The organism is Methanolobus psychrotolerans (assembly GCF_002243045.1).
Classification (GTDB): Archaea; Halobacteriota; Methanosarcinia; order Methanosarcinales; family Methanosarcinaceae; genus Methanolobus; species Methanolobus psychrotolerans.
Genome location: NZ_MBKP01000017.1, coordinates 1 through 56804, shown reverse-complemented (window position 1 = coordinate 56804; position 56804 = coordinate 1). Strand labels below are relative to the sequence as shown.

Genomic DNA, 56804 nt, shown 5'->3' with positions numbered 1-56804 from the left:
AGGAACATTGAAGATACCGGGCATGGATGCCACTTCCCGGACAGAATCGATTGTCTCATTGACAAATACGGGGTGTATCAGGTCATTTACAGACAATGACGTCTCACGTACCAAGTCTCTTATCTTACCATTTCTCAGTCTTCTCATTCTGCGCTCGGGGAACATTTTAACTGCCCATCCTTTACTTTTGTATTTAAATCGGATCTCTGAATGCTAAATAACTTGGCAACTGAGTTCAGTAGTTCATCGTCGCCGATTTCTGCTGCATATCTTAGGACCTTTGTGGGTTCTGCCAGTATCTTATTAACGATCGAGTGTGTAAGATCCTCTATAATTTTACTCTCTGTTTCGCCAATGGTGTGATATGCACTCAGTTTCGTGATAGCCTTCTCTTTTTCCAGTACACGAAGTTTGTATGACTGCGCGTAGAGCTCGGATACAAGATGATCCGCTTTCTGTCTCTTGTACTGTTTAATTAACAGATCGAATTCCTCGTCAATTATGGCCTGGACCTTTTTGACCTCGGCCATTCTCATCTCTAGGTTCTTTTCATTTATAACTCTGAGATTATCTATATTATAGAGGGTCACATGGGGTATATTCTCAATTGAAGGGTCTATATCTCTTGGGTTTGCAATATCGATCAACAGAAGTTCTTTACTTCTGAAACTCATCGCACTTCGGACCTGTTCGTATTTCAGAACAAAGTGCGGTGCTCCGGTTGCACTTATGACTACATCTGCTTTCCTGAGATTCTCATCGATATGATCAAAGTGGACTGCATGCCCTCCCATCTCATCAGCAAGCTGTTTTGCGGTTTCATATGTGCGGTTTGCAATATACATAAGTTTTATATCCCTGTGAGAAAGGGCACGCGTGACCAGTGTACCCATCTCACCGGTACCGATGACCATTACCATCTTGTCTTTAAGGTCTCCAACTGTTTCCTCTGCAAGGTCAACAGAAGCTGATGCAATTGAAAGTGCTCCCCTGTTGATCTCTGTTTCTGTCCTGACACGCTTGCCGACCTGGATAGCTTTGCTGAAGGTGGTGTCAAGTATCTTTCCAGTTGTTCCAATGTTCTTTGCAACCTGAAACAGATCTTTAATCTGCCCGAGTATCTGGTCTTCACCTATTATCATAGATTCAAGGCCGCATGCAAGCCTCAGCAGGTGCATGATTGATTCTTCATGATCAAAAAAATCAATAATGTTGGAAGAAAGTCCCATTCTTTTAGCAAACTGGAACAGGACACTGTTTCCCTTTGGAGATACAATATATATTTCCACACGGTTACAGGTTTTCAATACAACACATTCACAAACCCTTTCATTGGAATGCAGGTCCTTCAGCATCTTTTCGATGTCCCCGTCCCATGCTTCCTCGATTTCTTCTACAGTTGCCTTGGAATGGGTGATTACCATACTGGTTATTTCAGTCATGGACACCTCATATTCAAACTATGGTAATTCGGATGGCAATGGATATGGTACATGTTCATCTGACTTTCCTGCTTATTTTCTCTCTTACTATATCCTGTGCTATTTTAAACCCTTTTTCATAGGATTCTTCCAATGCAGACCACACTTCTTTGCTTTCCAGTATATTCCACAATATGTCTTTCCTGTCTCTCTGATCTGGAACTTCATTTTTCAAGTATGTTCTGATTTCATCCTGTATCTTTATCATATCTGCAAATTCAGGGGTGATTATTTTTTCAACCTGCTGTCTTGTAAACCTAGAAAAAGCCGGACTTGATCCGGTTGTGGAGATGCTGATCGTCAGTTCGCCCCGTTTAATTACGGCAGGCACTGTGACATCTCCAATGGCATCCACTTCGTTTGTGAGTATTCCTATTGATTTTGAAAGACTGGTTATCCTTTCGTTTACAGTTCTGTCATTTGTTGCCGGTATTACAAGAAAAGCTTCACAAATGATAGTGGTGATCTCTGTATCACTGAGTTTTCCGGCATCTGCCTTGATGAGTTTGACTCCATTTTTCCGTTCCATCTCAAAAAAAGTATCAGAAAAACTACGGCTAACAATTGTTACCTTCGCGTATTCTGAGAACAGGGTTGCTTTTCTGTCGCCGACTGACCCACTTCCAAAGATTACGACTGTTTTATCGCTCATATCTATCAGCAGTGGCAGGAAGTGGTTTTTATTTGTCATATCTCCTTCTCCGGGTATGCTTGCCTTGTGCTTTTTCTGTAAGTTAGTTAAAGATTGCGATTACAACTTGACTCCGGTCTTCTTGAATTCCCTGTCGCTGAATAAGAGCTTATAATCATTTATTTTTGTGGCTTCAGCTATCCTTGCTGCTATCTTTTCACAGTCTTCTCTTGTATATGAGTGTACCATTGTGAACAGATTGTAGTTCCATTCGGGTGCTCTTGGTCTTTCATAGCAGTGTGTCACCTCTGGAAACCCTGCCATTATTGTCCCAACTTCTTCGGTTCTCTCTTCCGGTACGTTCCAGACGCACATAGCATTTGCAACGATTCCAATATCTCTGTGTCCAATGGATGCACCGAACCTGCGGATGATGTCTTTTTCTTTCATTCTTTGAAGGCGATCAATTATTTCCTGCTCACTGATCCCAAGTTCCCGGGCGATGTCTGCAAAAGGTGATCTTTTCAGGGGTATTCCATTTTGTGTAAGCTTTATTATCTTCTCATCGATATCATCCATATTATCACCGAATGTCAAACTTCACACCAATCTTGAAGAGTCGCTTTGTAGGCAAGTCGATGAAATCAAGTCCTGTCTTCTTGTTGAGCTCATTCAGTATGCAGTTTATTCTTTCTCTGTCGGGTGCAGATATTGTGAACCATATATTGTATTTTCCAGGGCGAAGGTAATTATGGGATACTTCATGGTATGCATTTATATATTCTGCAACCTCGTCTATTTTTTCATCAGGAACCTTAACTGCTATGAGGGTGCTTGTACCCCCTAATCCTTTGCGATTGATGATAGGTCCTATTTTTCGGATGGCTCCTTTATCATGCAATCTTCCAAGTCTTTGTATGACTTCGTCTTCACTGATACCCAGTCTACCCCCCATCTCTTGGAAAGGTTTGGTTTCAAGGGGAAAACCAAATTGTATAGTGTTGAGTATCTTTTTATCTGTTTCATCAAGAAATATCATTTAAATCACTGTTTTTTAGGTATGTATATACAGTAGGGCTCTTCCTCAAGATAATCTCCCGTGGCAGCATAGGCTCGTGCGCGACATCCTCCGCATACTGTATTGTATTCGCATCTCCCACATTTTCCTTTTAGTTTTGAAACATCACGCAGGTCATTGAATACCTTAGAGTTCTCCCATATATCCTTAAAACTCTGTTCTTTAATGTTTCCGGCCAGCACAGGAAGGTAACCGCATGGAAAAACATCTCCGGTACTTGAAACAAAACAAAATCCGGTTCCTCCAAGGCAACCTTTTGTCATTGCCTCATAACCATGTGTTTTTACGCTGATCTCAACGCCTTCTTTTTCTGCTCTCTGGCGCATTATTCTGAAGTAATGTGGTGCACAGGTTGCTTTGAGCTGGATTCCTGCATCCTTTTGTCTGTCATAGAACCAATTGAGTATCCTCTCGTATTCTACTGGTGGTATCTCCTCATTTTCCAGTTCCTTGCCTCTTCCGGTGGGGACAAGCAGAAAAATGTGAAGTGCATCAGAACCGAGATCCTTTGCCATTTCAAGTATGGCAGGAATTTCTTCAATCGTGCGTTTTGTGATGGTAGGATTTATCTGAAAGCTTATTCCTGCACTTTTCAGGTTCTCTATACCTGAAATTGCACCCTTGAATGCTCCAGGCATGCAACGGAAATCATCATGGGTTTCAGGACTTGAGCCGTCAAGGCTGATACTGACTCTTTGTATGCCTGCACTTTTGATCTTCTCCGCCATTTGGGATGTTACAAGTGTTCCGTTGGTGGCCATAGCTACACGGAGTCCCTTTTCAGTGGCATATTTCGCAAGATCGAATATGTCATTCCTTACCAGTGGCTCACCACCACTCAGTATAAGGATAGGGTTTCCGATTTCCTTAATTTCATCTATAAAATGAAGTGCTTCTTCAGTTGTAAGTTCGCCTTCGGGTTTTTTCTCAGTTGATGAACCTCTGCAATGCTTGCAGGAAAGGTTGCATCCGGCTGTTGTTTCCCAGGCGATGAGTCTTGGAGGTTTTACCATATTAACCATCAGATATTTTTGTTCGTATGTTTACCTTTTTATAGGATGGAACTATACTACTGCACACCCATATTAATACTTGATTATCAGGTAAAGTCCTTCAATAGATATTGGTCTGCAGCGTTTGTTTATTGTACGAGTTTTCGTCTTAATGCGAATGGCGGCAAAGGTAAACCTGATATAGAGGTGATTCTTTATAAGCGCGTTAGAGATTGCATTCGCAATTACATGGATGACACTGTCAGCATACATTATATATCTGTTACGTTTCCGATTGGGTTTTTTGCGGAAATGTCCAGAAATGGTAAAATGATGTCATATTGAGGTGCTTTTATGGATAAAAAACAAAAAACAATTCTTGCAGTTGCTTTCATTGCCATTGTTGGTTTTGTAGGTCTCTGGAATGTAGACCTTTCACAAGGTTATCCTATGATATCGGAACTTTCACAAAATTCGGACCGGTATGTAGGGCATGATGTTAATACAATGGGCGTGGTCAAGAACGGAACCCTGGAGATATCTATAGAAGGAACTTCTTTTGTGCTTCAGGATCTTGAAGAACCCTCTTTTGAACTGAATGTGAAATATACTGGTTCTCTTCCAGTTAATCTCGTAGAAGGCCAGAGTATTAGCATAGGTGGTAAAATGGTGTATGGGGGCGTGATTGAAGCGAACCAGATAGTGATGAGCTGTCCTTCGAAGTACTCAGAATGATCGGATGGATATATGATAGAAATAGAAGATCTGGAAGAATACCAACTTATCAGAAATGCTAAAGATGAGATGGTCCACTCTATGGATGACCGTTCCCATATGAAGAAGATGCTTCTGCATATATGCAGTTCCGGTGGTAAGAATATCAGGCCCGTTATGCTCGTATTATGTACGGAAATGTGCGGAGGGAATTCTGAAAGCAGTATCAAGGCTGCACTTGCTATTGAGTTTATTCATTCTGCTTCACTGATACATGATGATGTACTTGATGGGGGGCTTATGCGCAGGGGTGTGGAATCAGCTCATAAAAAATATGGTATTCCAGCAGCGATACTTTGCGGAGATTTTTTAATATCCAAAGCAATTTCCCTAATTTCCGGATATGGCAATAATGCTGTTAATGAATTTGGAAGGGCTGGTATGTACATGGCTGAAGGAGAGACCATTGACATTTCCAGTGTAAGTGAAGAGTTCAGAGAACGAAATTATTTTGAGTGTATCAGTAAGAAAACCGGCTCTCTTTTTGCTGCGAGTGCTGCGATTGGTGCATATGTTGCTGGTGCCGACGAAGAGATAGCTTTGAAGCTAAGATTATTTGGTGAGTATGTGGGCAATGCTTATCAGATCGTTGATGATCTTCTTGAATATCTTAACAAGCTTGAAGATAAAAGTTCCACATATGAGTCTGTTACATTGCCCCTTATATACAGGAGGGCCATGGGACATGATGCTGCTGTGGAAAAAACATTAAATCAAGTCCTTCTTTGCGTACAGAATGCTAAAGCTATCCTTTCTCAGTTTCCTAGTTCAAATGCAAAGGATAAACTGGAGATTGTAACTGATCTTATTACGGTCGATATGCTTCCGGACGATATTTTTTAACATAATTAAATTATTAGGTGACTTTATGAGGGTTTACGATAAATCGGTAATTAAAGTAAATGCAGGCACTGAAAATGGGAAAGTGGTCCTTGATGCAGAAGGTCCTTTATCTCCTGTTGCAAAACCTATTATAAAACGCATCAACAAGATTTTTCAGGAAGAAAAACCTATCCATGCAGATGAGGACAATATTATATTTTCAACATGGACTCCTCCGATGCCCGGTGATGTATTCAACAGGATGATCAGTGCACAGGTTTCAGCTATTCTTAAAAAGAGGATTCCTGATCAGTTTTCCATTGGTATAACTACGAGGTGTCCCAACAATTGTATTCACTGCGGTGCAGCTGACATTGTGGCAGAGCCTATACTGGGATTTGATGAGATTAACTGTACAATACAACAGGCAATTGATATTGGTTCATATCATATCTCCTTTGATGGGGGGGAGACTATGCTTCGTAAAGACCTTGAGGAAATGGTTGCAAAAGTGGATAAAAGCCGTGCAATTGCAACATGTTTCACATCCGGTTTTGGCCTGAATGAGAAAAGGGCAACGGATTTGAAAGCAGCAGGACTTTTTGCCGCTCACATGAGTCTGGACAGTCCGTATGAGAGGGAGCATGATCGTGTAAGAGGCCGGGATGGTGCTTTCAAGGACACTGTAAATGGTATAAAGTCTATATCCAATGCTGGTATTCTTGCCGATCTTTTCGTTGTGGTTTCTCCGGATAATATCGATGATCTTGATGAGTTCTACAATTTTGCAACTGATATGGGTATGCAGGAAATGTCCATATATGAGATTATAGCTGTGGGTCGCTGGATGGGTCATGAGGATGAGGTTATAACTGCAAAGGATGTCGAGTACCTTGGTAAGTTCCAGAAATCAATGAATAAGAAAGAGGATGGTCCAAGGGTCACTGCATTTCCGCATTTCATGGGTCCTGATCAGTTTGGTTGCTTTGCAGGAAGAAGGTGGATGCATGCAACTGCAGGTGGTGATATTCTTCCCTGTGCATATACTCCTCTGTCATTCGGGAATATTCGTGAAGAAAAACTTGCTGCAATCTGGGAACGGCTGGGTCGGCATGAAGCCTACAAATGTTCTGCAGAATATTGCATGATGCGCAACCCTGAATTCAGGAGTAAATATATCCGGAGTATCCCAGAAGGAACTCAGCTTCCGATTAGACTTGATAAGCATATGCATTAATTTATATTAATTGTTATCAGTTACAAATAATCGATAACCCGTATCTAATGACTACAATTATTATATTGGTTGGGGTATAAATCCTATCATTTTAATGATAAATCATTATCATTTGTGGCTTGCTGGTATCCGGAAAACCGAATACTTTATATGTGAGTTAGCAATAGGAGGTGGTGATTTATTCAGGATAATTAGCAATTCATCACATGAGGATTAGCATGGCCAAAGAACAAATCTTGTCGGAAATCAAAGATGCAGAAGATAATGCACGAAAAATGGTTGACGACGGTAACAAAAGAAAGAATGACCGTATCGCCAGTGCACGTGCCGAGGCCAGGGAAATCATAAAACAGGCCGAGGTCGATGCACAGAAATCTGCACAAAGTGCAATTAAATCTGCAGAAGAGTCTATCGCTTCAGATAAATCAAAAATCATCGAAAATGGTAACAGTGAAGCTGCATTTATAGCCAAATCCGCTTCATCCAAGGTCGATGAGGCTGTAAAATTAATAATAAACGAGTTCGAGAGGGCAACACATGCTTGAACCAAAGCAGATGAGTCGTGCCGTGATTGTTGGCCATAAAAGCATTTTTGAAGAAACGGTCGCTGCTCTGCACAAAGCAAATCTGTTCCAGATCGAAGAGTTCAATGAAGATAATTCCGGTCTCCGTATAGGCAGGTCATTTGAAAACATAGATGATGTTTCAAAGAAACTTGTCAAAATAAGGTCCATTGCCAGTTTGCTGGGTGTAAAGGATGTTGGGACTAAAAAACAGGATCCAAAAGCGGTTGTTTCCACACTTGATGACACTCTTAATAGACTGGACACTGAGCTTGATGTAAAAACTGAGCAGAAAGGTAAGCTTGAAGCAGAACTTAAAGAGATTGATTCTCTTAAGAAAGAACTACTTCCATTTGCTAATATTTCTCTTGACCTTAACTTTTATCGTGGCTATGAGCACCTTTCTGTGTTCACCGGATATGTAAAGGAAGATGTTGGAGTCGCTGTTTCCCGAATTACTTCTTCATATGAAATATTCTATGATCCTAAGGGCGGTACCTTGGTACTGTTCGTCACGAAGGATAAGTCTACAGAGATTGCAGACTTGCTTGCTGGATTTGGTTTCAGGGAGCTTAGAGTTCCAAGTATCAGTGGAATACCTTCTGATTCCCTTTCAAGTATCACTTCAAAAGAATCCGGATTATTGAAACAGATAGAAGCAATCGATGCAGAGATCGAATCTCTAAAAGACAAATATGCTGATTTCATCCTAGCCAGCAATGAGGTTCTTTCAATAGAAGCCCAGAAGTCCGAAACTCCTCTCAGGGTAGCTACTTCAGACAGTACATTCATAATAGATGGATGGGTTCCTGACGAGGATTTTGTTGAGCTGGAGCGTATAGTGAAAGCAGCTACCAATGGACGTGCGTTTGTTTCCAGACAGGAGATGACAAAGACAGATGAAAAGATAGTTCCGATTGAGTATAATAATTCTAAAGTGGCCGCTCCTTTCCAGGAGATCATGGACCTTTACGCACGACCAAGATATAAGGAACTTGATCCTACTTCACTAATATTCATTTCTTTTCCGCTCTTTTACGGAATGATCCTTGGTGACATCGGTTATGCATTGATACTTCTTGCAATAGCGTTTGGTCTTAAAAAGGCAATTTCTTCCGATGCTATCAAACCTCTCATGAATATTCTCATTTACTGTCAGATATCTACTTTGATATTTGGTGTTCTATATGGTGAATTCCTTGGATTCTCACTTGCAAGTCTGCATACGGATCATGGGGTAACTGAAGGTTTGATCAAAGGATTTGCAACTGTAAATCTCTTAGCATCTCCTGTTGGAGGAGAAATGATTACTTTCCCTGTTCACAGGACTCACCTTGTGATGACCATGATAATTGCAACCGCTCTGGTTGGTTTTATTCACATCAATATTGGTTATCTCCTCGGTTTTATCAATGAGAACAGGAAACATGGAATGTCAGCAGCTATTTTCGAGAAAGGAAGCTGGTTTGTTATTGAAATAGGTCTTATTATGGCAATTCTCAGTTATGCAGCAATCCTTCCTTCCTTCACAACGATTGTAGGTGTTGTTGTATTCTTAATAGGATTTTTGATGCTTCTCAAAGGGGAAGGTATCAAAGGACCTATCGAGTTGCCTTCACTTCTCAGTAATTCCCTATCTTACACTCGTATCATAGCGGTAGGACTGTCATCCATCTATATTGCATCAACTGTCAACCTGATAGCCTTTGATATGATCTGGCAACCAGGGACGCCAATTGGTGTAGCAACTATCTTTGCAATTATCGTGTTCATATCTGGGCACGCATTGAATACTGTCCTGAGTATAATAGCCCCCGGTTTACACTCACTCAGGTTGCAGTATGTAGAATTCTTCGGAAAATTCTACGAAGGAGGGGGACGCAAATACAACCCATTTGGATATATTAGAAAATACACGGAGGAATAAGAAAATGGTAACAGAAACATTAACCGTAATGGACCCAGCAGGATTGAAAGCAATTGGTGCAGGACTCGCAGTAGGCCTCACAGGTATAGCATCCGCTCTTGCAGAAAAAGACATTGGTAGTGCAGCAATTGGTGCAATGGCTGAGAATGAGAGTCTTTTTGGTAAGGGTTTGATTCTGACTGTAATCCCAGAAACAATTGTAATCTTTGGTCTGGTAGTTTCACTATTGATTATCCAGTAATTTGAGAGCGCATATTTCGCTCTTAAATTTTCCAAAGGTGTTGAGCATGGGACTTGAAACTGTTATAAAAGATATTATAGATGCTGCAAAGGCAGATGTTTCCAAAATGGATTCTGATGCAGATGCAGAGGTTTCCCTGATTCTGGATGAGGCAAAACAGAATGCTAAACGGATTATGGGTGAACGTCTTGCAAAAGCAGAGGATGATATTAGAAAAATAAGGCAGCAAGAAATATCCAGTGCAAATCTTGAAGTGAAGCGCACATTGCTCAATGCACGCAAGGAAATACTCGAAAAAGTATATATCCAGGCTGTAGAAACCATATCAGCGTTTTCTCCCGAGAAAAACGAAGAACTCCTCAAAGAGCTCATAACTAATTATGAGTCAAATGGTACAAGGATTTATTCCAACGCCGGATCGGAGGAGTTGGTTAAGAAATTATCTTCGATCAAATACGCCGGTAATGTCAATTGTCTTGGTGGCGTTATCATCGAGAACGAAGATGGTACTATCAGATTGGATTATACCTACGATGTCATCCTTAAAAGCGTGAATGAGCGGTTGTTGAAACAGACATCTGACATCTTATTCGGGTGATTTCTATATGCAGCTGTTGCAGAAATTTAAGCTTGGTAAATCCAAAAAATCCCCGTCAAAGGGTCATGCAAACTACGCATATACTACAGCACGTGTACGTGCAATGAAAAGTAAGATCCTGCCAAAGGAGACATATCCTAGGCTCATGAATATGAGCATCGATGAAATTACCAGGTTCATCGGGGAATCTGAGTATAAAGAGGATATCGATGAATTGGCAAGGATACATGACGGCGTAGATCTTATTGAGCATGCTCTGAACAGGAATCTTGCTGTAACCTTCACAAAACTGCTTAGTATTTCAGAGGGGGATGTGAATTTCCTTGTAGGTGAGAAGCTCAAAAAGTATGATATCTGGAATATAAAAACCCTACTTCGCGGTAAATATTGTAATGCTTCCACAGAGGAGATTCTTGAAGCCATTGTTGCGGCGGGAAGGCTGAGTTATTCTTTCCTTTCATCTCTGGCAGCAAAGGGAACTTATGAAGAAGTAATCTCCGAGCTTGCAAATACAGAATATTACCCTATACTGAAGGGTTATGATGGTACAAATCTTTCAGATATCGAAAATCAGCTTGATAAAATGTATTATGCCGGGTTGTTTGGTACAATCAGAGAATCAAAATCCAAGGATCGTAAGTTATTTGCGGAATTTATCCGGATGGGCATTGATCTGAAGAATCTGGTCACACTTTTCCGCCTGAAGAAATCCGGGATCGCGGATCCTGAAATGATGAATCTGATGATTGATGGCGGACTCAGGTTAAAGCACAGGGATATAGAGAAAATGATGCCTCTTTCCTTTGCAGATTTTGTATCTGAACTTGAGAGCAATCCATATTGGGATGTAATGGCAGATGTTGTACGTCCAGATATGGTTTCATTGATTGATATTGAGACCCGACTGAAAAAACACAGGCTTAAATCTGCAGCAAGCTTTTCACATGTTTATCCGATCTCAATTGTACCAATTATGGACTACATGCTAAGTAAACAGAATGAGATTAGCAATTTAAGGATAATTGTACGTGGCAAAGCCGCCAACCTCGATGATGATATTATCAAGGAACAGTTGGTGATCTGATGGAATTAGCAGTGGTCGGAAACGGCGAGTTTGTAACAGGTTTCAGGCTGGCCGGTATCAAAAAGATATTTGAAGTTAATGATGGCGAACTTGAACCTACTGTAGAGAAAATACTTGAGGATCGAGAAGTCGGCATTCTGGTAATGCACGGTGATGATCTGATAAAACTACCGGAGATGTTGAGAAACACTATCAACGACTCTGTTGAGCCAACTGTTGTGACTCTCGGGGGTAGTGGTGAAAGTTCGAACTTAAGGGAAAAAATAAAACAATCGGTAGGTGTAGATCTGTGGAAATGAAAGGTGAAATTTATCGAGTGGCCGGACCTGTGGTTACTATTACAGGTATTAAACCAAAGATGTACGATGTGGTACACGTTGGAAATGAAGGTCTAATGGGCGAAGTTATCAGAATTAAAGGTGACAAAGCCACTGTTCAGGTATATGAGGATACATCTGGTATCAAACCGGGTGAACCTGTAGTAAACACTGGAATGTCTCTCTCTGTAGAACTTGGTCCAGGTTTATTAGAAAGTATTTATGATGGTATTCAGAGACCTCTGAAAGTACTCCAGGAAAAAATGGGAGACTTTATTGAGAGAGGTGTCACTGCTAATGGTCTTGACCGTGACAAGGTATGGGAGTTCAAGCCAGTAGTATCAAGTGGCGACTCTGTAAAAGGCGGTGAAGTTATCGGTGTTGTACAGGAAACAGAGAACATTGAGCATAAGATCATGGTTCCTCCAACGGTTTCCGGTACAATAGAAGAAATAAAGTCCGGCAAATTCAAAGTGGATGAAACCGTATGCGTCCTGACTGACGGTACAGAAATCTCCATGATGCAGAAGTGGCCTGTAAGAATGCCACGTCCGGTAATTAAGAAGTTCATTCCAAGAACACCTCTTATCACAGGTCAGAGGATTCTTGATGGTCTCTTCCCTGTTGCAAAAGGCGGTACTGCAGCTATTCCTGGTCCATTTGGTTCAGGAAAGACAGTTACTCAGCAGCAGCTTGCAAAGTGGAGTGACACTGACATTGTAGTTTATATCGGATGTGGAGAACGTGGGAACGAAATGGCTGATGTACTGAATGAGTTCCCTGAACTCCAGGACCCAAAGACCGGTCGTCCACTCATGGAACGTACAGTTCTTATTGCAAACACATCTAATATGCCTGTGGCTGCTCGTGAAGCATCAGTTTATACAGGTATCACAATCGCAGAATATTACCGTGACATGGGATACGATGTATCACTCATGGCAGACTCTACATCAAGATGGGCGGAAGCAATGAGGGAAATCTCCTCAAGGCTTGAAGAAATGCCTGGTGAAGAAGGGTACCCTGCCTACCTCTCTGCAAGGCTCTCAGAGTTCTACGAGCGGGCAGGTGCTGTGAAATCACTCGCAGGTGAGGAAGGTTCAATCACAGTTATCGGTGCAGTATCACCACCAGGTGGTGACTTCTCAGAGCCGGTCACACAGAACACTCTCCGTATTGTAAAAGTGTTCTGGGCGCTGGACGCCAAACTTGCACAGAGGAGACACTTCCCATCCATTAACTGGCTTACAAGTTACAGTCTGTACACCCAGGGCCTTTCTGAATGGTTTACAGAGAACGTTGCACCTGACTGGGTATCTCTCAGGGACAATGCAATGGATCTTCTTCAGCAGGAGTCCGAACTTCAGGAAATCGTACAGCTTGTAGGTTCTGATGCGCTTCCTGAAGACCAACAGCTTGTTCTTGAGATCTGCCGTATGCTCAGGGAATACTTCCTTCAGCAGAACGCGTTCCATCCTGTTGATACATACTGTCCTTTTGATAAGCAGTACAAGTTATTGAAAGCAATCTCCAAGTACAGTGATATGGCACAGGCAGCACTGGAAGCCGGAATACCAATGAAAGACATCCTTTCACTTGAGTCCAAGGATGAGCTTGCTAAGGTCAAATTCGAAGAGGACTTCGAGAGTGCACTGAATGTTGTTCTGGAAAAGATGGACAGGGAATTTGCAGCACTTGGAGGCAACTAAAATGACCAAGGAATACAAGACGATAACAGAAATTTCAGGACCTTTGATATTCATTGAAAAGACTGAACCCGTAGGTTATGGTGAACTTGTTCACATTAACCTTCCGGATGGTACAACAAAGAGGGGTCAGGTCCTTGATACCTCCGCTGATATTGTAGCTGTTCAGGTGTTCGAAGGGACAGGTGGACTGAATGAGGAATCTGGTGTAGTGTTCTCAGGTGAGACAATCAAACTCCCGGTATCAAAAGACATGCTTGGACGTATCCTCTCAGGTTCTGGGGAACCATTGGATGGCGGACCACGTATCATTCCAGAGGACAGGGTAGATGTTAATGGTGCATCAATGAACCCATACTCAAGGATGCCACCGGTGGACTTTATCCAGACTGGTATTTCAACAATTGACGGAACTAACACCCTTGTTCGTGGACAGAAGCTTCCTATCTTCTCCGGATCAGGACTTCCACACAACGAGATTGCACTTCAGATTGCACGTCAGGCAAAAGTTCCCGGTTCAGAAGAACCTTTTGCAGTGGTATTCGCTGCAATGGGTATCACAAATGAAGAAGCCCAGTACTTCATGGAGGACTTTGAGAAGACCGGTGCTCTTGAGAGGGCAGTAGTTTTCCTTAACCTTGCAGATGACCCTGCTGTAGAGCGTCTCATCACACCAAGGATGGCGCTTACAGCTGCAGAGTATCTTGCATACGAACACGACATGCACGTACTCGTTATCCTTACCGATATCACAAACTACTGTGAAGCACTCCGTCAGATGGGTGCAGCCCGTGAAGAAGTACCAGGAAGGCGTGGTTACCCGGGTTACATGTACACTGACCTTGCATCACTCTATGAGCGTGCAGGTGTAATCAAGGGAAGAAAGGGTTCAGTAACACAGTTCTCAATCCTTACTATGCCTGGTGACGATATAACTCACCCTATCCCTGACCTTTCAGGATATATCACTGAAGGACAGATCGTGGTATCTAGGGAGCTTCACAGAAAGGGTATCTACCCACCTATCAATGTACTCCCGTCCCTGTCCCGTCTGATGAACTCAGGTATCGGTGCAGGTAAGACTAGGGACGACCACAAGGCAGTATCTGATCAGATGTATGCAGGTTATGCAGAAGGTCGTGACCTTAGAGGTCTTGTAGCTATTGTGGGTAAAGAGGCATTGTCTGAGAGGGACCAGAGGATCCTTGAGTTCGCTGATCTCTTTGAAGACAGGTTCGTCCGTCAGGGTAGAGATGAAGACAGGTCAATTGAAGATACCCTTAATGTTGCATGGGACATTCTCTCTGAGCTTCCAGAAGCCCTGCTCACAAGGATCGATAACAAGTATATCGATAAGTACCACCCTGCTCATAAGAGCAACTGAGAATACAGGTGATTCCACATGGGCGCAAAAGATGTAAAACCAACTCGTTCCGAACTTATCGAACTTAAGAAGAAGATCCAACTCTCCCAAGGTGGCCACAAGCTGCTCAAGATGAAAAGGGATGGTCTTATCCTTGAGTTCTTTGAGATCCTCAACAAAGCAAAGGATGTAAGGACCGAGCTGGATGCCGCCTATGAAGATGCTTCCCGGAAGATAGGTATTGCAAATGCTGTTGACGGTACTATTACCGTCAAATCCACAGCTTTTGCACTTAAGAGCAAGCCTGAGATTGAACTGGAAAGTCGCAATATCATGGGTGTTGTCGTTCCAAAGATCGAGTCATCCAGTGTAAAGAAGTCCATAAACGAACGTGGTTATGGTATTCTTGGTACCAGTTCATATACTGATGAGGCAGCAGATGCCTATGAGCATCTTGTCGAAAAGATTATCCTTGCAGCAGAGATTGAGACTACCATGAAAAAGCTTCTTGATGATATCGAGAAGACTAAAAGACGTGTCAATGCTCTCGAATTTAAAGTAATACCGGAACTTCAGGAAGCAATGACCTTCATCAGGCTCCGTCTCGAAGAGATGGAAAGGGAAAACACCTTCAGATTAAAGAGGATCAAAGGATAGTCCTTTGATATTCTTTTTGTTATGAACGATGTTCCAGATGATCGGCCAAACATGGCCGACCGTTTTTTTCAAAAACTACTCCAGCCCGAGAATCTTGGAAGAATCCTCCGGTGGGCATGGATAATATCTCTTTTGATGCTGGCACTTGGATATATTATCATATTTACGAAGGTCAGGCATCTTCTACCTATATGATATCTATTTTCCTTTTCTTTATTATTCTGAATCTTCTTCTCTCTTATATAGTGTTAAACTCACTCCAAAGCCCACGCATCTCCCACCCAACAGGAGTAATACGTTTATTTTTATTCCACTCGCCAAAATCCAATAGTGCACTTTCCACATTTTCCAGGCGCACCAAAAAACCAAAAATCCTTACTTTGACCTTATCTCCCTGAGCACCTCAAACACCTTCTCAGCATGCTCGCTTGTCTTCACATTGTCCCACACTTTCACCAACATTCCATCAGGATCAATAAGGAAAGTACTCCTGACAGTACCCATGTATTCCTTGCCATAGTTTTTCTTCATCCTCCACACATCATACTTCTTATGAACAGCTGTGTCTTCATCAGAGAGAAGTGTGATACCAAGTTCTTTTTTCTCAATGAAGCTTATATGTGATTTGACGCTGTCCTTGCTTAATCCAAGTATCACTGCATTCTCTGAAGTAAAAGCATCCTTCAGGGCCGTAAAGTCCTGTGCTTCTTTTGTACATCCTGAAGTATTATCTTTGGGATAAAAATAAAGAACAATCCACTTGCCTTTAAAATCTTTCAGGCATACTTCATTTCCATTCTGGTCCGGGAGGCAAAACTCAGGAGCTTTTTGTCCCTCAGTTAGTGAATTTTTGCTCATAGAATACCTTATGTGTTTTTTTCATTTAAAGCCTTTATACTATGAAAGTTCTACTTCTGAATCGAGTCTGCTAAAAAAGAAGATTGGGTTGGTTGTTATTAATCGGGGGCAGAGTTGTAAGTTCTTGATTGTACCAACCCAAGGCATACTACAAGCTGATTATATATAATCATGAGTCCCATATATATACAAAATCCATAAAAACCTATATGATTAATGTATGTCTATATATGCTTTCAAGGATTGATTATTGTATACGGCTGGAGAATGCTATAAATGGAAGTATTGAATATTCACAATCTTTCTGTCCAATATGGCGGAAAATCAATTCTGTCTGATTTTAACCTATTGGTTGGAAGGGGAGATAAAATCCTTATAAAAGGACAGTCCGGCGTTGGTAAATCAACCCTTTTAAGACAGATAATGGGATTCGGTATGCAGAGTTCCGGCACGATATACCTTAACGGTGTACTATTAGACAGGGATTCTATATGGGATCTACGAAAGAGGGTAGCCTATGTATCTCAGGATACTGATATTGGTGAGGGCCAGGTTTCTGAACTGCTTGATGAAGTATTCTCATTCAAGGCTAACAGGGATGTCTTTGACAGGAACAAGCTTGATGAACTGTTGTCTTACCTGTCCCTGCCTCACGAAATCCTTAAAAAGGAATATATGAAACTCTCAGGAGGGGAAAAGCAAAGGATAACTCTTGTTATGGCTTTGTTATCATGTAAAGATATCTTTCTGCTTGATGAGGTCACAGCAGAACTTGACAGTATCCTGAAAAAGAAAGTAGTGGATTTGTTCTTTGGGAATCCAGAATGGACCGTACTGGCAATATCTCATGATAGGGAGTGGGAATATTTGAACACCGGTGATGCCGGGACTGGGGGTATCAGGGTCATTGACTTTTCAGCGGAGGCTAACTGATGGAAACATACGAGATCGGCCTGACGGGTCTGCTCTTCTCATTCCTGCTACTGCTCATTCCTGTGTTTATTAGTTACCATCTCCGGCTGAAGCTGATATCTTCCACAGTTGAAGGTGTTATCAGGATGATCCTCCAGCTCGCCTTTGTAGGCGTGTTCCTTACATTCCTCTTTGAACTGAACAGTGCAGGGCTGAACATACTCTGGGTGTTTGTCATGGTCTTTGTAGCATCCCATACCGTGCTGAAGAATGCGGAACTGAAAACTAAATATTTATTCCCCATGCTGATCATATCAATGGTCGTCACCAATTATTCCATGCTTCTCTATTTCAACAGGTTTATCGTCAACCTGAATGACTTATTTGATGCACGCTATCTGATTCCCATAGCTGGTATGGTGCTTGGCAATTCCCTGAGGGCCAATGTTGTGGGAATGGAAAACTTCTGCACCGAGATTCGGAGAAACGAGAACCGTTACCTTTTCAACTTGTCAATGGGAGCCGAAAAGACCGAGGCACTTCTCCCCTATCTCCGTAGGAGCATGAGGGTGGCAATGAAACCCACTATTGCAAATATGGCTACAATAGGTATCGTTTTCATTCCCGGCATGATGACTGGGCAGATACTTGCCGGTGCAAGTCCTATGGTCGCAATAGAATACCAGATAGCGATCATGTTAGCCATTTACGTAACAACAATGGTGAATCTGCTTTTAGGTATTCTTGTCTTGATCCATAAGGGCTTTGATGAGTATGGGATGTTCAAAAAGGAGATACTCAGGGGAGCCTGAAAGGCATACAAATATGCTGGTGATGCCCAAGGTATGAGTTGATCTTTTAGTAAAAACTGTAGATAAAAGCCTTCTTTTGCTTCTTTAACAGTTTAACTTGCTAAATATTCATTTACCTTACATATGACGAATGATTTTAATTGACGCTGGTGCTCAGGTGAAGTCCAATCACTCCAAGGGCTATCAGTGTTAGAGAGGCTATCCTGACTAGAGGCATCGGTTCGTTGAATCCGATGTGTCCTATCAACGATATCATTGCAACCCCAAGCCCTGCCCAGATGGCATAGGCAACGCTCACATCTATCTTTTTCAGAGCAATGGTAAAGGCTATGAAACTAATGCCATAGAACATAAATATCAATATGGATGGCAGTGGTTTTGTAAATCCTTCGGACAGTTTCATGCATGTGGTTCCACAGATTTCGAACATAATTGCAAATGCCAGATAAAAATAGCTCATTTATCCTCCTGTTCAATATTTGAACCTAATATTATCTCAAAAGAGTTTATATTTTACTTTATGAAGCGTCAGATTATAATAGTATCCTAATTCACCTCCTATATACTCTATATCTTTCAAGAGGTTCTACAATATGCCGGTACTGACTTTCATTGCCTGTCGGATGTTTGAGGATGAAATAATCCATATTATCGAAAAAGATTCTCTTATAAACAGCCTGTTGATTGTGAATAATGCCGATTGTGGTGGACTTACTGACAAACTAAGGGATACAGGTTCTGAATATGATCTGGTTTTGGAAAGTGAGATATCAGGGCGCCTGAATAAAGGGAATCTCACCATAATCGTCGAAATGCTTGAACTGGCTCTGCATGCCAAACCTGATAATCTCAAAAAGGTTGTTTATGATAAAGTCCGTGAGATGTCAGAATATTCAGATGGCATTCTACTTTTCTACGGTCTCTGTGGTAATGTTCTCGGTAAAGTAGATAAAGAACTTGCAGACCTTCCGTGTCCGGTCCGTATACTAAAAGAGGACAACGGGGATATTATAGATGATTGTATTGGTGCAGTACTTGGCGGAAGAGCTGCTTATCTTGAGAAACTTAAGAGTTTTCATGGCGTTGGGACTTTCTTTATGACACCCATGTGGGCTGCCCACTGGCGTGAAATGGTAGTGTCTGCAGGCATGACACCGGATTCGGATAATATAAAACTGTCAAAGTTTGTCTTTGATTATGCTGGCTATAAGAATGTAGCTAAGATGGATACGGGACTGAGTTATGAAAAAGAGTTTGAGCCGAAGGTAAAGGAGTTTGCAAAGCTCTTTGATTTTAATATCGTGGAAATGACGGCCAGTCCGGAATTGATGGTTCGTTGTTATCAGCAGTTAAAAGCAGAAGTTCTAATGGCTCACATAATAACTTAGCAAAGACTGTTATCCAAAAAGTGTAATGGATAATTGTATAATTAATTATCCGTTCTTCAGTAATTAGAACTGTAAAGGAAGATCATTCTTCTTTGTTGTACGTCCTCAAGGATTGGATCTTTTTTCTGTTGAAGTAGGTGTTGATCTTCTGAGCGTTCTCATCTTCAGTGATACGCACAAACCGTTCTCTCAGGAAAAGTACTGCTTTTGAGTAGACTTTTCTTTCTTCACCTTCCATATGGGCAGTGTTTATCTGACAGGTAGCTGTACTTCGGTCATCAGCTCTTCTTCGGGAACCTCGTCAGGATCATTAATATATAACGACCTTGAAGGTCCTGCAGGTTCCAGTCCATGTTCCTTCATATACTCAAAGAGATGGGTGTAGGCAACTCCTACTTCATTATATGGGCCCGTATGTATGGCTGAGACCACCCTGGCAGCAGGAAGTGTTGTAAGGTTTACATCAAGGTCATCTATGGAAATACTTCCTGATATTGGAATAGCAACTTCTATCTCTGCATCTGTTTCCCTATATTCCTCATCGTGACAGATGAACATGCAAGGGCCTGTTATCTTTATGTTGCTGCGCGGATTGTTCCTTGTCTCGATGAAGCCGAATAATTCTCCTATAAGTTTTCCAATCGTTACCTCATAACTTCCGGTTTCACTTTTGCTTAATACACGTATTTGTGGTAATTCTTTAATCGTGGGTTCTGATACTGACATACTATACAACTCCAATGTGTCTTTTTGTCCGAGCAAGACCTGTTGTACTTTCTGCAGTCTCCGGATCTCTTTCTCTGTGTGCGCACATCTTTCCTGCATAAGTTCTCTGATAATAGCACTGTCGCCCTGCTCCTGTGCATCCAGTAGCGTTGCTATCTTATCAAGTGAAAATCCCATCCAGGAAAGGGTGCGTATCTTAATGCCCCTCTCTATCTGGGCAGACGTGTAGCAACGATAGCCTGTGAATGCATCTTTTGCTTCCGGTACAAGAAGTCCTTTCTTGTCATAGAAGCGGAGAGCTTTCTGTGTCAGGTGCGTCATCAGGGAAAATCTTCCAATTGGTATTCGATCGAATTTCATCTTGCTCAACAGTCAAATGGATTGTTGATATAGAATGTGATTTTTTTTACCATGGGGGAGAGTTGCTGCGATCAGAGCGAGCAAGTCGGGGATGAACCTGCCTCTCCCTCCCCTTCCAGGAATATCCTCAGCTGGCATAACTTCTCCGGTTTCCCGAGCACGATACACAGATCACCTGACAACAACTGCGTATCTCCTCCGGGGTTTGCGATTATCTCCTCCCCTCTTCGAATTGCCAGCACCGTTGCACCGTACATGTTCCTTAGATTCGCTTCTATCAGGGTGTTTCCATGAAGGACACAGTTTTCTTTAATTTTAAAAGATGTCACATCCACCCCTGGCAGATCATCTTTGAGGTTAAATGTGCTCTTTCTATCCTCAATTGAGTGCTTGCGCAACATAGAATAACCGTTTGAACGTATTTCTCTTGTGAACTTAAAAATGTCCTCTTCCGGAACAAGGTATTTTTTAAGCAAGCGGCTGAATATCTCGACAGATGTTTCATATTCTTCTGGAATTATTTCATTTGCTCCCATTTGGCTGAGCATTCCTATCTCATTCATATACCGTGTCCTTGCGATGATATATAATTCGGGATTCATTCTCCTTGCAACCTGAATTATCGTCCTGGTTCCGATGTAATCCGAGATACCAACGATCAGCACTCTGGCAGATTTTATATTTGCAGCATTAAGTACTACCTCGTGAGTGGCGTCCCCATAGTGGATTCTTTCCCCGTGCTGTCTTTCATTGCGCACGGTCTCAGGATTTGTTTCAATAATCACATAAGGAATGCCTGCGGTCTTTGCAGCGTTCGAGACAGTTTTGCCGTTAAAGCCGTATCCTATGATGATCAGATGGTCATGAATGTCCTCTTCTTCTTTTAGCGGTTCCATACTCTTTGAAGAGATGCCGTTGATAAGTATGCGGTTGGTAGTCCTTTTTAGGATCTCATGTGAGATGCGGTGTGAGGATGTCATTACAAAGGGTGTTGCCGCCATGGTAACTATCGAGACTGCGAGGAAACTCTGGTACAGCATGTCATCCAGCAGACCATATTCCCGTCCGAAACTTGAAAGGATAAATGAGAACTCTCCCACCTGTGCAAGTGCCATTCCGGTTATAAGTGTGGTTCTGAGTGGATAGCCCAGTATGAATGTAACAAGTCCGGCAGTTGCAGATTTAAGGAATATGACCACTGCTGCCAATACAAGCAGAATAGTGATGTTATCCAGGAAGAAACTGACATCCATCAGCATTCCAATGGATACAAAAAAGAAGCTTATAAAAACATCCTTGAAAGGCATCATATTTCCGATTGCCTGATGGCTGTACTCTGATTCCGATATAATCAGACCTGCCAGGAACGCCCCAAGGGCCAGCGACAGTCCTGCTTCGGAAGTAAGCCATGCTGTCCCAAAGACAGTGAATAGAATGGTCAAAAGAAAAAGTTCCCGGTTTCGGGTTTTCACTATTTTGAAGAGCAGTGCAGGCATTATCCATCTTGCGCTCACGATAACAAACAGTACTATGCCAATCCCTTTCAGGAGGAATATGGCAGGACTGTCTCCGGAAGTGGAAGGCACACCTGCAAGTATCGGTGTCAGTAGTATCATTGGTACTATTACTATGTCCTGGAATATCAGTATGCCAAGAGATATCTTGCCGTAAGGGGTATACATTTCACCTTTTTCCTGAAGCAGTTTAAGCACGATTGCTGTGCTGCTAAGGGAAATCAGGAATCCCAGGAAAAGGGCGGTACTGGGGCTATACCCTGCATAAAGGGAAATGTAATATACCAGGGCGGTGGTGATCATGACTTGCAGGCCGCCGCCTACCAGTACGAATCTTTTGATGTCCCATAGCTCTTTAATGGACATCTCAACACCGATTGTGAATAGCAACAGGATTATTCCTATTTCTGCAAGTATCTCTACTTGTTCCACTTCATTAATAATACCGAGCATATGAGGTCCTGCTATTATTCCAGTTACCAGGAAGCCAAGGACTGGTGATAGCTTGATCCTGTGGAACAGTAGAAGTATAAGTATCGAAAATCCAAAAATAATCTCTATGTCAGTAAACAATGTCAGATCCATATTACTAGCCATTTTGACCCCACTTTGAATCTGCTTAATACTAATAAAGTGTTTTGAGTGGTCTGCTTTCAGATAAAAAAGAGATGAACAAGGGTTATTTTACGTAAAAGTGCTAAAAAAGGATAAAACAGTAATTAAGGGATGAAAAGGGCTTAAAGTCCTGCCCTTTCAACGATTATGTCTGCAACTTCCTTTGCACTTTTAAAAGGGAAGTCACTTTCCTTAAGCAATGTACCTGCTTCTCCGGCAGTTACTGATACATCTCCTGATTTACATGTGGTTTCTGCTCCTGCAGGGAACGATGCAAGCAGCTTTTCAGGTGTTTCGATCGGGAAAGTTGCATTTGCAAGTCCGCTAATTATCTGGCTGTGTATGTCTTCTTTTATACTCATATGTTTATCTCCATTTTGTACATTTTTTGGGTGTTTGATGCTGTTTTATCTCGGGGACTTATCAGCAATACTTAATAGGAGAGTTCTTGATATATACTTAATCGGCATTGGAATGTACTAACTATAGTTCAGTATATCTCATTGACCTTTAAGTATTATAAGAAAACCTATTTAATTCATAATTCCATATGTTTCACTATGCAACAGAACTATGATTTTGATTCTGAACTTTCTGATATAAAGCTCAAGCTTTCCGATATTCACAATGACATAAGGTTGTTCATAGACTCGACTAATCACCAGCAACTTGATTCAGTCGTCCGGGACATGAAGGCTGATTATTCAGACATCTTTGTCCGGCATCTTATGGAAGATGCAGGCACAAGCCTTGAAAAGAATATGGTGAAAAAATGTGAGATGCGTGGCGAGTGTAAAACTCTCTTGTCAAATGTATTGCAAAAGAATGCAGGTCTTATCAGGAATGAACATGTAAAAGAAGCATCGATTGAAGAGAATCGTCTTGAATTGAAACATCTTCGGACAATGGTTCCATACGATAAGTGTGATATCTGTTTTTCTGAGGCCTCGGATATCATGTCAAAACAGGTGACCCTCATGCGTTCTATGAGGATATATGAAACCAACAAGGGGAGGAAGCAGGTTCTCAGGCAGCTCCCATCGGAAGTAGTAGTTGATGATATACTTGAGCCTCTGTGTCATCAGAAGCGCTTTGAGATACTGAAGGCAATTTCAGGTGAAACCAAAAGTTTTTCATCTCTTTCAAGTCTTACAGGTCTTCGTGGTGGTAACTTGCTATTCCATCTTCAGAAACTGGTTGAGAAAGGCATGATAATCCAGAGGCATGAAAGGGGAGATTATATGATAACAGGCAAGGGTTTTAAGGTCATGGAAGGTGTCAGAAGCATTTATTCTTCATTGAATCCATTAAAAGATAGTGAATAAGTGGGATCAGGGTGATAACTACAAAACAATCTGGTAATGGATAAAGAACGCATGATGTTGTTCTTTCCTTATTTTTCGTTCTATTCCCATATCACATGTCTTTGTTACCATCAATGAAACTGATGAAAGAATACCGAAATCGGATGCTGATGTTTGTTTTTTTGATATGGTTGTTTGTATGGGTGTTTAACATGTTTTTTCTTTGTGATGAGTAAAAAAAGATGTGAAGAAATGTAACATTGAATGTAGAACATTGAATGTAGTGCAAAATATGTATCTTTAAAAAGGGTATTGGCAAAGCATACAAATACTTTGCCTCTTTTTGAATTATTGTTTTATATCAGACCAAATGATCTAATATTGTTTAGTATCTTGGTGGTCTGTGTTTCTGGAAGCATTCCCTGCAGTACACAGGTCTGTCACCGGAAGGAACAAAAGGTACTTCTGTTTCCTGTTTGCAGTCTGAGCACACTGCTTTGTGCATCTCTCTTGGACCGCTTGACCTGAAGTTTCCGCCGCCGTTTCCTCCTCTGAATCCACCTGAACCGCCTCTGGATCCACCTGAACCGCCTCTAAATCCGCCTTCGCTTCTGCCTTCACTTCTGTTGTTTCCGCCTCTGAATCCACCGCTGCCTTTATTGTCTCTCATTTATTTTATTTCCTTTGTTGTTTATCTGACCTGTTAACTTTGCGTTAAGAATTTCGCACGATTCGTTCAATTTGATTCTACGAGTCTACAATTTTTGTAGCCGAAACAAACCCACAAACCAGGATACAAGCGATAGTATAATCTTTCTTGCGATGCCTTTGATTGTGATGCTGTAGCAGTTTCCATTGAGACGGGAACCCTTATCCCGTAATCCATACGATGCACTCTTTGCTTAGCAATTAACCTAAAAGAAGTAGCCAAATGGAATAATCCTTTTCTTAACCCGCAAGTAAGTTAACTGTCAATAATCGAAAAGGATTCATTAATATAAATAACTATGCTTGCCAGACTAGGGTAATGGGGGGCTGGATGTTGGTAGTGAATTTTAGGTTAACAATATGATTGAATAATGAAAAAATAGTGTCGTTGGTGAAAAGTATGTTCATATTTATGTTCAATTGGAACTGATCAAAACAGAAATTCTTACTATCATGGACTCAGCGGGATTTGAACCCGCGGCCTTTACGTTGCGAACGTAACGATCTACCCCTGATCTACGAGCCCAAGAAAAGTACAATGTTTAAAAACAATAAAAAAAAGAAAAGTAAAAGAGAGGTTTCAGACAGGTCTTCCAACTTCTGTCACTGTTACGCTCTCAACACCTTCTACTGCTGCAAAGGCTTCTTCTACACTCTCAGTACCGCCTTCAAGGTCGCCGACAATAACGACCATTATGATTGCCTTCAGTCCGAAAGCAACTGGTTCTATCTTGTGGGTGCCGTACTCTGCGCCCTCTGGAAGTGATGCGATCAGATTGTCCTTTAGCTCTTCGAGGTTTGTCTCAAGGCCGACAGGCATGATCTTAATAGTTGCTGCGACTTCTCCCATAAACTCACCTCATGCTCCAACAAAGCCACATTTTGGGCATTTATACGGATTGCTCTGCTGCCTGCAGCTTATACATCTTCCAAGCTCATTGCCACATACAGGGCATGGGAAGCGCACATAGCCGTTTTCCACAAGCTTCTTGTTGCATGTGGTACAAGTCTCGACTTTATTTACCATTTAGAATCTCCTTACGATGAATAATACGTGATTAATATAAATACTGAAAATCAGCATGTCAGTGATTTCAGTACATACGCAGTATATAATTTAAATATTCCCCTTGATATGAGTTCCAATTACATTTTTTCCGATAACAGCGTCAATGACTCGCTCGGGATACATTCCATTGACAACGACACAGTCCATCATGTTTTCCATCAGAAATCCTGGCAGTGAGCTGTCTATGCATGTGATGCCCATCTTTGAAAGCTCCCTGGCAGTCATCCATTTTTGTATAATGTCATCTGCGATAACTCCGTCAACATCGGTTACCTTCACAAAACGTGATTTTGTTTCCCTTGCAATCCATGCACCGATGGTATCTGAGGTAACATTCCATGAGTGTGGCAGCCTGTCATTTTGCCTGAGCATACTATAAGGCAACAATACAGAGACACCACAAGGGATATCAATGATATTTTCAACCGAGTTTATGCCTGTCTTATCTATAATGTAATAGGCATATTGTTCCATTGAAAGAATCGCCATCCAGTGAGCTGCATCATCTCCAATGGAACATTTATCACTAATGGTGCGGATGGAATCTGCAAAAATCCCTCCTCCGGGAACCACCAATATCGAATCTCCTCTGTTGCTTCTTCCGAAATGCTCTTGCAGGGAGTCAATAATGGAAGATGAGTTCTTCATAAGACTTCCGCCAAGTTTCACAACCACCCTCATTCTGACCTTCCTCCTATTCATTAGATATATATCTCAATGTATCTATTCTTTTCTTGAGGCAGTTATTTCATCTTCAAGTATCTTCGCTGCAGCATATGCGGGGAATACCTTTGAAATATCAGGCCCCCATCTTTTGGCAACAGAAATACATTCAAAACCAAGTCTTTCTGCTGCATCTTTTATGAGGAATTCCCCTATGCCGGCAGATACTATCCTGTCAAGTCCGTTCCTTTCAGCAATCACTGATATGGATTTGCTCAACAGATCCAGTTGTCTTTCCTTTACCTGCTGAGCAATGTGGTATATTTCGTCCGCCGAAATCTCCGTAAGGTCTGCGCATACAACGCGTGCCAGTCTTCTCATTGCATCTGTTTTACTCTTGCCTGCGCCATCAGCAGTTTCGCATGTGTACAGATCCTCTGATATATCTCCAAGCAGAAGGTATGCGTCAGCATTGGTTGAGAACAGTTCGGATGCAATATGGCAATCCCCATCTGCAACCTTTACCTTTTCAAGCAGGTATGCAAGGTTTGTCCTGAGTGTTCCTGCATAAAAAAGTTCGCTTCGAACAAGCCTTGAAAAATCCGTAAGTCCTGCAACATGTTTTCCATGTTTAATGGGGATGATGTCACTGGTCGTGCTTCCGACATCTACAAAAATGCAATCGCCTATTTCCGAACCAATTAGTCTGGTAGATGCTGCCCAGTTTGCGGCAGCAAGGTCCCGTAGGTTTCCTGAATCCCCATAGAAATATCCGCTATTGTCAATGTACTTAACCTCACAATCAAAAGCATCATTTACGGAGCGCATTATAAAATCAATTCCCTGCAGCTTGTCCTCAAAACAATCTGCAAGCTCTCCTGTCATGACTACACTGACTTTATCAGGTTGCAAATCCTCTGCAATATCTTCCAGAGAAGCAGGTAATGTTGTGTCTTTCCACAACGGTATATAATGCAGTTCGATGATCTCTCCGTCGGCAGACGCTATTTTTGTATTCGCGCCACCTATATCGACTCCGATTATTCTCATGTGATGTCCTCAATGTCATCTTTGGTGAAAGAACACTCCCCTTCAAGACTTACCGAGTCGGGAAGTTTTCCAAACATATTCATAAGCAGAAGTTCTCCAATCTCTTCCTTAAGTGTCTTTACCAGGCCAAAGATTGCAGTTGTAGGGCGGGGGTTAACATCAATAACATAAGGCATGTCCCCATAAACAATGTCAATTCCGACGTACCCATTACACCCAAGCGTTTCAACTGTTCTTTTTGCAACCTGAAATACTTCGTTCTCATACTCTGTCCTGTACGGTACCTGGTTACCTTTATAGTCAAAGATAATATCGCCATTATCGTTATTTAATTCGATCAGCTGCTTGTTCAGGCTCAGTGGAAGTGTCCGCTGTCCGCATACCATACTTACACTAAGATGTTCACCTTCTATGTACTCAGTTGCGATATATTCTTCCTTCTCTTTTCTCATATTGTCCAGCAGGGTCATTTTTACTCCTTCGGATGCACATCCAAACCTCGGTTTGATGACGTACCTTTTTTCATGTCCTTCACTTACTATTTTTGGAACACTTATGGAATTAGATTCAAGCACCTGTGTACACATTAATTTATCAGCACAAAGTCGTACAGACTTTGTAGGACATCCAAGATTGACCGTATTCCTTTCAATTATATCTGTCAGATCGCCCAGGAGTTCATCTGGTCCTATTACAAGACATGCCTCATTTTGCTTCGCAGCCTCTTCCAGTTCGTTTTTAAACGTTTCTTCGTTTGATTCAATGGCAGTTCCGTTTTTTAGCCTGCTTCCTGCAGTGAGGTAGGTAACATCATGTCCTGTACGATGAAAACTATCGGCAAGCGTGCCAAGCATAGCCTTGCCTTCTAGTAGCAGTGTACCTCTCAGTCCTATTCCCACCGCATATTCTGCAAGCAGTATCTTCATGTTGGATGCAACTGCATTATTTGATATATCCTTTACTATTAATGTCCTGTTTTACAGATTAATATTAATTTATATGGGTCATTTTTTAAAACGATGCTAAAAATCCGGATTGGGATTTAATTGTCTTATCTGTATGTTACTGAACAATGCCATTCAAAATATAATGGCATTATAATTTGATATAATGTACTAATTTACATCGACATTATGTTATATATCAGGAATGATACTGAATTAAATGAGGGTTAAGGGGCTAATAATTCTCAATCGAAAGTGCGTGCACGTTGGGGTCTTTGTTTCTCTCTTTGTTGAGTAGGTGGAGTTTCCACGATGGTTTGTGTCTGAGCTCTCTTCTCTCAAAACCATCGAGTGGATTTGCCTTGCAATATATCTGTATTTAAGCAAGCGTTGAGTCTCTTTTAAATATATTCTTCTCATCTATATATTAACAATACATATATACTATGATTGCCGATTAAGGACTGGGATGAATATGGTTGTAAATACTGAAAACCCTTTTGTGCAGGCATTGGCAGTTTCTACTACCATGGCAGTTTTCATGGTTGGTGTCGCCATTGGGCTCATGAGTATGGCGAAAACCGGTTCAACTCCGGTTCCAATGGCTGTAATGCTTCTTGTCTTTGCAGTGATATTCATAGCAGGTTCGGTCTTTTTTGAATCGCGAGGTGCTGATTATATGGGTTCTCTTGTAGGGGGGTCAATAGTTGCGGTGAGCGCCACGTTCTCAGCAACAGCTTTTTTCAGCGGTGTGAAGTATGTCCTTGATGGTGGTACAGGGCTTGAGTGGGAACAGGTCGTTTCCGCACTTGCAGTGTGTATGATTGCCAGCATGTTCCTGATCCGTGTTTTGCAGCACAAATTCAAAGGGGCTTTTTGAGAAGGTTTTGATTTGTTTGAATGGTGATTTTATTTCTTTTTTGTGGATTTTATCTCTCCAAAACAGAGTATTTTACCGTAACTTATTTATAGAACATCAAACAATCACTAGTTCGAATGCACATAACCGCGCACAGAATATGCGGAGATATTTAGAATGGCTAATGGACCAGAGAATTGTGAAGATTTAGACTCTAACCAAGTTGAAGAAGGCAAAGTTGAAATCACTCCTGCAGAGGACGAAGCTACACAACTTCGGGATAAACTTCTGCGCCTGACTGCAGAATTTGATAACTTCCGAAAGAGAAGTGTTCGCGAAAGAGATGAGTATCGCAAATTTGCAGTTGAACAGATGATCGTAGAATTACTTGAAGTATATGACAACTTTGAACGTGCACTTGAATCCGCAAAGCAGACCGACGATGTCTCATCTGTCATTAAAGGTGTTGAGATGGTCTTTAAGCAATTTGCCGGAATACTTGAAAAGGAAGGTCTTCAAAAGATAGAGTGTAAAGGTACTGAATTTGATCCTTACCTTCATGAAGCAATGATGCACGTGGAACATCCGGAGCATGATGATAATGTCGTGGTGGATGTATGTAAACCCGGGTATTATCTGCACTCAAAGGTGATAAGACCTGCAATGGTGACTGTTTCAAAGAAAACAGAGAAATAATCCTTAACACAGTTGTAGAACTTTAATCCTTGTAAAGGATATCTTCAATAGAAATAAAGTACAATTATCAGTTGCAATTATAATGAATTCACAAAAGAGGTTATATTATGGGAAAGATATTGGGAATTGATCTGGGAACTACAAATTCCTGTATGGCTGTTATCGAAGGTGGAGAACCAACAATTCTTCCGAATGCAGAGGGAGGAAGAACAACTCCTTCCGTTGTTGGTTTCTCAAAGAAGGGTGAGAAACTGGTAGGTCAGGTTGCCAAAAGGCAGCTTATTACCAACGCAGAAAACAGTGTAAGCTCTATCAAAAGGCATATGGGAGAGTCTAATTATCGCGTGAAGCTTAGTGATAAAGAGTATTCTCCTCAGGAGATATCTGCAATGATACTGCGTAAGTTGAAAGAAGATGCAGAGGCTTACCTTGGAGAAACCATTACACAGGCAGTAATCACTGTTCCTGCATACTTCAATGATTCACAGAGGCAAGCTACAAAGGATGCAGGTACCATTGCCGGCCTTGAAGTTATGAGGATTATCAACGAGCCAACCGCAGCGGCTCTTGCCTATGGTCTTGATAGGGACGAGGAAGATCACAAGATTCTCATCTACGACCTTGGAGGCGGTACTTTTGATGTATCCATCCTTGAGCTTGGTGGTGGAGTATTTGAAGTTCTTTCAACAAGTGGGGACACTCATCTTGGTGGAGATGACTTTGACCAAAGGATCGTAGACTACCTTACTGAGGAGTTCAAGAAGACTGAAGGTATCGACCTTTCCAAGGACAAGGCAGCATTACAGCGCCTTAAGGATGCTGCTGAAAAAGCAAAGATCGAACTTTCAGGTGTATCTTCCACAAACGTCAATCTTCCATTCATTACTGCAGATGCCAATGGACAGCCAAAACACATTGATATCGATCTCACAAGGGCACAGTTTGAGAAGATGACTTCTGACCTGCTTGACAGGACCATGGTATCTGTCAATCAGGCAATGAAAGATGCAAAGCTTACTGCAAAGGACCTTGACAGAGTACTTCTTGTCGGAGGTTCCACAAGGATGCCTGCTGTAGCAGAAGCAGTGAAGAAGGCAACCGATAAGGATCCATATAAGAACATAAATCCGGATGAAGCTGTAGCAGTTGGTGCGGCAATACAGGCCGGTGTACTTGGTGGAGAGGTTCATGATGTACTTCTTCTTGATGTGAATCCATTGACTCTTGGTATTGAAACCCTCGGAGGCGTATCAACACCTCTCATTGAAAGGAACACAACCATTCCAACTAAGAAGAGTCAGATATTCTCTACTGCCGCTGACAGCCAGCCATCCGTTGAGATCCATGTGCTTCAGGGTGAGAGGGGTATAGCATCTGGTAACAAGACTCTTGGAAGATTCATTCTTGATGGAATTCCTCCTGCACCAAGGGGTATTCCACAGATTGAAGTTACATTTGATATTGATGCCAATGGTATCCTGCATGTCACTGCAAAGGACAAGGGGACCGGAAAGGAGCAGTCCATATCCATCCAGAAGCCAGGCGGTCTTTCAGATGAAGAAATTGACAAAATGGTCAAGGATGCGGAAATACATGCTGAAGAGGATAAGAAACGCAAGGAAGAGGTTGAAGTTAAGAACACAGCTGATTCCCTTGTGAATGCCGCTGAAAAGACTCTCAAGGAAGCAGAAGATATAGCCACACCTGAGCAGAAGTCAAAGGTTGAGGCTGCAGTCAGTGATCTGAAGGCTGCCATTGAAAGCGATGATGTCGAAGCTATCAAGTCAAAGACAGAAGCACTTCAGACTGCTGTTTACGATGTATCCGCTGCAATGTACCAGAAGGCTCAGGAAGAAGCTGCATCTGCGGCCTCTTCTGCTGATGAGTCTGGTTCATCTGCAGACTCTGGTGAGGAAACCATTGTAGATGCCGATTATGAAGTAGTCGATGATACTAAGTAATTAAAACATGGATAATATCAAGGTAAGATACTTTAATTTGTAATGTATCTTACTACTTTAATTTTAATTTGATAATTACACATAGCACAACAGGAATCATCCATGTCCACAACACGCGATTATTATGAAATATTAGGCATATCCAAGGATGCTACGGAATCCGAGATCAAAAAAGCTTACAGAAAACTTGCGATGCAATATCATCCTGACAAGAACAAGGAAGCGGATGCTGAAGGAAAATTCAAAGAAATCTCCGAAGCGTATGCTGTTCTTTCTGATACTGAAAAAAGAGAGCAGTATGATCGGTTTGGGCATGCTGGCATTGATGGCCGTTATAGTCAGGAAGATATCTTCAGGAACGCAGACTTTGGCGGCTTTGAAGATCTTGGTGACATACTGGGTGGCATATTCGGTGGCTTTGGCGGTTTTGGTGGTGGACAAAGAAGGCAGGGTCCCTCAAGAGGTTCTGACCTTCGGTATGATTTGACCGTTACTCTTGAACAGGCAGCTCAGGGAGTTGACACAACTATCAATGTTCCGCGAGCTGAAAATTGTGAGTCATGTGGTGGTACTGGTGCAAAAGCCGGAACAAAACCAAAGCGATGTCCGACATGTCAGGGTGCCGGACAGGTAACGCATGCACGTAATACTCCTTTTGGAAGGTTCATGTCCACGACTACTTGTAATTCATGTCATGGGCAAGGCGAGATTATTGAAGATCCATGTCCTGCATGTAAGGGTACAGGCAAGATAAAAAAGGTCCGTAAGATATCTGTCAAAGTTCCTAAAGGTGCTGATAATGGGATTCGTCTCAAAATAAGGGGCGAAGGTGAGGAAGGAAGTCCGGGTGCACCATCAGGTGATCTTTATGTTGTGATCCATGTGGAACCACACGATAAGTTCCAGCGGGTGGGTGATGATATCCTCTACGAGCAACCAATATCTTTCTCAATGGCTGCATTAGGTGGGGATGTAATGGTCCCGACTCTTCATGGAAACGTAAAAATGAGCATCAAGCCAGGAACTCAGACGCATTCTATACTGCGTCTGAAGGGTAAGGGAATGCCTCATCTTCATGGTAACTCCCAAGGGGATCAGCTTGTCAGGATTATTGTTAAAACGCCTACAAAGCTCACAGGAGAGCAAAAAGAACTACTAAAAAAATTCCAGATACTTGAAGGGGGGTCGGATATGAAAGGCCCAAAAGGCGGCAAAGGTATCTTTGAAAAAATGAAAAGTGCTTTTGAGACTGGAATGTAGTTTTTCTATTAAATTGTATTCTATTTTTATTTTATTTTTTGAGAACCTTTTTTCGTGAAGCTATTTATATTACTTCGTCGAATATGTGGTAATCTTTAGGGATCAGTACGGATATTGTGCAATTTTGTTTTCAGTAATCATCTAAATCTCTTATTTATGGCCTTTTGAAGGTATATTATGAAAATCGTAATAATTGGTGCTGGTGAAGTTGGCTATCATATCGCTAAGGCTCTTTACCAGACAAACGATGTTGTGGTCGTAGACCAGAGCGAAGATGCATGCGAGCGTGTAGATGAGCTTGATGTCCATGTTGTGCATGGGAATGGTGCCAATGTGTCTATACTCCAGGATCTTCTGGAGGGAGCCGGTCTGTTGGTGGCTGTGACGGGTTCTGATGAGGTTAATATAGTTGCCTGCATGGCTTCCAAGCTCGTTGTCAAGGATAAAGATAAATTAAAAACGGTAGCCAGGGTGAGTAATCCGGATTATATTGATAAGCCTGTGGCCAAACGACCTCAGATAGGTATCGATATAATGGTATGTCCGGAGCTGTCTCTTGCATCTGAGGTTGCAAAGATACTTGCGATTCCTTCGGCCATTGATGCGGAATACTTTGCAGATGGTAAAGTCGAGATGATGGAGTTTGTAGTTCCTGATGACCATTCTCTTGTGGGCAAACATATGCAGGAGCTTCACCTTGCAAATTGCTGTATCGTCAGTGCTCTTTTCAGGAATGCAGAAGTCATAATCCCTCATGGTCAGGATACCATAGAAGGCAATGACCATATAGTTGTCATAGGAAAACCAGCTGCAATGAAAGAAGTGCGCGATCTGTTTGGTGAAAAAGCCGGCAAAAGAAGTAAAGTGATGATAATTGGGGGTGGAATCGTAGGGTTCTATCTTGCAAGAATGGTTGCAAAGAGTGAATTTGATTTGAAGATCATAGAATCTGACAAGGAACGATCTATAGCTATAGCTGAAGAGCTTCCGGAAGTTCTGGTCCTCAATGGCGATGGAACTGATATAAACCTCTTAAAGGATGAAGGCGTTTCTGAAATGGACGTTGTCATATCAGTGACCAATAGCGATGAAAAAAACCTTTTGTGCTCATTGCTTGCCAAACAGTTGGGAGTGAAGAAAGTCATAGCAAGAGCAGACAGATCTGATTATGTTTCCCTTTTTGAAATGGTCGGTGTGGACAGTGCCGTAAGTCCCAGGCAGGCCACGGTCAATGAGGTATTAAAGCTTACTTTCGGACATGGTGTTGAATCTATAACGACCATTGAAGGTGAAAAGGCCGAGATCATTGAGTATACTGCATCTAAAAAGTCAAAAATAGTAGGAAAACCTCTGAAAAATGTGAAGTTCCCATCTGGTGCAATTGTCAGTATGGTTGTCCATAAAGACAACACCGTGGTTCCACGTGGTGAATATGTTATAGAGGAAGGTGACCGGGTAGTAGTATTTTCTCTGCAGTCTGCAAATGCAGCAGTAGAGAAACTCTTCAAATGAATGCTAATCGGGGTGCCGTATTTGAATTACAGTGTCATACTAAATGTTCTGGGAGGACTTCTCAGGTTCCTCGGGGCTATAATGCTAGTTCCCTTATGTGTGGCTGTCTATTATGGCGATTCCTTATATCCGTTTTTAGCTGCAGTTATCATCACAGGTATGACTGGCATCCTGCTTTCACATCGATATAAAGCTACAACTGAGTGGAAAGCAAGGGAAGGATTTGCCATTGTTGCATTTGGATGGCTTGCAGCCGCTGTGTTCGGCTCAATTCCTTTCATGTTAGATGGTTTTAGTCCAATTAACGCAATTTTTGAATCAATGTCCGGTTTTACGACGACTGGAGCTACTGTTCTTCTGGATATAGAAACTCATTCCCAAAGCATACTCTTCTGGCGCAGTATGACACAATGGATCGGAGGAATGGGCATCATCATGCTCTTTATTGCTATTCTTCCAAAGCTTGGTGTTGCCGGCAGGCAGTTGTTCAGAGCAGAAGCTCCCGGTCCTACCGAAGATAAGATCAAACCGAGGATTAGGGAAACTGCAAAAATACTATGGATGGTGTATGTGTTCATTTCCATAATAGAGGTTATTGCTCTTTTACTTGCTAAAATGTCATTATATGATGCTGTTACACACACTTTCACCACAATGGCTTGCGGTGGTTTTTCCCCATATTCCCAAAGTATAGCTGCATTTGACAGTCCTTTGATAGAGGGTATAATAACTTTTTTCATGTTTGTTGCAGGAGCTAACTTCGCGCTTCATTACAGGACACTATACACAGATCGCAAAAGTCTTTTTAAGGATGATGAATTCAAATTTTATTCACTTGTTATTGCCATTGCAACGCTGGTCCTGACTTTCAGTCTCTGGAAAGATATGGGTGAGACTATTTTTAATTCTTTCAGGTATGCTGTTTTCCAGGTTATTTCTATTACTACAAGTACTGGATTTGCAACAGTGGACTTTAACTTATGGACGGATTCTGGAAAAATAGTCCTGCTTGCACTCATGTTCGTAGGCGGATGTGCCGGTTCAACTTCCGGGGGTATCAAGGTGGTAAGGATCCTTTTGCTCCTCAAATACGCACAGCGTGCCCTGTTTAAATCCGTGCATCCAAGGGCTGTTAAACCAATAAAATTCAACGAGAAGACCGTTCCAGATGATGTGATGCAAGCAATAGTGTCTTTTGTAGTTATTTATATCATGATATTTGCCGTATCCACAGCCCTTCTTTCGCTCATGGGGCTGGACCTGGTAAGCTCGATCACAGCTTCCATAGCTACACTTGGTAACATAGGCCCTGGATTTGGCCTTGTAGGTCCTATGGCTAACTTTGATGTCGTACCATTTGTCGGGAAACTGGTGCTGATAATAAATATGTGGATTGGCAGACTTGAGGTATTCACAGTGATTGTGATGTTAACGCCGGAATTCTGGAGACGTTAGTTACGGGAATCTACTGTTTATGATATGTATTCCATATTGTTGTGTTTTATGCTATAAATATGGATTAGTACAAAAAAGTACAGTGACCGACACAAAACGTGTTCAGTCAGCGTTCAAAGTCAAGTTCATACTTAACTACATTCTTAAAGAGCACTCTCAGGTCCCACAGAAGTTTCTTGTTTGCCCTGAAAAGTGCATACAGCAGATCAAGAAGGCTCATGCTGGAGAAGTTAACACCTTCCAGCGAATGTGCCAGTGAGTCTATTTCTTTATCTGTAAAGCTGGTAAATGTTTCTTTGACTATAAGGCTGTTATCGATCTCATATCCTATTGTTGAACGCCATTTGTTTTCATATTCCTGAAGAGCTTTGGTTGAAACGTCACCTTTGGATATTGCTTTATACGCGACTTCTCCTGCAATCTTGCCAGCTTCCATCGCATTAATAATTCCTCCGCCAGTGATCGGATCGGATTGTCTGGCTGCATCTCCTATAAGCATAAGCCCATTTGCAATCGTTTTTTCAATGGAACCACTTACCGGCACTCCACCAACATCCATTTCCAGGATCCTGGCATTTGGGTAGGTCTTCTTTACAAATTCGTTCAGGTAGTCAACAGCATGCTTTCCTCCGGATTTGCTGCCAAGAATTCCTATTCCGACATTTGCAAGATCCTCGCCTTTTGGAAATATCCATACATAACCTGCTGGTGCTATGTCGTTTCCAAGGTAAAAATAGCAATAGTTCTGATCGATTCCTGTACCACTCATAAGATACTGCGCACAGGTTTCAATATCGGCCGGTTTAAGAGATGTATCGATGCCTGCCCATCTGCCAACCTTTGATTCCACACCATCCGCACCGATGACGATTTTTGCACGGATGTCGTATGTTTCTCCAAGGTGCATAACTTTAACACCTCTTACAAAACCGTTTTCCATTATCAGATCCATAGCCCTTGTCTTTACCATTACTTCAGCACCGGCTTTTGCGCTTTCGTAGGCAAGTGCCCTGTCAAAGAGCTTGCGTTCAAGGACATATCCTACTTCTCCGCCTGCAATCTCTTCTGCCATTTCGATCATAGTGCCATCAGGTGAATATATGCGTGATCCCTTGACATCTGCACAGATCCAGCGGTGGTCAGGTTCTATGTGTTTTCTTAACCATATCTTACTGACACCCTCCGCACACCTCACAGGATCGCCTATTTCTTGTCTTTTCTCTATTAGAAGAACGTCAAGACCTTTTAATGCAGCTGTTTTTGCTGCTATTGAGCCCGCCGGGCCTGCACCTATGACAATTACATCATACTCGTTCTTCACTTTTTCACCTCAATAGCTCCAACCGGGCATATCTTAGCACAGATGCCACAAGAGGTACATGTCTCATTGACTTCTATCCAGGTTTCGACCAATTCAAGTGCGCCGGCCGGGCATACGCCCACGCATGCACCACAATATCCGCATTTGAATTTGTTTACGTTGATAGTCACCATTATCACCTATTATTTGTATACTTCATCCCTTAATATTTTAAATAAAATATCTCTTTCGAATTGCAAATTAAAATAACATGATTAAGTAAGCCTTAATAGCACAAGCACTATAAGTGGCTTATGCGTCATCGGAAGCACTGATTCTGGCTCTTGCCTTTCCCGTTCTCATGTCAAATCTTTCCATGACATACTCCCTGGAATTCCCATGTCCATGAAGCATTATTTCAACGAGGTCATGAGGTTCGTCTATGTCGGTGCTTAAAAGGAAAGAATCATAAATATGCACCGAGCATTTTCTATCTTTTGCTATATTGCAGTGGTTAAGGAAACTGGAGCCATAATATTTGACGTGGAAATTGGAAGGGTCCTTTATGAATAGGATGTTAGTTCCTCCTCCTTTTCCCGGGATGATCACTACATCTTCAGGCCTTGCGATTATTTCTTTTATATGTTCAGCTCTTACAAGAGGGAGATCTGCCATTATTATGAATATTGGTTTTTGCTCATGGCTCAGGTATTCATTGATGGCTTCATTCAAGTCATGTTCGTTAAGTACTACTTTTGCCTCCAGGCCGGATGGTACGCCATTATCAAGGGTTGTGAGTATATCTATGTCCTCAACCCCTGCATCATGAAGACTGCAGACCACATCTTTTAGCATGAGTTCTACGAATTTTTCGCGTTCCTCTTGTGTTAGTACAGGTGAAAGCCTTGATTTGGCGTTTTTCCTTTTATAGGGAATCAATGCTTTCATTATATTTCCTCGTAAAGTGCATTCCTCATTTTTGGTGTCCTGCCTGTTTGGCGGATCATCCACTCGAGTTCCTTTGCAGGGGTATATTCTCCATTTGTTCCGCCGGAAGCAACTGTGATCTTGTCTTCCATAAGAGTGCCCCCAAGATCATTAGCGCCGCAGAATAATGCAACCTGTGCCAATTTCTTTCCAAGCTTAACCCATGCAGCCTGTATATTGTCAATATGCTTGTGTAATATTATCCTTGAAATGGCATGCAACCGAAGATCATCGATGCCAGTGGTCATGAATTTTCCACTTTGCATCATTTCTTCTCCTATCTTGTTGTTGTATGGCATAAAAGGCATGGGGATAAGTTCGGTAAAGCCGTTGGTACGCTGCTGTATCTCCCGGATTGTGAATATATGGTCCAGCCTTTCCTCTGCCGTTTCAACGTGTCCGTACATTATGGTTGAGTTTGTCAGAAGACCGGCGTTGTGTGAAGCTTCAATTGTGTCTATCCATTGCTGCCTTGTCAGTTTGGTCGGACAGATTATCTTCCTGACGCGGTCTGCAAGTATCTCTGCTGATGTTCCGGTCAGCGTGCCTACACCACATTCTTTCAAAATACTGAAGGCTTCTTCAAGTGGCATCTTTTCCATTCCGGCAGCATAGAACACTTCCATAGGCGAAAGAGCATGGATGTTCATCGCAGGATAATTGGATTTTATGGCATCAAAGAGCTCAGTATAATAATCCATGGTGAGTTGTGGTATATATCCTCCTTGGACACAAACTTCCACAGCTCCTGAATTATTTGCCCACTCAACTTCTTTAAGTACCTCTTCAGTTGAAAGTATATATCCTTCTTTTTCCTTGAAAGCACAAAAACCGCAATTTCCTACACACATATTTGTGAGGTATATGTTGCGGTTAGTTACGTATGTTACATTGTCTCCAACTGCATCGTAGCGCAGGTCATTTGCAAGGGAAAAAAGCTCAAAAGGATTTGCATCAAGCAAGGTCATTGCATCTTCTTTGTAGATGTCTCCGCTATATGCTCTTTCGATAATATCGTCGGTGATTGTAGGGTGCATCATTTCCTCAGGCAATTCTAAGTTTCATCTGTGCCGGATTGGTATTGATGATTGGTTTATATATTGTATTTCTTTGAAGTGCTTGTCTTCCTGAAGAAGTGATAAACCATTCCAATTCCTGTGCGGACATGAATTGACCATTTGTAGAACCTGCTGAGCTGGATATTTTTTCTTCCATCAAGGTTCCTCCAAGGTCATTGACCCCGCAGTAAAGTGCAACCTGGGCAAGTTTCTTCCCAAGCTTCACCCAACTTGCCTGGATATTCTTTATGTGGGTGTTAAGTATGATGCGTGCAAGGGCATACAATTGCAAATCTTCTATACCAGGGGTGGCATATCTTCCAGCCTTTATCATTTCATCGCCTACTCTGTTATTGTAGGGCATAAAGGTCAATGGGACAAATTCAAGGAAACCGCCTGTCTTTTTCTGTATCTCCCTTATGAGCATAATGTGATCGATACGTTCTTCAATCGTTTCAATGTGTCCATACATGATGGTGGCAGTAGTGTTAATCCCCGCTCTGTGAGCCTGTGTTATGACATCCACCCATTCGTCGGTTTTGAGCTTGTTGGGGCAGATGATGTCCCTCACCCTGTCAGAAAGAATCTCCGCAGCAGTTCCTGGCATTGTATCAAGCCCTGCATCTTTGAGGTGCATCAGTGCTTCTCCTATCGTTATATCACTCTGCCTTGCAGCATGATACACTTCCATGGGGGAGAATGCATGCGTATGGATGTGTGGGAATTCAGTTTTCACTGCTCTTATTATGTCTGTGTAAAAATTGATGTCTACTTCAGGAAGTAATCCTCCCTGAATACAAACTTCTGTGGCACCAAGACTTTCTGCTTCTTTTACCTTTTCAAGTATTTTCGGAATGTCCAGTACATATCCACTATTATTTTTGAATGCGCAGAAGCCACATGTTCCAACACATCGGTTTGTAAAGTTTATATTACGGTTGACTACGTAAGTAACAGTATCGCCTACGGTCTCATAGCGCAATCTATCAGCAAACTCGAAAAGTTTGAAAGGCGGCACCTTTAAAAGGAAAAGCGCGTCTTCCCTTGTAGTTTTACCTGCGTAGGCACGTTCAATGATGTCATCCGGAATAATAGGGTTCATATTTTCCTCCGATACATATCTTTTCTATTTAAATGGTGTGCCCCACTCAGAACTCATATTTTCCGATAGCCCTGCTCATCGGCAAGATCTTTGATAAGACTTTTTAGAGTATCGCTGTACCAGCCTTTTTGAATGTACTGCGGATATATCGGCAACCTTTCCTTCAACGATACTTCATGTACCATTTCTTTTAGTTTTGCTACACTTGGCCATTCAGCTTCAGGGTTTATCCAGTCTATAGTTGTCGGGGAAATCCCGCCAAGGTCATTGGCACCACACTGTATCAGAAGATAAGGGTCAATCAGATTCGGTGCAACCTGGATTGCCACTTCATTTGGGAGTATTTCCCTGGCTATCAGTGTTGTCTGCATCATTTCTTCTTCAGTAGGTGAAGGCATATCTGCCATAGGTGTATCAGGTTTTGGTGTGAAGTTCTGTATGATAACTTCTTGTATGTGTCCGTAATCCTCATGTAATTCCGCAATAGACAGCAGGGAATTGATTCTGTCGTCAAGGGTTTCGCCAATTCCTATCAGTATGCCGGTTGTAAAAGGAATATGTAACTCTCCGGCATAGCGCATCGTCTTGATCCTTTTTGAAGGTATTTTTCCAGGTGACCCCTCATGTGCAACAACATCGGCAGTGGTTTCAAGCATAAGACCCATGCTGGCATTTAAAGGTTTTAGTTTTTCCAGTTCGGTGTAATTCAATATGCCTGCATTGGTATGTGGTAAAAGGCCGATGTCAATAGCAATTTTGCAGAGTTCGCAAATATACTCAATTGTACTGGAATATCCAATATCATTAAGCCATTCCTTGTATAGTGGTATTTCTTCAGCATATTCGCCAAAAGTAAAAAGAACTTCTGTGCACCCTGCTTTTTGACCTTGCTCCAGAATAGGGAGGATCTCCTCCATCTTCATAAGCCGTGCTTGTGGATCTTCAGGGTCACGCCTGAATGTGCAGTATGCACATTTGTTCCTGCATACGTTTGTGACAGGTATGAATACATTACGGCAGAATGTGACAAATTCATCCATTGTTAATTCCCTGATTAAGTAGCAACTACATAAGTTTATTCAATTACTGTTTTTTATGAGGCTATCTCATCAAAATATCCTGCATAGATTTCTTGACTCCAAGTGCGATCCCTTCCACTTCTATCCCGCCTTCTCCTTTGGCTCCGTCTCCTACTACATATAAGTTTGGTATTGGTGTTCTATTGTCAAGGTCTGCACCGGATGGTGACCTGTTAACGGGCCACTCATTTGAATATGATTGTATCAGAAGTACTTCATATTCTTTTCCTGCGAAAATGTCTTTGATGTCTTCAAGCCCGAGTTCTATCTCTTTTTCGAGATTATCTACATCTTTCCAGTGAACACATTGGTGAGCCATTGTAAGATGTTTTCCCTCGGGAGCCAATTTAGGGTCAACATTGGTTACTTCATTAATTCCGTTTACTCTTTTTGCATAAGGTGTGAGCAGTACACCTCCATGTCCTATGAGTGGCTTATCTGATGAGATGCATATTTTTATTCCGGCTGAAGGTTTCAAGTTATTGGATTTACGCTTATAGTCTTCCATCCCAGTAATGCCTGTTTTTTCGCCTATCAAGGTAGCTGTAGCCGTGTGCCCGATATCACTGATTACTAGGTCTGCAAGGTAACATTCTCCATTGACAAGAACGCCTTCAACGGTTCCATTTTTTATTTTGAGACCTGTTACCTCAGATGACGTGTGTATTATTCCTCCAGAAGATTGTATTATATCTGAAAGCGCGTCAGTGATGGCTTTGCATCCTCCCATAGGTACTCCTGGTCCGCCGTAGTGGTAGAGGTTCTCGATTATTGCAAATGCTTCTTCGACAGGAACGTCTGCAGCTTTCAGGCTGAGCGCCCATCCAAAGAAGGAATCTGATATGCGGACGGTCCAGTCTTGGTCAAGATGAGCTTTGCACCACTGTTCAAAAGATTCACCAGATGGCGATTTTTTCCGTGTGCTTATTGCATAATACACCAATTTGATACGGTTAAATACGGAAAAAGGGGTTCTGAAATTTTCAAAGAGGAGGTCCTTATAACCATACTTATAATCTGTATCTCCTTTTTTCCTGGGGATTCTTATTACTGCAATAGGCTTTTTGCGGACAATTTCTACATTTGCTCCTATCTCTTCAATAAGTTGTGCAAGGGGTCCGGCAGGTCCGTGTGGAAGCATGTGTAATGCACCTGTGCTTAACTGGAATCCTTTAAATGGTAGATTCGTGAACCTGCCTCCTATTATCGGAAGACGTTCAAAGACCTCTACTTCATATCCTGCTTTTGAAAGTTTAGCTGCGCTTAAAAGCCCCCCAAGTCCTGAACCAATAATTATTGCTTTCATCTATGCCTCTATTGCTTTAACCGGACAGTATGCGATACATAATCTGCACTCTACACAGGAGGAGGTCATAATTGCTTTTCCTCTCACTACAATGGCCCCGAATTTACAAAAAGCAGCGCATTGACCGCATCCTACACAGTTGTTATTCACTTTCATAGTATAATTCACCGGATTTCATTGTATAAGGGTTTTAATGATAAAAAGTCTTATCACTCTTTATCTGTTTTTATCTTCCACAAAAAGGGAATTTTTTTGATAATATTATTTGAATATTGTTTCACATATTTTTCATATACTACTTAAAATGGAATCATTTATAGAAACATTTATTATTATCCACTAATAATTATATTATCATGGATGATGTTGATCTCGCAATATTAGAATACCTTTGCAAGAATTCAAGGATGCACAGCACTGAAATTGCAACAGATCTTGATCTTGCAACATCTACGGTGCATAAAAGAATAGAGAAAATGCGTGAAACAGGTGTTATCCGCGAGTTTACGGTAAAGGTGGAAACTGCGGAAGTTGGTTTGAATGTCACAACATTTATCGGGGTTAATATTGAACAAAGCAAAAGGATCAATATAATAAACCGCCTGAAAAATATCGATGATGTGCTGGAAATATATGAATTACTTGAACCTTATGATATACTGTTGAAAGTAAGGACCTTCGATATCCATTCACTTAAAGAAAATGTGTTGCAGGTACTTGGAAATATGGATGGTATAAAGGATTCTCAGAGTATTTTAACTACAAAATGCCATAAGGAGAAAAGCTGTATTATTCTGAAAAGATGATGCTTGGGTATGGGGTTGCATTCTTATGTCTAGCAGATTCAATCCATCGAACTAATATCATGATTATTCGTTAAGAATATAGGAATCTATTTATAGTTAAAAATCAGTTTACTTTTAGGTGGACTTATGAAGAAAGAAGTAATTCAGGTTGTTTCCAGGAATAACGGGGAATTGGTCTCTAAGAGAGTTGAAGCCGCACCATATGAATTCACTATTGCTACCCGTGCAAAATGGGAAATGGTGATAGCTGATGAGGATATGGATATTCGTGCAGGTGAATTCAAAAAGATTAACGTTAAAGATATACAGCTGGATCCTGACATGGTTGCCATTCCGTGTACTTTTTCCCATCACGCACTGGTTTCGTTGATCAAGGTTGGTGCAAAGGGAGGTGCCAGGCCTGTTGACAGTGAGCGTATAATAAATGCTGCATATGTGCTGGGTCAGGAAACAGGAAAAGTCAATGAGGGAGATCTACTTGCAGTGCTCAATGTTTTTCCGATAATGTTTACTCGTGAGGCACTTACTCCGCAAACCTTTAAATGATCAGGGGGATTTCTAATGGAAACTTGTGCTATATGCGGGGAACTGCAGGACTCCAGACACTATGCAGAATATAATATCTGCACTACCTGTGCGGATATAATGGAAGATGTCATGGGCGAGTATTTTCTTCGTACCATCTGGAAAAGTGAGCCAAAGGCGCATGTTGCCTACATCAATTATCTCAATAATACTACGCGGTATATTTCAGATTACAAGAAATTATCAAAGAAATCTGAAAAGCATACAAAAGACGTCATTTCCCGTGTTTCAGATGCACTTGAAAATGGAAGTGACCATCCTTCCAAAAGGCGCTATTTCGAACACATGCAAAAGGTCCTTGAATGGCTGGAGGAAACTCCTCACTTCTATCACTACTATTTCAAGGATTATTATGTGTGTCCAACATGTAATGCTTCTATATTTGAGAAATACACCCGCAGGGACGTGGGTGACTGGATGGTTGTATCATGTTCTGAATGTGGCACCGTTATTAAGAAATATTGCTGTCTCAAAAGCGTGTGAACGCTTTTTTCCTTTTTAGGTAAGTGCAATTTTCTCTTTTTAAAGGCAGGTATCATATTCGTATCCATGATGTCGCTGGTAAAATATATGGCTGATATTTATACTAGCTTCCCGAGGTTTCTTCTGGTGCTAATTGATATTCTGTATACTATGAATTTTAATACATTTCGTTATTCCACACATTTTCCTTGCTTCTATCCTATTATTTTTTGATCTGCTTTGCAGGCTTTCAGCATCGTAATTAAGACAATTTAAATATGATGAATTATTATCAATAAATAGCCAGCAGTATCTATTAAAAAATATATCAATAGATACAGTTAATCTATCTACATGTATTTGAGATGTATTTGTATTAGTCCCTTACACGAAGGTGTTTTATACGAATAGTCTATCTACCTTTATAACTTTCAGGAGAATAGTTTATGTCAGGAATAATCGATATTAGTAACATAGCCAATAGTTACATACCGGTTGCAATCATTCTTATAGTGGCGCTTATGATGCCGCCTCTGACCATGTTCCTTGTGAAATCATTAAGTCCGAGGAGTAAATCATCAGCAAAGTACACGACATATGAAGCTGGTTCCCTTCCAGTAGGAAGTGCCAGAATACAGTTCAATGTTGGATACTACCTTTATGCCATTGCTTTTGTTCTCTTTGATATTGAAGTCCTCTTCCTTTATCCATGGGCTACTATCTTCAAAGGACATGGTATTACTGAAATAGCAACCATCGAAATGTTAGTCTTTATTTTTGTTGTATTGTTTGGCTACGTGTACCTAATCAAGAAGGAGGCTCTTAAATGGATGAAATAGAGCAGACGAATGTCGAACAAACTACAGTCCAGAACGTTGGATATGATGACGTTCCCGGCATGGTGCTTACCGATACGAATACTATTAGTGACATCATTAAGAAAACAAAGATCCAGGATGTCCTTAATTGGGGTCGTAAGAATTCATTATGGTTCATGGTAAATGCAATGGGTTGTTGTGGTGTTGAGCTGCTTTCCACAGGAATGGCTCACTATGACACAGACCGTTTTGGTATAATTCCCCGTAACTCCCCAAGGCATGCTGACGTCATGATCATCAGTGGATATGTGACAAAAAAGTATCTGCCTGCATTGAAAAGGATCTGGGATCAGATGCCTGCACCAAAGTGGGTAATATGCTATGGCGATTGTGCCATAAGTGGTGGTCCGTTCTATGAATCTTACAGTACTTTCCAGAATGTTGATGAGATATTCCCGGTAGATGTCTTTATTCCAGGATGTCCTCCAAGATGTGAAGCTCTCATTCAGGGATTTGTTGAGCTTCAGAAGAAGATAGAGGCGAAGAAGGACAGAGGTACGGATTATTGAGGTGGATCGATGAATGCTAAATCTATAATTGCTTCACTTACAAGCAAGTTCCCGGAAGAAGTATATGATGCAGATATTGAATCTGACATCAGGACTGTTGCTAAAGTGAAGCCTGACAATGTAGTGGATGTATGCCGCTACCTCAAGGAAGACCTGTCTTTTGGACATCTTTGCTGTGAATCTGCAGTTGATTATCCGGGCAGGAATGAGATCGAAGTAGTATATATTATAGGTTCTTACGAACACCCGGTCATACTTACGATGAAGGCAATCCTTCCAAGAGAAAATCCGGTGATTGAATCCGTAGTACCTGTTTACTGGAATGCGAACTGGTACGAAAGAGAAACGTACGAACTGTTTGGTGTGAAGTATCTTAACCACCCCGACCTTAAACCTCTTGTACTTCCAATAGAGATGCTCGGTGAGTGGCCATTGCGTAAGGATTACCAAGGCTTCCCCAACAAGACGGCTAAGAATTTGGTGTGAGGATTTATTATGGAAGAAACAGTTGGACCTTCTGAAATGATAGTACACCTTGGCCCACAACATCCCATGATGCCAGGACCATTCCGATTGAATGCGAAATTGAGGGGTGAGACCGTTGTGGACTCCGAGGTTGAGATAGGCTGGATCCACAAAGGGATCGAAAAGATATTAGAAAACAAGACCTATCTTCAGGGTATAACCATTGTGGACAGGATATGTTATCTTGAAGCACTTACCAATGAAGAGGCATATGTCGGTTGCGTTGAGAAGCTTGCAGGTATAGAAGTGCCTGAGAGAGCCCAGTACATCCGTGTTATAATGGAAGAGTTTTCCAGGATACAGAGTCACCTGCTGGGTATGGGGGAATATGCATCCTTTGTCGGGTTTGTGAGTATGTTCATGTACACTATTAGGGACAGGGAAGATGTGTTGACTCTTATGGATTCCGTTACAGGGGCACGTGTCACTCACAGTTTCCTGCGTTTTGGTGGTGTGAAGGATGATCTTCCTGAAGGATTCAAGGATAATGTGAAATATGTCTTTGGAAACCTGAGAAAGGCTATTGATCAATATGAAGAGCTGTATAGTACCGATTCTATCTATAAGTCAAGGACTGTAGGTGTAGGTGTTCTCACCGCAGATGTTGCAAAGGACATTGGCGTATCGGGACCACCTCTCAGGGCAACAGGCGTTGCTTTTGATATTCGCAAGGATGAACCTTATCTTGTCTACGCTGATCTGGATTTTAAGGTATGTACCCAGAAAGCAGGCGATGTCTATGCCAGAATACAGGTACGTCTTGATGAAATGCGCGAGAGCATGTATATTATTGAGCAGTGTCTTGACCAGATTCCATCAGGTCCGCTTTTCCCAGAAGGTACTCCGTATGGCAAGAGGTCACCTGTTATGAGGATTCCGGCCGGAGAGGTTTTCCACCGTGTGGAGGCCCCAAGAGGTGAAATGGGATTCTATATGGTATCTGATGGTTCAGACAAACCATATCGTGTGAAGGTGAGAGGACCTGTATACCCTACTCTGCAAACACTACCGCCACTTCTTAAAGGTGTGAGTGTTGCTGATATAGTAGCTATTGCAGGAAGTATGGACACATGTACCAGTGAGGTTGACAGGTGATCATGATGCAGTTAGAAGATATAATTTACAACCCGCTTCTAAGGGGTATTCTTGGCTTGTGTCTCATGGGTGCCATATTCCTCGGTGCAATGGCTGCTGTATGGTTTGAGCGTAAACTTTCTGCTGACATCCAGCAGAGATATGGTCCAATGAGGACCGGTCCTCATGGATTGCTCCAGCTTGTTGCTGATGCTATCAAATTGTTCACGAAAGAGGATATTATCCCGAAGAACGCTGACAGATTACTGTTCGTATCAGCACCTATCCTTATGATGGGATCTGTTTTCCTTATGCTTGTGGCAATTCCTTTCGGTGCGATAATCATCAACGGTGAAACTTATCCGATTGCGGCAACTGATATGGATATTAGTATCCTTTATATTGAAGCGGTTTCTGCCATTTCTGTTATCGGTATTTTCATGATCGCATACAGTTCAAATAACAAGTACTCTCTTCTTGGTGCTTTCAGGAACTTTGCACGTATGATCGGATACGAGGTTCCTCTGGGTATCTGTATCGTAAGTGTTGCGATCATGGCCGGTTCCCTGAACATTGTAGAGATTGCTCAGGCGCAGAGTCCTCTGTGGTTCATAATCAAACAGCCTATCGGATTCATTGTATTCTTCATTGCCATCATGGCGGATATGGGTCGTCTTCCTTTTGACCAGAACGAATCTGAGGAAGAGCTCATTGCCGGATGGATCACTGAATACACAGGTATGAGATTCGGTCTTGGTTTCTTCGCGGAATACATCCACCTTATTCTTGGCTCAATGCTTATTGTGTTGTTATTCCTTGGAGGATGGAATTTGCCTGCAGCACTGACTGCAAACACTATCCTTGGTATAATACTCCCAACTGCTTTCTTCTTGGGAAAGGTAGTATTGGTCATTCTTACAATTATCATGATAAGATGGGCAGTTCCAAGGTTCAGGATCGACCAGGTCGTGGACCTGAGCTGGAAAAGACTCCTGCCATTAGCTCTCCTTAATCTTGGATGGGTAATCGGATTGGGTCTTCTGGAGGTGTGGATGTAATGGTTATTAAAAATATAATTACGGCAGTTAAGAACATTTACTTCGGTCCACCTGTAACAAGAATGTGCCCGGAAGTACCCACAAAACTTTCAGATAGGTTCAGAGGCTTGCAGAAACTGGATAAAAGCAAATGCATTGGTTGTGGAATATGCGCCAATACATGTCCTAACAATACTATTAAGATAGTCAGGGCACGTGTAAGTCCTGGCAGTGATAAGCAGAGATGGTTCCCTGCAATAGATATCGGTCACTGTCTATTCTGTGGTCTTTGTATAGACCAGTGTCCAAAGGAAGCATTGTCAAGTACAAAAGTGTATCTGACAGGTGTTATTCGCTGGAACCATGAGGACCTTCTCTTTACGCCGGATATGCTGGCAAGGGAAGTTGACATCAATGCTGAAGAAGAAGCAGGTGAAGAGGTGAGCAGATGGACACCACAATAGGTTCAATCATTGAAATGATCGTTTTTGCGATTCTGGCTCTTGCATCGATAGTGTTCGCACTGTTTGTGGTAACGGCTAGGGATGTAGTTAGAGCGGCCATTGCGCTCATCATTACAATGTTCATTGTTGCAGCTCTGTATATACTGCTCAATGCACAGTTCCTTGGTGTTATCCAGATACTCGTGTACATCGGTGCAATAGGAGTATTGATCTTGTTCGCTGTAATGCTTACAAAGAAGGAGTTTGGTACAGATGCTGAATAAAGAGATCTCATTTACAGCAATGGAGGTTATCACATCTGTGTATAACTACCTTAAACCACGTATCTTTGGAATGATAATTGCACTTTTGTTCCTTTCGGTCATGGTTGTGGCAATTGCTTTTACAAGCTGGCCATCACTGGACCAACTACCTCAGAATCTGGAAGACCAGAGTAATATTGAGGGTATCGGACTGCTCATATTCACTGATTTCGTGGTTCCGTTCGAAATATTATCTATCGTATTGTTGTCCGCATTGATGGGTGCCATCTACATGGCAAAAGGAGATGATACTCAATGATACCAATCGCCTTTTACCTTGCTCTTGCAGCAATTATCTTTTCCATAGGTCTCTATGGACTGATGACACAGCGTAGTGGTATTCGTATTCTCATGTGCGTGGAACTTATGCTAAACGCAGCCAACCTCAACCTTGTGGCATTTTCAAGCTACAACGGTGACCTTACAGGGCAGGTATTTGCACTGTTCTCAATTGCACTGGCAGCTTGTGAGGCAGCAATCGGCTTTGCTATACTTATGGCAATCTATAGAATGAAGGATACGATAAGTCTTGAGACTATTAATATACTGAGGTGGTAAAAATGGCAGTAGAAGATTTCGCATTCTTAATACCACTCCTGCCTGCACTAGCCTTTGTGCTGACATTCTTCCTCGGGAAGAAATTGCCAACAGGCGGTGCTATAATTCCAATAGCAGCTATTGCGACATCATTTGTGATATCACTATTAATTACATTGAACCTGCTTGCAAATCCTGAAGAAGTTGTGAATCAGTCATATAACTGGTTCTCCATGTTCAACATAGGTATCCTTGTTGATCCTCTGGCAGCAGTTATGCTTACAATGGTGTCATTTGTAAGTTTGCTTATCCACATCTATTCAGTAGGCTACATGTCACATGACAAGGCACCATCCAGATACTTTGCAGAGACAGCATTGTTTACAGCTTCAATGCTTGGTCTTATCCTTTCAGACAACATCCTCCAACTCTTTATTTGCTGGGAACTTGTGGGTGTCTGTTCTTATCTGCTCATCGGTTTCTGGTATGAAAAGCCATCTGCTGCATCTGCAGCCAAGAAGGCTTTCCTGACAACCAGGGTCGGTGACGTGATGTTCCTTGCAGGAATTGTTATCCTGTTCTCAGACCTCTTCAAAATATTCAACGGTACTATCCCAGAGGGTGTCTACATACTCCGGTTCGATGAGATCTTTACTCACATTCCGGAAATTGCAGCACTGAATGCAAATATTCTTGGAATGGATGTCAGTCACATCACAATAATAACACTCCTGTTCTTCGGTGGTGCTGTTGGTAAATCAGGTCAATTCCCGCTCCATGTGTGGCTCCCTGATGCAATGGAGGGTCCGACAACCGTTTCAGCTCTAATACACGCAGCAACCATGGTTACGGCCGGTGTCTATCTGGTTGCAAGGACATTCCCGATGTTCATCGCAGCTCCGGATTCACTGATGATAGTGGCTTATCTTGGTGCTTTCACTGCAATTTTTGCAGCAACAATGGGTATAGTAATGAATGACATTAAACGTGTACTTGCATACTCTACCATAAGTCAGCTCGGTTACATGATGCTTGGTCTTGGTGTCGGTGCAGCAATCGGTGCTGAGGCAGTAGGCATTTCGATCTTCCATCTGATCAACCATGCATTCTTCAAGGCTTTGCTCTTCCTGTGTGCAGGTAGCGTGATCCACGCAGTAGGTACACACGACATGAGGCAGCTTGGCGGTGTTGCAAAAGTAATGCCAATAACAGCAGCAACAATGATAGCTGCATCCCTGGCGCTTGCAGGCATTGGTATTCCCGGGACATCCATAGGTACCAGTGGTTTCTTCAGTAAAGATGCCATCATCGAGAGTGCATACCTTTTCGGAGAAACGACCGGCACATGGATCCCATATGCACTTTCAATAGCTGCAGCATTGCTTACATCTCTATATATCTTCAGGTTGCTCTTCATGACATTCTATGGAAAGCCACGTACGGATTACGGAGGACACGAATCGCCGGCATCGATGACAATTCCATTGTCAATACTTGCAGTGTTTGCACTTGTCTTCGGTGGTCTAACTTCACAGAGGTTCAATACTTTTGTCAGCGAGACCTTCGTGAACAACTTTGTGCACATGGACATCGCTGAGCTTGCATCAATTGGTGGCTATCACCTTGCTTCACATGCAGGACATGAGCCAATACTCATACTATGGATGCCGTTGATAGTTGCACTTGCAGGTTTCTTGATTGCCTTCCTTGTCTACGGACTGAAGATTGTAAACATGGACAGCCTTGTTTCAAGGAATAATCCAATTTACAAACTCCTGTATAACAGGTACTACCAGAATGCTATATTCACAAACTTCTTCTCGGTCAAGGTCATATACGAAGGATTTGCCTTTGCAGGACGTGCCATTGACAGAGGTTTTGACTGGATAGTTAAATGGATGAGTGACCTGACACTGGAGGCCGGAGAATCACTTCGTCAGTTCCAGACAGGAAAAGTACAGAACTACGCCACGGCTGTTATAACCGGAGTAAGTCTTCTGGTCATACTCATTAAAGTGGTAATGGAGGTACTCTGATGTTGCCGATACTATCTTTGATCGTGCTTATACCTCTGATATTTGCAGCACTTACATTATTGACAAAAACAAAAGAACAGGCAAGGTCACTTGCCCTTGTGGCTACGGTTTCAGTACTGTTACTCACGGTATACATGTACTTTAACTTTGATAGTAGCATTGCTGATAACCAATTCGAGGAACTTGTACAGTGGGTGCCTTCCCTTGGAATAACCTACCATCTCGGTGTTGACGGAATATCAATGCCATTGATACTTCTCAATGCAATTGTACTTCCACTACTCGTTCTCTTTACATGGAACGATGACAGAAAATCACCGAACAAGTTCTACGCACTCATACTTGCAACAGAAGGTGCAGTTATCGGTGTATTCACCGCTCTGGACTTCTTCCTGTTCTATGTGTTCTGGGAACTTACTCTCATACCGCTCTTCTTCATGGTGAGCATATGGGGAGGGCCCAACAAGCACCACGCTTCAATAAAGTTCTTCATATACACCCACGTGGCTTCTCTTGTGATGCTGCTCGGTATATTCGGACTTTACTTTGCAGCATGGGAGAATACAGGAACCCCGACACTGGACATACCAATACTTATTGCCCAGTTCCAGTTCATTGAATCAGGAATTGCAAAAGATATGATATTCCTTGCACTTCTCTTCGGTTTCATTGTCAAGATACCAAGCTTCCCGTTCCATTCATGGCTTCCGGATGCATACACTGAGGCACCAACTGCCGGAAGTGTGCTCTTTGTCATGCTTAAGATCGGTGGTTACGGTCTCTTTAAGATAATGCTGCCAATGCTGCCATTTACAGCGTCACCAAACCTGATGATAACCATCATGGCAGTTCTTGGTTCTGTAAGTATACTCTATGGTGCATTCCTCGCACTCTCACAGAAGGATCTCAAGAAAATGGTCGCATATTCCAGTGTAAGCCACATGGGTTACGTAACACTCGGTGCAGCTGGTATTGTATCACTCTCTGTTTCAGGAGCAATGTTCCAACAGTTCTCACACGGACTTATCATGAGCATTATGTTCATGTCATGCGGGATCATCAATAATGCAACAGGCACAAGGATCATCAACGATCTCGGAGGCCTTGCGCAGAAGATGCCAAAACTGGCAGTCATCATGGTAGTGACTTTCATGGCATCCCTTGGACTCCCTGGACTAAGCGGTTTTATTGCAGAGGTCTCAGTACTTGCAGGAGCCTTTGTGAGCCTCCCAGCATACGTAATTATTGCATTGCTGGCAATCGTGATAACTGCAGCATATCATCTATGGGCTCTCCAGAGGGCAATGTTTGGTGTCTACAATGAGAAACTCGGTACAGTTGCCGATATCAATAGTTATCAGACTATTTCAATGGGCATCATTGTAATCCTCATACTGTACTTTGGACTTAACCCAAGCCCGGTGCTTGATATGATGTTGACGAATTCAGAACATATAACCAGCCTTATGGCTGTCATGGGGGTCTAAGGAATGGATTTGATGTTATTAGCTCCTGAAATTACCCTTGCGATCACAGGACTGGCAGTATTGCTAATTGGACTTTTCATTCCGACAGATTCAAAGAAGATACTGGGTTACCTGGCAAGCCTTGGTGTAATTGTTTCCCTGTTCCTCACAGTCTCAAGTCTTGGAACACAGGCGACAGTGTTTAATGACACGGTATCTATTGATGCCCTGTCCCAATTCTTTAAGATAGTGTTCCTTGTAGTTGCATTGCTCTTTACGATATCTGGTATCAAGTACACAGAAGGCAACAGTCACACTGAAGAGTTCTTCACACTCGGAATATTCGCAACCATAGGCATGATGTTCGTTGCATCTGCAAACGATCTTATGGTACTGTTCGTTGCATTTGAACTTGCAAGTCTTGCAACCTATGCACTTGCAGGCTTTGAGAAGAAGAACCCAAAGTCACTGGAAGCTGCGATGAAGTACTTCATCATAGGCTCACTTTCAGCAGCCCTTATGCTTCTCGGTATATCATATGTATACGGAGCGACAGGCACAACCAGTATTCCGGGAATAGCTGCCAATGCAGGCTTACTTGTATCAAGTCCCATGGGACTTGTTGCAGTGGTTCTCCTGATTGCTGGATTTGGTTTCAAGATAGCTCTTGTACCATTCCACATGTGGGCACCTGACACATATCAGGGCGCACCGTCTGTGGTATCTGCACTGCTTGCAGCCGGTTCCAAGAAGATGGGTATTGTAGCAGCTCTCAAGATATTTGTAGTTGCACTGATTGCCCTTAAAGCTGAATGGCAGATTGCTTTTGCAATACTTGCAGTCATCACAATGACATATGGTAACATTGTAGCTCTGAACCAGACAAGTGTCAAGAGAATGCTCGCATACTCCTCACTTGCACAGGCAGGTTACATCACAATGGCATTTGTGGTACTCACACCAATGGCACTTGGTGGTGGTATATTCTATGCACTGTCACACGGTTTCATGAAGGCTGGAGCTTTCATTGCAACTGCTGCAGTAGCATACATGGTACTATCTGAGAACAAGGATTCAAATGATCCAGATCACATTGACAACTTCAGGGGTCTTGGAAGGAGAATGCCAGTAACTGCTCTCTGTCTGACAGTGTTCGTATTTGCACTGGCAGGTATCCCGCTCACAGCAGGTTACATGAGCAAGTTCATCCTGTTCTCATCAACCATCCAGGCAGGATTTGTGTGGCTTGCAGTAATTGCAATACTCAACAGTGCAATATCACTGTACTACTATGCAAAGATCGTCAAATACATGTACTTCCTTCCAACTGACAGTGAGAAGATATCAGAACCACTACCATACACCATTGCAATGGTAATCGCCGTTATTGGTGTACTTGTAATTGGTTTCTGGTCTGAACCATTTGTCTACTGGGCAATGGAAGCTGCAAAAGTATTGATTCCCGGAGGTTTCTAAATGGCAGATTGTGATCTTTGTGGAGTTGCTATTCCCACAGTGGTTCCTGTAAGAGTGTTCAAGCCAAAGTATGCACATTCCTATCCACATGGCATGTGGCAGGGTCTTTGTGAAGGCTGTCTGAATGCAGGAAAGAAGGCCCATGACAAGCAGGCAGAATCTCCAAGCTGCGGAACCGCAGGCAAATGTGAATTCTGCGGTAACATTGCACAGCTTTACGATGTAACAATCAGCAGACCTTCATTCTCAAAGGGTGCTGAGGAAGACACAGTACAGCTCTGCAAGAAGTGCCTTGGCTCAATAAACGAGTCACATGAAGCATGGGAAAAGCAGAAGGCTGAAGACGAACACGCACACCATTAAATTTTAAAATAGAAGACCGGCTTTAGCCGGTCAGCTCTTTTCTTTTTTATGTAAATCTAATATCAGATTTTTCTTGTATTGTAACTTTGTTCTTATTTTTCTTTATGGTTATAATATATATTGATGTATTATTTTAAAGGAAATATACACGTTTTGTATTGCTATTAGTTTATTTGAATGATGATTTCTCTCACATTCCGCAGATGTCTTGAGAAAAACAGATATTTTCCTTTGACCCGGAATATAGTATATTTATTACAGCAAAAGTTCTAATAATTGCTATATGTATAACACTATTATTACGCGTAGTTGGTAAATAGTTGCAATCCAGATAATTATCAAAATTCCCAGAACATCTGCGAAAGGTCGGAGTTCTATAGATTATTGGGATTAAGTTCAAATTGTCAAATTAGCAACAGATGAATAACAGAAAAGACTTTTAACTTTGTACTTATGTTATTACTCCTATTCTATAATAATTAATAATTTTCTCGTGATAATAATGACAGATGCAAAAATAGAAAAAAATAAGAAAATATCGACAATAATATCAGAAACAACCTATATTAGCGAAACTGATACTTTCATTTTATTGACATTGATGGAGAATAGTAAAGTTACAAATGCTGAACTTGCAAAAATATTGGATTTCAAGGACGGTAATTCGGTTGCTTACCATATACGTAACATGCAAAAAGAGGATATCATAGACAAATACACAATTATTCCTAACTGGAAAAAAATAGGTTTGTCAACTGAATTCATTATACTTGCAGAAGCTGAAACCGAAGAACAGTTACTTCAAATTGAAAAAAGGCATGTTATGGAAGCAGAGCTATATGCATCTGAAATTGGTGATATTGTTGTAACTCCTACTATCTCAGGTTGTGTAGTTTTACAAAATGTTTATCACTGCTTTGGAGATAAAAATATGGCTATTATAGTTGGTAGAGCTACTTCTGATCAAGATGCTGCAGTTTATTGTAAAAATTATCTAGTAAAAAAGTATCCGCAGATAAAAATAAATATGCTACTAAATAAATATAAAACAATAAATGATTTCTTTATTGATACAAAAGTTATAGAAAAAATGTAACTATTCAGCCATCCTTCCAGCACTAAAGTAAAAATCAATATACTATGACCTCATTTTAACGTTCAGAAAAAAGATTTTATTGATCAGAGGGGATTTGTATAGAACGGGAAGAAATACTTGCAGTTTATGATGCTGGTCCTGAGGCAGTCGTCGAACTTGTTACTCAGCTATTTTTGATAATAGAAAAACTGGAAGAACGTGTCAAGCATCTGGAAGAGA

At 41.8% G+C, this 56804-nt stretch carries 66 protein-coding genes and 1 tRNA gene (1 of these 67 running past the window's edge); 40 read left to right on the top strand and 27 right to left on the bottom strand.

Annotated features, from left to right (window positions below; genetic code table 11):
- The 6 genes in view from hemB to ahbD are tightly spaced (at most 60 nt apart) and all read right to left on the bottom strand, a layout consistent with a single transcriptional unit that may run on beyond the window.
- Positions 1 to 165 carry the beginning of a porphobilinogen synthase gene (gene hemB / locus BB781_RS07305; RefSeq protein WP_094227843.1) on the bottom strand. It extends 810 nt beyond the left edge of the window, so only the first 165 of its 975 coding nucleotides appear in the window; its start codon is at positions 163 to 165; its stop codon lies off the left edge, out of view.
- Positions 144 to 1442 (bottom strand): glutamyl-tRNA reductase, encoded by a 1299-nt coding sequence (gene hemA, locus BB781_RS07300; protein ID WP_094227842.1) that lies wholly within the window; start codon positions 1440 to 1442, stop codon positions 144 to 146. The genes hemB and hemA overlap by 22 nt, the downstream gene beginning before the upstream one ends.
- 55 nt (positions 1443 to 1497) lie before the next feature.
- Positions 1498 to 2172: a precorrin-2 dehydrogenase/sirohydrochlorin ferrochelatase family protein gene (locus BB781_RS07295; protein ID WP_094227841.1), complete on the bottom strand. Its 675-nt coding sequence runs from the start codon at positions 2170 to 2172 to the stop codon at positions 1498 to 1500.
- A gap of 60 nt (positions 2173 to 2232) precedes the next feature.
- On the bottom strand, positions 2233 to 2691 hold the full coding sequence (gene ahbB, locus BB781_RS07290) for a siroheme decarboxylase subunit beta (RefSeq protein ID WP_094227840.1): 459 nt from the start codon (positions 2689 to 2691) through the stop codon (positions 2233 to 2235).
- Between the two features lie 4 nt (positions 2692 to 2695).
- The gene (gene ahbA, locus BB781_RS07285; protein WP_094227839.1) at positions 2696 to 3151 is read right to left on the bottom strand and encodes a siroheme decarboxylase subunit alpha; all 456 of its coding nucleotides are present in this window, start codon (positions 3149 to 3151) and stop codon (positions 2696 to 2698) included.
- A 5-nt stretch (positions 3152 to 3156) separates the two neighbouring features.
- Positions 3157 to 4212, bottom strand: coding sequence for a heme b synthase (gene ahbD, locus BB781_RS07280; protein ID WP_094227838.1), 1056 nt, complete (start codon positions 4210 to 4212; stop codon positions 3157 to 3159).
- 324 nt (positions 4213 to 4536) lie between these two features.
- Here ahbD and BB781_RS07270 point away from each other — a divergent pair, with 324 nt between their 5' ends.
- The 13 genes from BB781_RS07270 (at position 4537) to BB781_RS15680 (ending at position 15666) form a co-directional block, all read left to right on the top strand.
- The gene (locus tag BB781_RS07270) at positions 4537 to 4917 is read left to right on the top strand and encodes a cytochrome c maturation protein CcmE domain-containing protein (RefSeq protein WP_094227836.1); all 381 of its coding nucleotides are present in this window, start codon (positions 4537 to 4539) and stop codon (positions 4915 to 4917) included.
- 12 nt (positions 4918 to 4929) lie between these two features.
- On the top strand, positions 4930 to 5799 hold the full coding sequence (locus tag BB781_RS07265; protein WP_094227835.1) for a polyprenyl synthetase family protein: 870 nt from the start codon (positions 4930 to 4932) through the stop codon (positions 5797 to 5799).
- A gap of 25 nt (positions 5800 to 5824) precedes the next feature.
- Positions 5825 to 7015 (top strand): radical SAM/SPASM domain-containing protein, encoded by a 1191-nt coding sequence (locus BB781_RS07260; RefSeq protein WP_094227834.1) that lies wholly within the window; start codon positions 5825 to 5827, stop codon positions 7013 to 7015.
- 218 nt (positions 7016 to 7233) lie between these two features.
- Positions 7234 to 7560, top strand: coding sequence for an ATP synthase archaeal subunit H (gene ahaH, locus BB781_RS07255; protein WP_094227833.1), 327 nt, complete (start codon positions 7234 to 7236; stop codon positions 7558 to 7560).
- Positions 7553 to 9505 carry a V-type ATP synthase subunit I gene (locus BB781_RS07250; protein WP_094227832.1) on the top strand — a complete coding sequence of 651 codons (1953 nt, stop codon included), beginning with the start codon at positions 7553 to 7555 and terminating at the stop codon, positions 9503 to 9505. Before ahaH ends, BB781_RS07250 begins: the two co-directional genes overlap by 8 nt.
- A gap of 4 nt (positions 9506 to 9509) precedes the next feature.
- Entirely contained in the window at positions 9510 to 9746 is a 237-nt protein-coding gene (locus BB781_RS07245) for a V-type ATP synthase subunit K (RefSeq protein WP_094227831.1), read from the top strand.
- A 46-nt stretch (positions 9747 to 9792) separates the two neighbouring features.
- Complete coding sequence (locus BB781_RS07240) at positions 9793 to 10344, top strand: V-type ATP synthase subunit E (protein WP_094227830.1); 552 nt, start codon at positions 9793 to 9795, stop codon at positions 10342 to 10344.
- Between the two features lie 7 nt (positions 10345 to 10351).
- Complete coding sequence (locus BB781_RS07235; protein ID WP_094227829.1) at positions 10352 to 11428, top strand: V-type ATP synthase subunit C; 1077 nt, start codon at positions 10352 to 10354, stop codon at positions 11426 to 11428.
- Entirely contained in the window at positions 11428 to 11727 is a 300-nt protein-coding gene (locus BB781_RS07230; RefSeq protein ID WP_094227828.1) for a V-type ATP synthase subunit F, read from the top strand. Before BB781_RS07235 ends, BB781_RS07230 begins: the two co-directional genes overlap by 1 nt.
- Positions 11718 to 13454: an ATP synthase subunit A gene (locus BB781_RS07225; protein WP_094227827.1), complete on the top strand. Its 1737-nt coding sequence runs from the start codon at positions 11718 to 11720 to the stop codon at positions 13452 to 13454. Before BB781_RS07230 ends, BB781_RS07225 begins: the two co-directional genes overlap by 10 nt.
- 1 nt (position 13455) lies before the next feature.
- Positions 13456 to 14835: an ATP synthase subunit B gene (locus tag BB781_RS07220; RefSeq protein ID WP_094227826.1), complete on the top strand. Its 1380-nt coding sequence runs from the start codon at positions 13456 to 13458 to the stop codon at positions 14833 to 14835.
- 18 nt (positions 14836 to 14853) lie between these two features.
- The gene (locus tag BB781_RS07215; protein WP_094227825.1) at positions 14854 to 15471 is read left to right on the top strand and encodes a V-type ATP synthase subunit D; all 618 of its coding nucleotides are present in this window, start codon (positions 14854 to 14856) and stop codon (positions 15469 to 15471) included.
- Positions 15472 to 15492: 21 nt separating this feature from the next.
- Positions 15493 to 15666: a hypothetical protein gene (locus tag BB781_RS15680; protein WP_164997808.1), complete on the top strand. Its 174-nt coding sequence runs from the start codon at positions 15493 to 15495 to the stop codon at positions 15664 to 15666.
- Positions 15667 to 15846: 180 nt separating this feature from the next.
- On the opposite strand, the gene bcp is transcribed toward BB781_RS15680, so the two are convergent.
- Positions 15847 to 16329 (bottom strand): thioredoxin-dependent thiol peroxidase, encoded by a 483-nt coding sequence (bcp, locus tag BB781_RS07210; RefSeq protein ID WP_094227824.1) that lies wholly within the window; start codon positions 16327 to 16329, stop codon positions 15847 to 15849.
- Positions 16330 to 16605: 276 nt separating this feature from the next.
- Between bcp and BB781_RS07205 the strand changes: the two genes are divergently transcribed.
- Entirely contained in the window at positions 16606 to 17262 is a 657-nt protein-coding gene (locus BB781_RS07205) for an ABC transporter ATP-binding protein (protein ID WP_094227823.1), read from the top strand.
- Positions 17262 to 18053, top strand: coding sequence for an ABC transporter permease (locus tag BB781_RS07200; protein WP_094227822.1), 792 nt, complete (start codon positions 17262 to 17264; stop codon positions 18051 to 18053). The genes BB781_RS07205 and BB781_RS07200 overlap by 1 nt, the downstream gene beginning before the upstream one ends.
- Positions 18054 to 18189: 136 nt before the next feature.
- On the opposite strand, the gene BB781_RS07195 is transcribed toward BB781_RS07200, so the two are convergent.
- On the bottom strand, positions 18190 to 18513 hold the full coding sequence (locus tag BB781_RS07195) for a DMT family transporter (RefSeq protein ID WP_094227821.1): 324 nt from the start codon (positions 18511 to 18513) through the stop codon (positions 18190 to 18192).
- A 133-nt stretch (positions 18514 to 18646) separates the two neighbouring features.
- On the opposite strand from BB781_RS07195, the gene BB781_RS07190 reads away from it, so the two are divergent.
- Complete coding sequence (locus tag BB781_RS07190) at positions 18647 to 19441, top strand: DUF1638 domain-containing protein (RefSeq protein ID WP_094227820.1); 795 nt, start codon at positions 18647 to 18649, stop codon at positions 19439 to 19441.
- Between the two features lie 82 nt (positions 19442 to 19523).
- Here the strand turns inward: BB781_RS07190 and BB781_RS15675 are convergent, their stop codons facing one another.
- The 4 genes from BB781_RS15675 to BB781_RS07175 all read right to left on the bottom strand — a co-directional run bounded on the left by BB781_RS15675 (position 19524) and on the right by BB781_RS07175 (position 23018).
- Positions 19524 to 19679, bottom strand: a complete 156-nt coding sequence (locus BB781_RS15675; RefSeq protein WP_164997807.1) for a hypothetical protein — start codon at positions 19677 to 19679, stop codon at positions 19524 to 19526.
- Positions 19680 to 19690: 11 nt separating this feature from the next.
- The gene (locus BB781_RS07185) at positions 19691 to 20527 is read right to left on the bottom strand and encodes a MerR family transcriptional regulator (RefSeq protein ID WP_094227819.1); all 837 of its coding nucleotides are present in this window, start codon (positions 20525 to 20527) and stop codon (positions 19691 to 19693) included.
- 71 nt (positions 20528 to 20598) lie between these two features.
- On the bottom strand, positions 20599 to 22638 hold the full coding sequence (locus BB781_RS07180; protein ID WP_340637514.1) for a cation:proton antiporter domain-containing protein: 2040 nt from the start codon (positions 22636 to 22638) through the stop codon (positions 20599 to 20601).
- A gap of 140 nt (positions 22639 to 22778) precedes the next feature.
- Positions 22779 to 23018: an MTH865 family protein gene (locus BB781_RS07175; RefSeq protein WP_094227818.1), complete on the bottom strand. Its 240-nt coding sequence runs from the start codon at positions 23016 to 23018 to the stop codon at positions 22779 to 22781.
- A 198-nt stretch (positions 23019 to 23216) separates the two neighbouring features.
- Between BB781_RS07175 and BB781_RS07170 the strand changes: the two genes are divergently transcribed.
- Complete coding sequence (locus BB781_RS07170) at positions 23217 to 23981, top strand: winged helix-turn-helix domain-containing protein (protein WP_094227817.1); 765 nt, start codon at positions 23217 to 23219, stop codon at positions 23979 to 23981.
- 364 nt (positions 23982 to 24345) lie between these two features.
- On the opposite strand, the gene BB781_RS07165 is transcribed toward BB781_RS07170, so the two are convergent.
- The 7 genes from BB781_RS07165 to BB781_RS07135 form a co-directional block, all read right to left on the bottom strand.
- The gene (locus tag BB781_RS07165) at positions 24346 to 24630 is read right to left on the bottom strand and encodes a CxxC-x17-CxxC domain-containing protein (RefSeq protein WP_094227816.1); all 285 of its coding nucleotides are present in this window, start codon (positions 24628 to 24630) and stop codon (positions 24346 to 24348) included.
- 492 nt (positions 24631 to 25122) lie between these two features.
- Positions 25123 to 25194 (bottom strand) — tRNA-Ala (locus tag BB781_RS07160).
- A 54-nt stretch (positions 25195 to 25248) separates the two neighbouring features.
- On the bottom strand, positions 25249 to 25518 hold the full coding sequence (locus BB781_RS07155; protein WP_094227815.1) for an elongation factor 1-beta: 270 nt from the start codon (positions 25516 to 25518) through the stop codon (positions 25249 to 25251).
- A gap of 9 nt (positions 25519 to 25527) precedes the next feature.
- The gene (locus BB781_RS07150; RefSeq protein ID WP_094227814.1) at positions 25528 to 25695 is read right to left on the bottom strand and encodes a zinc finger domain-containing protein; all 168 of its coding nucleotides are present in this window, start codon (positions 25693 to 25695) and stop codon (positions 25528 to 25530) included.
- A gap of 90 nt (positions 25696 to 25785) precedes the next feature.
- Positions 25786 to 26418 (bottom strand): amino acid kinase family protein, encoded by a 633-nt coding sequence (locus tag BB781_RS07145; protein ID WP_094227813.1) that lies wholly within the window; start codon positions 26416 to 26418, stop codon positions 25786 to 25788.
- Positions 26419 to 26460: 42 nt separating this feature from the next.
- The gene (locus BB781_RS07140; RefSeq protein ID WP_094227812.1) at positions 26461 to 27450 is read right to left on the bottom strand and encodes a hydantoinase/oxoprolinase family protein; all 990 of its coding nucleotides are present in this window, start codon (positions 27448 to 27450) and stop codon (positions 26461 to 26463) included.
- Positions 27447 to 28376, bottom strand: a complete 930-nt coding sequence (locus BB781_RS07135; protein ID WP_242492571.1) for an ATP-grasp domain-containing protein — start codon at positions 28374 to 28376, stop codon at positions 27447 to 27449. Before BB781_RS07135 ends, BB781_RS07140 begins: the two co-directional genes overlap by 4 nt.
- Positions 28377 to 28863: 487 nt before the next feature.
- Between BB781_RS07135 and BB781_RS07130 the strand changes: the two genes are divergently transcribed.
- From BB781_RS07130 to BB781_RS07105, 6 genes are all read left to right on the top strand, one after another.
- A complete protein-coding gene (locus BB781_RS07130; RefSeq protein ID WP_094227811.1) occupies positions 28864 to 29274 on the top strand; it encodes a heat-shock protein in 411 nt (136 codons plus the stop codon).
- Between the two features lie 156 nt (positions 29275 to 29430).
- Complete coding sequence (gene grpE, locus BB781_RS07125; RefSeq protein ID WP_094227810.1) at positions 29431 to 29949, top strand: nucleotide exchange factor GrpE; 519 nt, start codon at positions 29431 to 29433, stop codon at positions 29947 to 29949.
- 107 nt (positions 29950 to 30056) lie between these two features.
- Positions 30057 to 31910, top strand: a complete 1854-nt coding sequence (gene dnaK / locus BB781_RS07120; RefSeq protein WP_094227809.1) for a molecular chaperone DnaK — start codon at positions 30057 to 30059, stop codon at positions 31908 to 31910.
- A gap of 102 nt (positions 31911 to 32012) precedes the next feature.
- Complete coding sequence (gene dnaJ / locus BB781_RS07115; protein WP_094227808.1) at positions 32013 to 33170, top strand: molecular chaperone DnaJ; 1158 nt, start codon at positions 32013 to 32015, stop codon at positions 33168 to 33170.
- Between the two features lie 177 nt (positions 33171 to 33347).
- On the top strand, positions 33348 to 34682 hold the full coding sequence (gene trkA / locus BB781_RS07110) for a Trk system potassium transporter TrkA (protein WP_094227807.1): 1335 nt from the start codon (positions 33348 to 33350) through the stop codon (positions 34680 to 34682).
- A 21-nt stretch (positions 34683 to 34703) separates the two neighbouring features.
- The gene (locus tag BB781_RS07105) at positions 34704 to 36137 is read left to right on the top strand and encodes a TrkH family potassium uptake protein (protein WP_094227862.1); all 1434 of its coding nucleotides are present in this window, start codon (positions 34704 to 34706) and stop codon (positions 36135 to 36137) included.
- Positions 36138 to 36243: 106 nt separating this feature from the next.
- Here the strand turns inward: BB781_RS07105 and BB781_RS07100 are convergent, their stop codons facing one another.
- From BB781_RS07100 to BB781_RS07065, 8 genes are all read right to left on the bottom strand, one after another.
- Positions 36244 to 37458, bottom strand: coding sequence for an NAD(P)/FAD-dependent oxidoreductase (locus BB781_RS07100; protein WP_094227806.1), 1215 nt, complete (start codon positions 37456 to 37458; stop codon positions 36244 to 36246).
- Positions 37455 to 37631 (bottom strand): 4Fe-4S binding protein, encoded by a 177-nt coding sequence (locus BB781_RS07095; RefSeq protein WP_242492570.1) that lies wholly within the window; start codon positions 37629 to 37631, stop codon positions 37455 to 37457. Before BB781_RS07095 ends, BB781_RS07100 begins: the two co-directional genes overlap by 4 nt.
- Positions 37632 to 37749: 118 nt before the next feature.
- Positions 37750 to 38385 (bottom strand): 2-phospho-L-lactate guanylyltransferase, encoded by a 636-nt coding sequence (gene cofC, locus BB781_RS07090; RefSeq protein ID WP_094227805.1) that lies wholly within the window; start codon positions 38383 to 38385, stop codon positions 37750 to 37752.
- Positions 38385 to 39461: a 5-amino-6-(D-ribitylamino)uracil--L-tyrosine 4-hydroxyphenyl transferase CofH gene (gene cofH / locus BB781_RS07085; RefSeq protein ID WP_094227804.1), complete on the bottom strand. Its 1077-nt coding sequence runs from the start codon at positions 39459 to 39461 to the stop codon at positions 38385 to 38387. The genes cofC and cofH (BB781_RS07085) overlap by 1 nt, the downstream gene beginning before the upstream one ends.
- A gap of 7 nt (positions 39462 to 39468) precedes the next feature.
- Complete coding sequence (gene cofH, locus BB781_RS07080) at positions 39469 to 40584, bottom strand: 5-amino-6-(D-ribitylamino)uracil--L-tyrosine 4-hydroxyphenyl transferase CofH (protein ID WP_094227803.1); 1116 nt, start codon at positions 40582 to 40584, stop codon at positions 39469 to 39471.
- Between the two features lie 53 nt (positions 40585 to 40637).
- On the bottom strand, positions 40638 to 41624 hold the full coding sequence (cofG, locus tag BB781_RS07075) for a 7,8-didemethyl-8-hydroxy-5-deazariboflavin synthase subunit CofG (RefSeq protein WP_094227802.1): 987 nt from the start codon (positions 41622 to 41624) through the stop codon (positions 40638 to 40640).
- A gap of 61 nt (positions 41625 to 41685) precedes the next feature.
- On the bottom strand, positions 41686 to 42969 hold the full coding sequence (locus BB781_RS07070; RefSeq protein WP_094227801.1) for a phytoene desaturase family protein: 1284 nt from the start codon (positions 42967 to 42969) through the stop codon (positions 41686 to 41688).
- Positions 42970 to 43125, bottom strand: a complete 156-nt coding sequence (locus tag BB781_RS07065; protein WP_094227800.1) for a 4Fe-4S binding protein — start codon at positions 43123 to 43125, stop codon at positions 42970 to 42972. It abuts the gene before it with no gap.
- Between the two features lie 200 nt (positions 43126 to 43325).
- Between BB781_RS07065 and BB781_RS07060 the strand changes: the two genes are divergently transcribed.
- The 17 genes from BB781_RS07060 to BB781_RS06985 all read left to right on the top strand — a co-directional run bounded on the left by BB781_RS07060 (position 43326) and on the right by BB781_RS06985 (position 56585).
- Positions 43326 to 43775, top strand: a complete 450-nt coding sequence (locus tag BB781_RS07060; RefSeq protein ID WP_094227799.1) for an Lrp/AsnC family transcriptional regulator — start codon at positions 43326 to 43328, stop codon at positions 43773 to 43775.
- A 126-nt stretch (positions 43776 to 43901) separates the two neighbouring features.
- On the top strand, positions 43902 to 44321 hold the full coding sequence (locus BB781_RS07055) for a DUF22 domain-containing protein (protein WP_094227798.1): 420 nt from the start codon (positions 43902 to 43904) through the stop codon (positions 44319 to 44321).
- Between the two features lie 15 nt (positions 44322 to 44336).
- Positions 44337 to 44843 carry a hypothetical protein gene (locus BB781_RS07050; protein WP_094227797.1) on the top strand — a complete coding sequence of 169 codons (507 nt, stop codon included), beginning with the start codon at positions 44337 to 44339 and terminating at the stop codon, positions 44841 to 44843.
- Between the two features lie 425 nt (positions 44844 to 45268).
- On the top strand, positions 45269 to 45661 hold the full coding sequence (fpoA, locus tag BB781_RS07045) for a F420H2 dehydrogenase subunit FpoA (RefSeq protein WP_094227796.1): 393 nt from the start codon (positions 45269 to 45271) through the stop codon (positions 45659 to 45661).
- 59 nt (positions 45662 to 45720) lie between these two features.
- Entirely contained in the window at positions 45721 to 46209 is a 489-nt protein-coding gene (locus BB781_RS07040) for an NADH-quinone oxidoreductase subunit B (RefSeq protein ID WP_394335328.1), read from the top strand.
- Between the two features lie 9 nt (positions 46210 to 46218).
- A complete protein-coding gene (fpoC, locus tag BB781_RS16100; protein ID WP_242492569.1) occupies positions 46219 to 46695 on the top strand; it encodes a F420H2 dehydrogenase subunit FpoC in 477 nt (158 codons plus the stop codon).
- A 9-nt stretch (positions 46696 to 46704) separates the two neighbouring features.
- Positions 46705 to 47829: a F420H2 dehydrogenase subunit FpoD gene (gene fpoD / locus BB781_RS07035; RefSeq protein ID WP_242492568.1), complete on the top strand. Its 1125-nt coding sequence runs from the start codon at positions 46705 to 46707 to the stop codon at positions 47827 to 47829.
- Between the two features lie 5 nt (positions 47830 to 47834).
- Positions 47835 to 48866 (top strand): F420H2 dehydrogenase subunit FpoH, encoded by a 1032-nt coding sequence (gene fpoH / locus BB781_RS07030; protein ID WP_094227860.1) that lies wholly within the window; start codon positions 47835 to 47837, stop codon positions 48864 to 48866.
- Entirely contained in the window at positions 48866 to 49309 is a 444-nt protein-coding gene (fpoI, locus tag BB781_RS07025; protein ID WP_094227794.1) for a F420H2 dehydrogenase subunit FpoI, read from the top strand. The genes fpoH and fpoI overlap by 1 nt, the downstream gene beginning before the upstream one ends.
- A complete protein-coding gene (locus BB781_RS16345; RefSeq protein ID WP_094227793.1) occupies positions 49294 to 49572 on the top strand; it encodes an NADH-quinone oxidoreductase subunit J in 279 nt (92 codons plus the stop codon). The genes fpoI and BB781_RS16345 overlap by 16 nt, the downstream gene beginning before the upstream one ends.
- Positions 49562 to 49870: a F420H2 dehydrogenase subunit FpoJ gene (gene fpoJ / locus BB781_RS16340; protein WP_094227792.1), complete on the top strand. Its 309-nt coding sequence runs from the start codon at positions 49562 to 49564 to the stop codon at positions 49868 to 49870. Before BB781_RS16345 ends, fpoJ begins: the two co-directional genes overlap by 11 nt.
- Positions 49867 to 50169 carry a F420H2 dehydrogenase subunit FpoK gene (gene fpoK, locus BB781_RS07010; protein WP_094227791.1) on the top strand — a complete coding sequence of 101 codons (303 nt, stop codon included), beginning with the start codon at positions 49867 to 49869 and terminating at the stop codon, positions 50167 to 50169. Before fpoJ ends, fpoK begins: the two co-directional genes overlap by 4 nt.
- 2 nt (positions 50170 to 50171) lie before the next feature.
- Positions 50172 to 52184 (top strand): F420H2 dehydrogenase subunit FpoL, encoded by a 2013-nt coding sequence (gene fpoL, locus BB781_RS07005; RefSeq protein ID WP_207205257.1) that lies wholly within the window; start codon positions 50172 to 50174, stop codon positions 52182 to 52184.
- On the top strand, positions 52184 to 53671 hold the full coding sequence (fpoM, locus tag BB781_RS07000) for a F(420)H(2) dehydrogenase subunit M (RefSeq protein ID WP_094227789.1): 1488 nt from the start codon (positions 52184 to 52186) through the stop codon (positions 53669 to 53671). Before fpoL ends, fpoM begins: the two co-directional genes overlap by 1 nt.
- A gap of 3 nt (positions 53672 to 53674) precedes the next feature.
- A complete protein-coding gene (gene fpoN / locus BB781_RS06995; protein ID WP_094227788.1) occupies positions 53675 to 55126 on the top strand; it encodes a F(420)H(2) dehydrogenase subunit N in 1452 nt (483 codons plus the stop codon).
- Positions 55127 to 55489: a F420H2 dehydrogenase subunit FpoO gene (fpoO, locus tag BB781_RS06990; protein WP_094227787.1), complete on the top strand. Its 363-nt coding sequence runs from the start codon at positions 55127 to 55129 to the stop codon at positions 55487 to 55489.
- A 502-nt stretch (positions 55490 to 55991) separates the two neighbouring features.
- Positions 55992 to 56585 (top strand): hypothetical protein, encoded by a 594-nt coding sequence (locus BB781_RS06985; protein WP_094227786.1) that lies wholly within the window; start codon positions 55992 to 55994, stop codon positions 56583 to 56585.
- The last annotated feature ends 219 nt before the right edge of the window (positions 56586 to 56804 follow it).

Coding starts and splice junctions, on each gene's coding strand:
- hemA (WP_094227842.1), bottom strand. CDS start 1,442: ATGACTGAAATAACCAGTATGGTAATCACCCATTCCAAGGCAACTGTA.
- BB781_RS07295 (WP_094227841.1), bottom strand. CDS start 2,172: ATGACAAATAAAAACCACTTCCTGCCACTGCTGATAGATATGAGCGAT.
- ahbB (WP_094227840.1), bottom strand. CDS start 2,691: ATGGATGATATCGATGAGAAGATAATAAAGCTTACACAAAATGGAATA.
- ahbA (WP_094227839.1), bottom strand. CDS start 3,151: ATGATATTTCTTGATGAAACAGATAAAAAGATACTCAACACTATACAA.
- ahbD (WP_094227838.1), bottom strand. CDS start 4,212: ATGGTTAATATGGTAAAACCTCCAAGACTCATCGCCTGGGAAACAACA.
- BB781_RS07270 (WP_094227836.1), top strand. CDS start 4,537: ATGGATAAAAAACAAAAAACAATTCTTGCAGTTGCTTTCATTGCCATT.
- BB781_RS07265 (WP_094227835.1), top strand. CDS start 4,930: ATGATAGAAATAGAAGATCTGGAAGAATACCAACTTATCAGAAATGCT.
- BB781_RS07260 (WP_094227834.1), top strand. CDS start 5,825: ATGAGGGTTTACGATAAATCGGTAATTAAAGTAAATGCAGGCACTGAA.
- ahaH (WP_094227833.1), top strand. CDS start 7,234: ATGGCCAAAGAACAAATCTTGTCGGAAATCAAAGATGCAGAAGATAAT.
- BB781_RS07250 (WP_094227832.1), top strand. CDS start 7,553: ATGCTTGAACCAAAGCAGATGAGTCGTGCCGTGATTGTTGGCCATAAA.
- BB781_RS07245 (WP_094227831.1), top strand. CDS start 9,510: ATGGTAACAGAAACATTAACCGTAATGGACCCAGCAGGATTGAAAGCA.
- BB781_RS07240 (WP_094227830.1), top strand. CDS start 9,793: ATGGGACTTGAAACTGTTATAAAAGATATTATAGATGCTGCAAAGGCA.
- BB781_RS07235 (WP_094227829.1), top strand. CDS start 10,352: ATGCAGCTGTTGCAGAAATTTAAGCTTGGTAAATCCAAAAAATCCCCG.
- BB781_RS07230 (WP_094227828.1), top strand. CDS start 11,428: ATGGAATTAGCAGTGGTCGGAAACGGCGAGTTTGTAACAGGTTTCAGG.
- BB781_RS07220 (WP_094227826.1), top strand. CDS start 13,456: ATGACCAAGGAATACAAGACGATAACAGAAATTTCAGGACCTTTGATA.
- BB781_RS07215 (WP_094227825.1), top strand. CDS start 14,854: ATGGGCGCAAAAGATGTAAAACCAACTCGTTCCGAACTTATCGAACTT.
- BB781_RS15680 (WP_164997808.1), top strand. CDS start 15,493: ATGAACGATGTTCCAGATGATCGGCCAAACATGGCCGACCGTTTTTTT.
- bcp (WP_094227824.1), bottom strand. CDS start 16,329: ATGAGCAAAAATTCACTAACTGAGGGACAAAAAGCTCCTGAGTTTTGC.
- BB781_RS07205 (WP_094227823.1), top strand. CDS start 16,606: ATGGAAGTATTGAATATTCACAATCTTTCTGTCCAATATGGCGGAAAA.
- BB781_RS07200 (WP_094227822.1), top strand. CDS start 17,262: ATGGAAACATACGAGATCGGCCTGACGGGTCTGCTCTTCTCATTCCTG.
- BB781_RS07195 (WP_094227821.1), bottom strand. CDS start 18,513: ATGAGCTATTTTTATCTGGCATTTGCAATTATGTTCGAAATCTGTGGA.
- BB781_RS07190 (WP_094227820.1), top strand. CDS start 18,647: ATGCCGGTACTGACTTTCATTGCCTGTCGGATGTTTGAGGATGAAATA.
- BB781_RS15675 (WP_164997807.1), bottom strand. CDS start 19,679: ATGGAAGGTGAAGAAAGAAAAGTCTACTCAAAAGCAGTACTTTTCCTG.
- BB781_RS07185 (WP_094227819.1), bottom strand. CDS start 20,527: ATGAAATTCGATCGAATACCAATTGGAAGATTTTCCCTGATGACGCAC.
- BB781_RS07180 (WP_340637514.1), bottom strand. CDS start 22,638: ATGGCTAGTAATATGGATCTGACATTGTTTACTGACATAGAGATTATT.
- BB781_RS07175 (WP_094227818.1), bottom strand. CDS start 23,018: ATGAGTATAAAAGAAGACATACACAGCCAGATAATTAGCGGACTTGCA.
- BB781_RS07170 (WP_094227817.1), top strand. CDS start 23,217: ATGCAACAGAACTATGATTTTGATTCTGAACTTTCTGATATAAAGCTC.
- BB781_RS07165 (WP_094227816.1), bottom strand. CDS start 24,630: ATGAGAGACAATAAAGGCAGCGGTGGATTCAGAGGCGGAAACAACAGA.
- BB781_RS07155 (WP_094227815.1), bottom strand. CDS start 25,518: ATGGGAGAAGTCGCAGCAACTATTAAGATCATGCCTGTCGGCCTTGAG.
- BB781_RS07150 (WP_094227814.1), bottom strand. CDS start 25,695: ATGGTAAATAAAGTCGAGACTTGTACCACATGCAACAAGAAGCTTGTG.
- BB781_RS07145 (WP_094227813.1), bottom strand. CDS start 26,418: ATGAGGGTGGTTGTGAAACTTGGCGGAAGTCTTATGAAGAACTCATCT.
- BB781_RS07140 (WP_094227812.1), bottom strand. CDS start 27,450: ATGAGAATAATCGGAGTCGATATAGGTGGCGCGAATACAAAAATAGCG.
- BB781_RS07135 (WP_242492571.1), bottom strand. CDS start 28,376: ATGAAGATACTGCTTGCAGAATATGCGGTGGGAATAGGACTGAGAGGT.
- BB781_RS07130 (WP_094227811.1), top strand. CDS start 28,864: ATGAATATGGTTGTAAATACTGAAAACCCTTTTGTGCAGGCATTGGCA.
- grpE (WP_094227810.1), top strand. CDS start 29,431: ATGGCTAATGGACCAGAGAATTGTGAAGATTTAGACTCTAACCAAGTT.
- dnaK (WP_094227809.1), top strand. CDS start 30,057: ATGGGAAAGATATTGGGAATTGATCTGGGAACTACAAATTCCTGTATG.
- dnaJ (WP_094227808.1), top strand. CDS start 32,013: ATGTCCACAACACGCGATTATTATGAAATATTAGGCATATCCAAGGAT.
- trkA (WP_094227807.1), top strand. CDS start 33,348: ATGAAAATCGTAATAATTGGTGCTGGTGAAGTTGGCTATCATATCGCT.
- BB781_RS07095 (WP_242492570.1), bottom strand. CDS start 37,631: ATGGTGACTATCAACGTAAACAAATTCAAATGCGGATATTGTGGTGCA.
- cofC (WP_094227805.1), bottom strand. CDS start 38,385: ATGAAAGCATTGATTCCCTATAAAAGGAAAAACGCCAAATCAAGGCTT.
- cofH (WP_094227804.1), bottom strand. CDS start 39,461: ATGCACCCTACAATCACCGACGATATTATCGAAAGAGCATATAGCGGA.
- cofH (WP_094227803.1), bottom strand. CDS start 40,584: ATGAACCCTATTATTCCGGATGACATCATTGAACGTGCCTACGCAGGT.
- cofG (WP_094227802.1), bottom strand. CDS start 41,624: ATGGATGAATTTGTCACATTCTGCCGTAATGTATTCATACCTGTCACA.
- BB781_RS07070 (WP_094227801.1), bottom strand. CDS start 42,969: ATGAAAGCAATAATTATTGGTTCAGGACTTGGGGGGCTTTTAAGCGCA.
- BB781_RS07065 (WP_094227800.1), bottom strand. CDS start 43,125: ATGAAAGTGAATAACAACTGTGTAGGATGCGGTCAATGCGCTGCTTTT.
- BB781_RS07060 (WP_094227799.1), top strand. CDS start 43,326: ATGGATGATGTTGATCTCGCAATATTAGAATACCTTTGCAAGAATTCA.
- BB781_RS07055 (WP_094227798.1), top strand. CDS start 43,902: ATGAAGAAAGAAGTAATTCAGGTTGTTTCCAGGAATAACGGGGAATTG.
- BB781_RS07050 (WP_094227797.1), top strand. CDS start 44,337: ATGGAAACTTGTGCTATATGCGGGGAACTGCAGGACTCCAGACACTAT.
- fpoA (WP_094227796.1), top strand. CDS start 45,269: ATGTCAGGAATAATCGATATTAGTAACATAGCCAATAGTTACATACCG.
- BB781_RS07040 (WP_394335328.1), top strand. CDS start 45,721: ATGGTGCTTACCGATACGAATACTATTAGTGACATCATTAAGAAAACA.
- fpoC (WP_242492569.1), top strand. CDS start 46,219: ATGAATGCTAAATCTATAATTGCTTCACTTACAAGCAAGTTCCCGGAA.
- fpoD (WP_242492568.1), top strand. CDS start 46,705: ATGGAAGAAACAGTTGGACCTTCTGAAATGATAGTACACCTTGGCCCA.
- fpoH (WP_094227860.1), top strand. CDS start 47,835: ATGCAGTTAGAAGATATAATTTACAACCCGCTTCTAAGGGGTATTCTT.
- fpoI (WP_094227794.1), top strand. CDS start 48,866: ATGGTTATTAAAAATATAATTACGGCAGTTAAGAACATTTACTTCGGT.
- BB781_RS16345 (WP_094227793.1), top strand. CDS start 49,294: ATGGACACCACAATAGGTTCAATCATTGAAATGATCGTTTTTGCGATT.
- fpoJ (WP_094227792.1), top strand. CDS start 49,562: ATGCTGAATAAAGAGATCTCATTTACAGCAATGGAGGTTATCACATCT.
- fpoK (WP_094227791.1), top strand. CDS start 49,867: ATGATACCAATCGCCTTTTACCTTGCTCTTGCAGCAATTATCTTTTCC.
- fpoL (WP_207205257.1), top strand. CDS start 50,172: ATGGCAGTAGAAGATTTCGCATTCTTAATACCACTCCTGCCTGCACTA.
- fpoM (WP_094227789.1), top strand. CDS start 52,184: ATGTTGCCGATACTATCTTTGATCGTGCTTATACCTCTGATATTTGCA.
- fpoN (WP_094227788.1), top strand. CDS start 53,675: ATGGATTTGATGTTATTAGCTCCTGAAATTACCCTTGCGATCACAGGA.
- fpoO (WP_094227787.1), top strand. CDS start 55,127: ATGGCAGATTGTGATCTTTGTGGAGTTGCTATTCCCACAGTGGTTCCT.
- BB781_RS06985 (WP_094227786.1), top strand. CDS start 55,992: ATGACAGATGCAAAAATAGAAAAAAATAAGAAAATATCGACAATAATA.